The organism is Streptomyces sp. NPDC088197 (assembly GCF_044741185.1).
Taxonomy (GTDB): domain Bacteria; phylum Actinomycetota; class Actinomycetes; order Streptomycetales; family Streptomycetaceae; genus Actinacidiphila.
In genome coordinates this window covers 56,131-112,483 of sequence record NZ_JBIUSD010000019.1, presented here as the reverse complement: position 1 = coordinate 112,483, position 56,353 = coordinate 56,131, and the positions used below count along the sequence as shown (strand labels likewise).

Here is a 56,353-nt window from a genome sequence, read left to right as displayed (position 1 = left end):
GGACTTCATCCACGCGGGAGTACTGCCCAGCTTGATTGCCATCTCTGCTCCGGTCTGTGCTGATGGCGGCGGCGAGGTACGCCATTGCCTGACTACGCGCTCGACGCTACTAGCCAACATCACGGACCGGTGAGCCACTTCACCCAAGTGGATGGCATATTCCCAGTAACTCTTCCAATGGGAGTGAGCGGGGGTGTACCGTATCGCCCGCACTTCAGCGGGTGTATCGTTCCGCCGCTTCGGTGATGAACTGCCGGGTCTGTTCGGCGCTGAGCGCCTGGGCCCGCAGATGCTCGTACATCACGCTGTACGCCTGCACATCGGTGTCCTTCTCCAAGTACAGGTCGCTGTTGACGCCTTCGAGATAGACCACCGTGGCATCGGTCGCGTCGGTGAACTCCAGTACCGCGAACTGCCCGCTCAGACCGGGGTGCGCGCCCGCCTCGAACGGCAGCACCTGCACGGTCACATGCGGCAGATGGCTCAATTCCACCAAATGCAGAAGCTGGTCACGCATCACGTGCTCGTCGCCGACCTTGCGGCACAGCGCCGCCTCGTCCACCACGGCCCACATCCGCAGCGGCCCGTCCCGGTCGGTGATCCGCTCCTGCCGGCGCATTCTCACGCTGACGCGCTTGTCGACCTGTTCGGGAGTGGCCTCCGGCAGATTGCCCGCGATCATCGCGGCGGCGTACTCCGGCGTCTGCAACAGGCCAGGCACCACCTGGGGTTCGAAGACCCGCAGACTGGCCGCCTCGGTCTCCAGGCCGATGTACACGCTGTACGGGATGTCGCCGAAGGCATGCCACCAGCCCTGCTGGCGCGACTCCTTGGCCATCTGCATCAGCGAGTCGACGATCCGCACGTCCTCGACGCCGTACACACCGCACAGGTCGCGCACATCGCGCTGGCTGATGCTCCGGCGCCCGTTCTCCAACCGGCTGATCTTCGACTGCGACACCAGGAGCCGGGCGGCGACCTCCTCGGCCGTCATGCCCTTCTGCTCCCGCAACTTGCGCAGTTCCGAACCCAGCCGGCGGCGCCTGACGGTGGGATTGACGTTGGCGACCACTGGAAGTGCACCTCCACGCTGAACCTACTGATGGTCAGCAGCCTGCCACTTGCGGTCATCGGCGCGCTGGCGAATGAGGGTAACCCGGCAGGGGCGTGTACGCGGTGGTACACGGGGGTGTATACGGCGACGCGCGGTGCGACGAATCCCGGAACGTGTTCCGAGTCCCGCCGCCCCGCGCGTCACAGCGGCTCCCGGAACGGGTCGCTGAGGACGGCGCGATGGTCGCGGATTGCGGTGCCCCGTCCCTGCCGACGGGCGCCGCAGCCGTCCCTGATGAGGGGGTTGCCGAGCGCTACGTGCTCACCTGCGCACGCGCTCTCACGTGCTGAACGTGCTGAACGTACTGAGCGTGCCGAACGTACTGACCGTGCTGCCTGTGCTGCCTGTGTCCACTCGCTGTCGCACGCCGACTCAACGGGCGCCGGCGCGGGCCATGGTGCTGTGCCCCGCCGCTCGCGGTGCCGGAGCGGCTGGCCGCTTCGGCTGCGCCGCCACGCCGTTCTGCACATCCATCACGGCATGCGCGACGAGGCCGCCCATCGGGTCGTACCTGATCAGGTCACGCAGGCGCGATCGCGACGACCGGCCCTCGTTGCCCGGGTAGAGGTGCTTGCCGAGTCCCACGGCGTGGGCGAGCGCGGCGAGCGCGGCGGTCCGCGGGTCCGGCGGCACGCCGGTACGGATCGCACTGTCCAGCCGGGTACGGATCTCCCGGCTGACCGCGCTGTCGGACGCCTGGTACCGCGTCGTCGGCAGCACCCCGCACATCTGGCCGGGCACGGCGTGCACCATGCCGCACCGCTCCAGGTGCGCGAGATACGTCTGGCGGAGCCCGAGGCGGGGTCCGCCGATCCAGTGGACGGCCCGCACCGGACTGCCGCGTCGCCGCAGCAGTTCGAGAGCGGAGTCCAGGGTCGGATCTCCAGTCGGCCGTGGGTGCACCACGGCTATACGATCCCCGTCAGGGGCTATCCGTCCGGCCAGGGCCAGCTCGACGAGCTGCGCCCCGGCGAGGCCGAGGTCGAGCGATTGAGGCTGCGCCGTGGTCCCGGTCGTCGGGTCCAGTGCGAGCAGCAACAGCTCTTCCGGAATTGTTCTGCGGCTCTTGCCCATCCATGCCTCCCCGCGTGGATGAATGACAGGGTGACGCCTCTCACACCGGCCTGTCGAGAGCGCCTTTGCCTTATCGACGGGAACCGGGTGGTATGTCGTTCTCGTCTACGGGGTGGGCGGTGGTGTCGCGGACGGGTCGCGGGCCTGTCGGCGGGACACTGCCAGTGTGAGCTTTGAAGGGGTATGGGTGCCATTCGGCATCCGCCCCCGCACGATGTGTGCGGCCATTTCGTGATGTGTGGAGGAGGTCTGCGTGGCGGGCGAGTCCCCCGGCAGGGAACAGCGGCAGAGCACGTCGGGGGAGGCGGTCGAGCGGTCGACCGCTGATCCGAGGCTGGTGGTGTTCCGGACGCCCACCGAGGGGCACGGGACACGCGTGGCGGAGGGCGTACGGGAGGAGCACGCGGGCGCCGCGGTCGGAGCCGTCCCCTCCGCGCCCCCCGAATCGGCGGACTCCGCGGGCTCCGGCGCACGCCCCCACCCGGCCGCCGCCTCCTCCGCCGCCTCCACGGCGAATACGCCGGACGGCGTAGCGGCCGTAGACGAATCCTCCGACGCGGCTACGTCCACGGCGCCGCCCGCGCCCCGCACCCCGGAGGTCCTGCCTCCGGAAGCGGAACCGAATCGTGACCTCCAGGACCCGGATTCCGCCGCCGGGGAAGCCCCCGAGGACGGGCCGGACCCCGAAACGGGTCCGGAAGCGGAAGACTCCGCGCCGGCCGGGCCGCCCGCGGCGGAGCGCGACGAGCACACCGCCGTGCTGCGCGTCGGGGGGCGCGGGGGCCTGCTGGGCGCCGGCGCCACCGCCGGCGGCTCTGCGGCCGGTGACGGTACGGCTGAGGGCGCCGACGGGGACGGCGTGGACGACGCCGAGGGCGTGACCGAGGCCGACGCCGACGACGTACCGGGCGACGTATCGGACGCGGCCCCGGCCTCCGGTGACGGCCAGGAATCCGAGGACGCGGACCCCGCAGACCCCGAGGACGCCGCCCCGGCGACCTCGACCGACGCCGACGACGACGTGGCGGACGCCGCGCCCTCTGCCGGTGACGCGGGGGACGCCGGTGACGCCGAGGACGCCGCTCCGGAGGGCTCCGACAGCTCCGCGCCCGAGGACGGCGACAGCTCCGCGTCCAGGAACACCTCCGAGAACACCTCCAAGGACGCCCCCGAAAGCGCCCCCGAAAGCGCCCCCGAGGACGACGCCCCCAAGGGCCCCGGCGCCCGGAGCGCCTCCGTCCTGCGCCCGCTTGTGTCCGATCTCCCCGCCGAGCGCCCGGCGGCGCAGGGCGCGGAAGGCGCCTCAGGAGCCCGTAGCGCGCCCTCTGGCGCCTCCGCGCCCTATGAGGCGCCCCAGCCGCCCCCGGCGTCCGCCAAGCCGCGTACGGGCCCCGTGAAGCCCTCGGAGAGTCCGGCCGCGGGCCCGATCGGGCAGCCGTCCGCCCCGCCGAAGCCCGCCGGGGGCGCGCCGCTGCCCCCGTACGCCGGGAGCCCGTCCGCGATCGGCACCCCCACGGCGGCCTCGCCGGACGGCGCGGCGGCCGGGCCCGACGGGACGCGGTCGATGCCCGTGCCGCCGGAGCCCGAGGCGCCGCTGAAGCTGCTCGCGGAGCTGACGAACACCCCGCCGCCGCGCCAGACGGTGCTGCGGACGGTCGCGCGCCGGTTCAAGATCTGGACCCCGCTGGTGGTGCTGCTGGCGATCGTGTTCGTCGTGGTGCAGGCGCTGCGCCCGCTGCCGGCGCCGTCGATGGCGCTGACCGCGGCCTCGTCGTACACCTTCGACGGCACGCCGCTGCCGCAGTCCATGCCGTGGCCGTCGCAGGGCCAGTCGGTGGCCGAGGTCGAGGGCCTGGGCTCGCTCGGCGTGCACGGCGCGCAGACCCCGGTGCCGATCGCGAGCGTCACCAAGGTGATGACCGCGTATCTGATCCTGCGCGACCACCCGCTGACGGGTAAGCAGACCGGTCCGACGATCCCCGTGGACGCGCAGGCGGCCGACGAGGCGAGTTCGAGCGACGAGTCGACCGCGCAGGTCAAGAAGGGCCAGCAGTTCACCGAGCGGCAGATGCTGCAACTGCTGCTGATCCCCTCGGGCAACAACATCGCCCGCCTGCTGGCGCGTTGGGACTCCGGCACCCAGGAGGCGTTCGTCACGAAGATGACGAAGGCCGCCGCCGACCTCGGCATGACCAACACCACGTACACCGGCGCGAGCGGCTTCGAGGAGACCACGCGGAGCACCGCCGTCGACCAGTTGAAGCTGGCCCGCGAGGTCATGAAGAACGACGTGTTCCGGTCGGTCGTCGCGCAGCCGAACATCGACATCCCCGGCGTCGGCACGATCTACAACAACAACAACGACCTGGTCAACGTGGGTGTGATCGGCATCAAGACCGGTTCGAGCACCCCCGCGGGGGGCGCCCTGATGTGGGCGGCGAACAAGAAGGTCGACGGCAAGGACCAGTTGATCCTCGGCGTCGTCCTCCAGCAGCGCGGCGGCACGACCGTCTACGACAGCCTCCAGGCGGCGCTGGTCAACTCGCAGAAGCTGATCAACTCCGTGCAGGGCGGCCTGACGTCGTCGACGATAGTGAAGAAGGGCGAGGTCGTCGGCTATGTGGACGACGGGCTCGGCGGTCACACGCCGGTCGTGGCGAGCAAGGACCTGAAGGCCGTCGGCTGGCCGGGCCTGAGGACGACGCTGTCGCTGACCCCCCTCAAGGACGGGCTGCCGCACACCGCGACGTCCGGCGCCGAGGTGGGCACGATCGGCTTCGGCACCGGCTCGGCCCGCACCACGGTGCCGGTCGTCCTCCAGTCCGACCTGAGCGAGCCGTCGTTCGGCACCAAGCTCACCCGGGTCGGCTGACCCCGAGCCGCCCGCGGGCGGCACCGCGCAGGCTCCGGTACGCGGCGGCCGGGTCGATCCGACCCGGCCGTCCGCGTGTCAGCGGGTAGCAGGCCAGGCCGAGCAGCACCGACGTGAAGTGCCCGACGTCGGTGAAGGTGCGGCCCTCGCCCAGCGCGAGCCCGTAGAAGAGCAGCACGCAGGCGCCGTACAGGTACCGCCAGGGCATCGTGACCGCCCAGGTCAGCACCGCCTCGACCGCCGCGAGCCCGTAACTGACGCCCACGTCGAGGGTCTCGGCGGCCGACTGCGGCGCGTGCCCGTGCCGGATCGCCCACAGCAGCACGCCCTCACTGATGTACGTCGCCGCGACGTGCCCGATCAGCACGACCGCGAGCCACCGCCAGGTGCCCAGCCAGCGCTCGGCGGTGGCGTGGAAGACCGTGTAGAGCAGCACGTACGGCAGCCATCCGCCGCCGTCGGTCCACAGCGCGCTGCGCACCAGGGCGCGGACCGGCTGGCTCGACAGATTGCGGATGTTCGTCGACCGCAGCCGCAGGAAGTCGTCCACCGTGGCGGGCGCCATCCGGTGGATCGCGACCGTGGTGAAGAACAGGATCGCCAGCCAGATGTACGTGCCGGGGGCGCTGCGGATGTACGCCCACACGGCGCGGGCCACGGCGCGGGTGATACGCGCGGGGCGTGAGGGGAGATGCACGCTCCGGATTCTGTCCGGAAAGCGAGGTTTATACGGCCGCGCCGCGCGTAAGCGCGGCCTACCGAGTCCAGCGGGTGCGCGGGTCCGGCCGGGTGCGCGGGTCCCGGCCGGGTCAGGCGGACAGTTCGCGCTCCAAAGGGGTGCGGAATCGCGGTGTGACCGTCACACCGCCGCCCGCGAGAAAAGCGGTGAGGCGCTCCGCCGCCGCCTCGACCGCGTCCGCCGCCCGCGCGCCCCGGTCGGCCAGCAGCCGCCAGGCGACAGTGCCGTCCGCGCGGTGCGCCCAGCCTCCGATCACCTCGCCGCCCCACCACACGGTGGGCCCGACGTTGCCCGAGCGGTCGAAGAGGGACGCGCGGTGCTCGCGCGGCAGGAACCAGTCGCGCTCCTGCCACCCCATGGGCGTCGGGTCCAGCGCGGGCAGCAGCGTCGCGGCGGGCGGCGGCGCGTCCGCCGACGGCCCGGCGTCACCGGGCAGTACGTGGCCGACGGCGTCCCCGTCCAGCAGCACTTCCTCGGCGCCGGCCGCCGCGAGCGCCTTGCGCACCTCCGTCAGCGACCAGCCCGTCCACCACTTCAGATCGGCCGCCGTCCCCGGCCCGTACGCCCCCAGCCACGCCTTCACCACCCCGGCGCGCGCCTCGGCCACCGGCACGTCGGGCAGCGGCTCGGCGTTCGCCCACCGGAACTGGCTGCTCGTCCACGACCCGGCCGGCCTGCGCCGCTCGATCCGGCCCTCGGCGGCCATCGTCCTGATGATCCGGCTCGCCACGTTCTGCCGCGCCTCGTACGGCTTGCCCGCCGCCACCAGCACCTGCTCGCGCAGCTCGGGCACCAGCTTCGACAGCCCCGCGCCGCTGGTCTCGCCGTGCGCGTCGAGCGCCGCGCGCACCCGTGCCTCGACGTCTTCCAGCCACGCCTCGTCCCAGCCGCCGCCCTCCGCCAGGAACGCCAGCAGCCCCTTGCGCTCCTTCGCCGCGATCTGCCGCCCGGCCGCCGCGTACACCCCCGGCGCCGCCGCCCGGCCCACGACGAACATCGTGCGCCGCATCGCCAGCATCCGCACCAGCGACCCGGTCTCCCCGTACAGCGCCTCCTCCAGCGCCCCGACGCCGTCGCCCGGCTCGCGCAGCCGCGCCGCCACCGTCAGGAACACCGTCGCCGGATCGGTCGCGTGCAGCGCCACGAGCGCGTCGGCGACCTCCTCGCAGGTGCCCACGGCCCGGAGCTGCCGCCGCACCAGCCGCCCCCGCCGCTCCTCGTTCCCGACCTGCCGCCGCCGCGTTCCGCTCATGCCCTCATGCTCACACGCCCCGCCGTCACTACCGGCTCAGCGGCCGGAAGCCGCGCAGGCGCAGGCTGTTGGCCACGACGAAGACGGAGGAGAAGGCCATGGCCGCGCCCGCGATCATCGGGTTGAGCAGCCCCGCCGCCGCCAGCGGCAGAGCGGCGACGTTGTAGCCGAAGGCCCAGAAGAGATTGGACTTGATGGTGCCGAGCGTGCGCCGCGCGAGGCGGATGGCGTCGGCGGCCACGCGCAGGTCACCGCGGACCAGGGTGAGGTCCCCGGCCTCGATGGCGGCGTCGGTGCCGGTGCCCATGGCGAGCCCGAGGTCGGCCTGGGCGAGCGCGGCGGCGTCGTTCACACCGTCGCCGACCATGGCGACGCTGCGCCCCTCGGCCTGGAGGCGCCGGACGACGGCGACCTTGTCCTCGGGGAGGACATCCGCGAAGACGTCGGCCGCGTCGATGCCGACCTCGGCGGCGACGGCCGCCGCGACGGCCGCGTTGTCCCCGGTGAGCAGCATCGGCCGCAGGCCGAGCGCCCGCAGCCGCCGTACGGCCTCCGCGCTCGTCGGCTTGACGGCGTCGGCGACGACGAGCACGGCCCGCGCCCGCCCGTCCCAGCCCACGACGACCGCCGTGCCGCCGTGCGCCTCGGCCGCCGCCTTGGCCTCGGCGAGGTCGGCGGGCAGGACGAGCCCGCGCCCGCTCAGCAGCCGCTCGCGGCCGACCAGCACCTCGTGGCCCTCGACGACACCGCGCACACCGAGGCCGGGGACGTTCTCGAAGTCCGTGACCGGCGGCAGTTCACCGGCCGCCTCGCGCGCCCCGGCGGCGACGGCCCGCGCGATCGGGTGCTCGGAGGCGTCCTCCAGCGCGCCCGCCAGCCGCAGGACGTCGGCCTCCTCGGCTCCCGACACACGCACCCCGGTCAGCGTCATCGACCCGGTCGTGACCGTCCCGGTCTTGTCCAGCACGACCGTGTCGACGGCCCGCGTCGACTCCAGCACCTCGGGCCCCTTGATGAGGATGCCGAGTTGCGCGCCGCGCCCGGTGCCCACCATGAGCGCGGTCGGCGTGGCGAGCCCGAGCGCGCACGGGCAGGCGATGATGAGGACGGAGACGGCCGCGGTGAAGGCGGCGGTCGCGCCCTCTCCGGTCAGCAGCCAGAAGGCGAGCGTGCCGAGCGCCAGCACGATCACCACGGGCACGAAGACGGCCGAGATCCGGTCGGCGAGCCGCTGCGCGGCGGCCTTGCCGTTCTGCGCGTCCTCCACCAGCCGTGCCATACGGGCGAGTTGGGTGTCGGCGCCGATCCGCTCGGCCTCGACGACGATGCGCCCGCCCGCGTTGACGGTGGCGCCGGTGACCCGCGAGCCGGGTCCGACCTCGACCGGTACGGACTCCCCGGTGAGCATCGACGCGTCGACGGCGGAGCCCCCGTCGCGGACGACGCCGTCGGTGGCGATCTTCTCGCCGGGGCGTACGACGAAGCGGTCGCCGACCGCCAACTCGCCGACCGGGATACGCACTTCCCGCCCGTCGCGGAGCACCGCGACGTCCCTGGCGCCCAGTTCGAGCAGCGCGCGCAGCGCCGCCCCCGCCTTCCGCTTGGCGCGGGCCTCGAAGTACCGCCCGGCCAGGATGAACGCGGTGACCCCGGCCGCCGCCTCCAGATAGATGTGGCCGCTGCCGCCGCCGCGCGAGACGGTGAGGTCGAAGGAGTCCTTCATGCCGGACATGCCCGCGTCGCCGAAGAACAGCGCCCACAGGGACCAGCCGTACGCGGCGAGGGTGCCGACCGACACCAGGGTGTCCATGGTGGCGGCGCCGTGCCGCAGATTCGTCCAGGCGGCGCGGTGGAAGGGCCAGCCCGCGTAGATCACGACCGGCGAGGCGAGCGTCAGCGCCAGCCACTGCCAGTTGTCGAACTGGAGCGCCGGGACCATCGACAGCGCGACGACCGGCACGGCGAGGACGACGGCGGTGATCAACCGCTCCCGCAGGGAGGCCGATTCGGGGTCGCGCGCCGGGCCGGCGGCGGTCCCGTCGGCGTCGGCCGGGGGCGCGAGCGGGGGCGGGGGGAGCGCGGCGGTGTACCCGGTGGCCTCGACGGTCGCGATGAGATCGCCGACCGCGACTCCCTCGGCGTACGCCACCTTGGCCTTCTCGGTCGCGTAGTTGACGGTGGCGCTGACGCCGTCCATCCGGTTGAGCTTCTTCTCGATCCGCGCGGCGCAGGACGCGCACGTCATGCCGCCGATCTCCAGCTCGACCGCCTGCTCGGCCGCCGCCGTCCCGCCGTCCTTCGCCGCCGTGGTCATGGCCACTCCCGCTCCCCTCGTGTCCCCGTCGTACCTTTCCTGCCGCCCGGCCCCTGCCCCCGGCCCCCGCCGTGGAGGCCGCGAAGCGCCGGTCAGGCGCGGCCGACCAGTTCGTAACCCGCCTCGTCCACGGCGGCGCGCACCGACTCGTCGTCCACCGGCTGCTCGGACGCGACGGTCAGCAGACCGGTCGAGGCGACCGCCTTGACGGAGGTGACACCGGGAATCGCGGTGACCTCCTTGGTGATCGCGGACTCGCAGTGACCGCAGCTCATCCCGGACACGGAGTAGACGGCCTCGCTCATGGTGTTCTCCTCGATACGTGCGTGCGTGCCTGCTTGTGCGGACGTGCTTCTCCGTCCGCCGGGAACAACCATATACCCCCTAGGGGTATTCCACGAAGCTGAGATCTTCGGCACTCCGGGCGCCCCGCCGGTCCCGGCACGCCGGGCGCTCGCCTAGGCTGGACACGTCGGCGCGTACCCGTGGCAGGGACGCGACCAGCTCTTTCACCAGGAGGCGGCAGCGTGCTGCGCACCATGTTCAAGTCGAAGATCCACCGGGCCACCGTGACCCAGGCGGATCTGCACTATGTGGGCTCCGTGACCGTCGACGCCGATCTGATGGACGCCGCGGACCTGCTGCCCGGCGAACTCGTCCACATCGTCGACATCACCAACGGCGCCCGGCTGGAGACCTATGTCATCGAGGGTGAGCGCGGCTCCGGCGTCATCGGCATCAACGGCGCCGCCGCCCACCTCGTGCACCCCGGAGACCTGGTCATCCTGATCAGCTACGCGCAGGTCGAGGACGCCGAGGCCAGGGCGCTGCGCCCGGCCGTCGTCCATGTGGACGCCGACAACCGGATCATCACGGTCGGCGGCGACCCGTCGGAGCCCACCCCCGGCGCGGACACGCTCCGCCCCCCGCACGCCGTGGCGCGGGCCTGACGGCCGAAGCCGGATCACTGATGTGCCGGGGCCCGCTCGCTGATCGCGGGGTGTTCGCGGAATGTTCGCGGACCGCTCGTGACGCGTCGCGCCCCGTGTGTCCGACGGTGAGCGTTACGCGGCGGTGACGACCGCCGCGCCGCTCACCGGGCCGACGGCCGGGCCCTGGACCGGGCGTATCGGCATCTGGGTACCCCGCGCGGCGGCGGTCCACTCGGCGCGCAGCCGCGCCAGCTCCGTGAGCTCTTCGGCCGTCCAAGGCCGGTCGCCGTGCTCCTGCACATAAGCGCGCAGGGCCGCGTTCGCTTGATCGAGACTTCCCCCGTACATGTGAACCACAGTAGACGGCGGCACTGACAATCCCGAATCCGTTAAACACCGCGCGTGACCGTGTCGATGCGGCACGGCGCCTTCCGTTTCACCCGCCAAGGCGGTGACCTGCGCACGAACGGCGATTGTCGGGACCGGCTGCCATGCTGGGTGTGAGAGAGGACACTGCGTCCCAATCGGACAAAAAGCCCGGCACCCACCCGATCCGCCCGGCACCCACCCGATCCGCCCCGCGCCTGCGATCCGCCCGGCACCCCTGACCCGCCCGACGCCTCCGATCCGCCCGGACGGCTCCGATCCGCCCGGTCACCGCACGACAGCTCCAGGAGGAAGGCACCCATGCTCACCAACGACTACGTGCCCGGCGCGCCCGACTGGATCGACCTGGGCAGCCGCGACACCACGGCCGCCGCCGCGTACTACGGCTCGCTCTTCGGCTGGGAATTCGAACCGGGCGGCCCCGCGTCCGGCGGGTACGGCACCTTCGTGCGGGACGGCGCGACGGTCGCCGCGCTGGGCCCGCTCCAGGACACCGGCGCCCACCCGGCCTGGACGGTCTACTTCGAGACCGCCGACGCCGACGCCACCACGGCGGCCGTCGAGGAGAACGGCGGCACCGTACGGGTGCCGCCGATGGACGTCTTCGACCAGGGCCGCCTCGCCTCCTACACCGACCCGACCGGCGGCGAATTCGGCGTCTGGCAGCCCGGCACCAACAAGGGCCTGGACCACGTCGGCCCCTGGGGCCTGTGCTGGACCGAGCTGTACACACCGCGGGCCCAGCGCGCCAAGGACTTCTACGCCGCGGTCCTGGCCTGGGACTACGAGGACATGCCGCTGCCAGGCGACGCGTCCGCCGACGTCTACACCGTGGTGTCCCGCTCCGGCGGCGGCCAGGACGGCTCGCACGGCGGCATCCTCCAGCTCGGCCCCGACTTGCTCCCCGCCGGTACGGCCTACTGGCAGCCCTACTTCGGCGTCGACGACTGCGACGCCGTCGTCGCCAGGGCCACCGAGGGCGGCGGCACGGCCCTCCTGCCCCCCACCGGCATGGCGGGCGTCGGCCGCCTCGCCCTGCTGACCGACCCCGAGGGCGCGTTCTTCGCCGTGCTCACCCCGGCGGCCTCGATGACGTCCTGAGCCCGTAAAGCCCGTAGAGCCCGCGAAGCCCTTACGGCCCCCGTAAAGCCGGCACAGCATGCCCGGCCCGCGGCCCCTCAGGCCCGCGCGGCTCTCAGGCCCGCGGGTCCTGGCCCGTGGAAGGGGCGGCCTGCTCGGCGGCGGACGGCTCCGCCGCACCGGCCCCGGTCGCGGGGAGCGCCGTCAGATGGGCGAGCGTGCCGGTGATCGTCAGCAGCCGCTCCAGCGCGGGGGACCGGTCGTCCAGGTGGAGCCGGACACCGGCCTCGTCGGTGCGGCGGCGGATCATCAGCAGCGCCGAGAGCCCGCTGGAGTCCGTGCTGCCGAGCCCGGCGCAGTGCAGGTGCAGGTCCGCCAGGTGCGGATTGTCGGCGATCTTGTCGCTGACGACGGCCAGCAGCCGGTCGGCGTTGTCGTAGTCGAGGTCGCCGTGCAGTTCGATCCGCACGGTCGTCTGGGTGTCGACGGCCGTCAGCCGCAGATGGCTCGGGGGAATCGTGGTCATGCGGTGGTCCTGGCGGTGGTGAGTGCGGACGAGGTCAGACAGTCGGTGCCGAGCCGGAGTATCCGGACCGCGCGCGGGAAGTCCTTCAGCTCGTCGGACAGGATCCGCAGCGCGGGCGGCAGGCTGTGCGCGGGAACGCCGCGGGCGGCGAGAATCCCCGCTGTCCAGGTGAGGAAGTCCGCGAAGAGGTCCTCGTCGCCCGTGTAGAGGGCGATGGTGAGGAAGTCCACGATGTGCGCGAGGTCTTGCGCGGTGTGCTCGCGCTGGAGTTCGCTGTACGCGCGCATCGCGGGGAAGGCGGCCTCCAGCCCGCCGAAGACGGTCCGCACCAGGGCCGTACGGGCGCGCGCGACCATCGTGTACTCCTGGTCGGCCAGGTGCGGCAGATCGTCTATCGGCTGGTGCTCGGGCTGCGGGCGCGGCAGCGGGCCGCGCGCGAGGCGCTCCGCGGCCGTACGCGCGTCGGGGGCCCAGGCGTCGGCACCCAGCAGCCGCGCGTGCCGGCCGTCCGGGCCGAAGGCGGCGCCGCCGACGAGGACCGGCACCCCGACGGCCTGGCACGCGGTGATCGCCGCGTGCGCGGTCGGCAGCCGGGTGGCCAGCGAACTGGAGAGCGCCACCGCGTCGCACGCGGTGCGGTGCAGGTGGGTGATGAGGTGCGGGGTGGGCACCTGGGCGCCGAGGAAGTCGACGCGCCAGCCGCGCAGCTTCAGCACCTCGGCCAGGATCCGGGCGGGCAGCGCGTGCCACTCGCCCTCGACGCAGGCCACCGTGATCCTGCCCCGCCAGGGTTCGGTACGGGCGGCCGGGTGCAGGGACAGCGCCGCCACCGCCCGGTCGTTGATCGCGGTGGCGGCGTGCTCCTCGGCGACGCTCAGCCGGTTGGCCGCCCACTCATCGCCCACCTTGCCCTGCACGGGCGCGATGAGGTCGAGCAGCACGCTCTCCGCGTCCACCCCCGTGTCCAGCGCGCCGAGCACCACACCGGCCGCCGCGTGCTCGTCGCCGTGCGCGACGGCCTCCCACAGCTCCGTCACGCGCCGCCCGAGCCCCTGATCAGGTCCGGAGCGGGCTCCGGACGGCGGGGCGGGCGGCGAGGACGCGGAGTGCGACGAGGGTGCGGTCGGCTCGGTGTCGGTGCTCACGCTGTGTACCTGCCCCGAGTACGGCCGTTCACCGCACTCAGGTGGTGCGTCCGGGGCGCGGAGATCACGACGACGGCCATGTCGTCGTGACGCCCCGTGCCGACCCATTCGGCGGCGAGCATCTGGACCCGCTCCACGATTCCTTCCGCGGGCATGCCCGCGCACTCCGACAGCACGCGCCGCAGCCGCTTCTCGCCGAACAGCGCACCGCCCAGGGGGCCGCCGCGCGCCTCGGTGATCCCGTCCGTGTACAGCACGCAGGTCTCGCCGGGCGCCAGGGACAGCGTGACGGTACGGGAGACGGCGTCGGGGATCGCGCCGACCAGGGTGCCCTTGGTGTCGGCCTGCTCCACCTCGCCGTCGGCCCGCACGATCAGCGGCGCGAGGTGCCCCGCGCTGGTCAGCCGCAGCCGCACCTGGTGCCCGTCGCGGAGCGCGGAGGCCAGGATCAGCGTCGCGAAGCGGGTGTGGTGGGAGTTCAGCAGCGCCGTGTTCAGCAGGCTGAGCATCCGCTGGTGGTCGTCGGCCATGGGCAGCAGCGCGTGCAGGGTGTTGCGGATCTTGCCGGTCAGCACGGCCGCCTCGAGGCCCTTGCCGCACACATCGCCCAGCACCGCCAGCGACGCCTCGCCCTCGGTCACCGACGGGTGCACGTCGTAGAAGTCCCCGCCGATCCGCTCGTGGTCCTGCGAGGGCCGGTAGCCGCCGGCGAAGTCCACCCCGCCGACCTGGTGCAGCGACGGCGGCAGCAGTTCCCGCATCAGGACGTCGGTGATCGCCGACTGCTCCGCGTACAGCCGGGCCGCCGACATGGCGGCGCCCGCGCGCGCGGCGAACAGCCGGGCGAAGACCTCTTCGCGTTCGGTGAAGGCGTCGGTCTCCGAGCGCCGCAGCAGGACGAGGGCGCCCGCCGACACCCCGTGCCCCGGCAGCGGGGTGATCACTATCGAACCGACCGGCCCGAAGCCCTCGGGCACCAGCCAGGAGGGGGCCGTCGCCGGGTCGAGCCAGCGCGAGGGCACCGGCGGGAAGCCGCGCAACGCCTCGCCGAGCCCCGGCACTTCGTCCGGATCGACGCCCAGGTGCGACTGCGAGGGGCTGCCGCCGCGCACACAGGAGACCACCGGCAGCCGGTTCGCCCGCGACGGGGCGATGACCATGGCGGCGTCGGCCAGGTGCTCGGCGGCCATCTGCGCGGTGACGTCCATGCACCGGTCCAGGTTGAGCGAGGAGAGCAGCAGGTTGGACGAACGGCTGAGGAATTCGGTGCGCTCGCGTTCCATGCGCAACGCCTCGCGCGCCAGCCGCCGGTCGGTGTCCTCGACCAGCCACCACACGGCGCTTCCGTCGGCCAGCACCGTCGGATGCGCCTCGAAGGTGCGCCCGCCGACCGCGCCCCAGGCCACGTCGACGTCAGCGGTCGCGGCAACGTCCACGTCAGCGGTCGCGGCCCCGTCCGGGCCCGGGGATTTTTCCGTCGGCGCGTGCAGCGTTTCGTGTGCCCGCGACAGCCACGGTGGCGCCACGTCCGCGAGCGCCACCCCTTTCCCGGCCCCCGGCAGCAGAACCCCCGCCGCCTCGTTCGCGAGTATCAGCCTGCCGTCGGCCTCGACCACGAGCACCGGGTAGGGCGCCAGCAGGGGGTACGGGGTGTCGCTCCTCGAAACGCTCACCGGTGCGTCCGCACCGGCTGCCGTCGTGACGGAACCAACCACACATTCAGGATCCGCTGAGCGAATCCCTCACCTCATCGACTAGGGGACAGTTGCGTACGGCGACCAGAAGACCGTTGCCGTCCAGCAACCATCCCGTACTTCCCCGCGGCCCCGCAACCAGCCCACCGGAGCGTGGCCGACCGGTCACAGGGCCTCGCGCCACGCCGCCAGCTCCCGCGCGCTGTCGAACCGCAGCGCCCGTCCGGTCACCGGATCGGTGAATTCCAGCGCCCGCGCGAGCAGTTGCAGCGGCCGGGTGAAGTCCTCCCGGCCGCCCTCCGATTCGGGCTCCGGCAGCACCCGCGGATACACCGGGTCGTACAGCAGCGGCAGGCCGAGCGCGCTCATGTGCAGCCGCAACTGGTGGGTACGGCCCGTCGCGGGCAGCAGCCGGTAGCGGCCCCGCGCACCGCGCCGCTCCAGCAGTTCGACCCGGCTCTCCGCGTTCGGCGGCCCCGGCTCCTCCCACGCCGCGATCCGCCCGCGCTCCTTCACGATCCGGCTCCGTACCGTCCTCGGCAGCTCCACCCGCGGGTCGTACGCGGCGACCGCCTCGTACTCCTTGCGCACCCGCCGGTCCCGGAAGAGCGTCTGGTACGCGCCCCGGTCCCCGGGGCGGACCACGAACAGCACCAGGCCCGCCGTCAGCCGGTCGAGCCGGTGCGCGGGCGACAGTTCGGGCAGCCCGCAGTCGCGCCGCAGCCGCGCCAGGGCGGTGTCCGTCACGTGCCGCCCGCGCGGGGTCGTCGCCAGGAAGTGCGGCTTGTCCGCCACCACGATCCGCTCGTCGCGGTACACCACCCTCACCTCGAACGGCACGGCCGTCTCCGGCGCCACATCGCGGTGGAACCATACGTACGCGCCCGCCTCGTACGCCGTCCCCGCCGTCACCGGACCGCCGTCCGCGGTCACGAAACGCCCCTCGGCCAGCATCGCCCCGACGCGCTCCGCGCCCACCGCCCCCGCGTACCGCTCCAGCAGATACGCCGCCACCGTCGGCGGCTCCCCGCCCCCGCCGGGCAGCCGCAGCCGCACCGGGTCCACGCCGTCCCGCTGCGCCAACGGCGACGGCGGCGCCTTGCGCCCGCCCCTGCGTGCCATGTCCCCGCCCCCCGTCAGCGCGCGACCGGGTAACCGATCCGCTCCAGCTCCCCCCGGCCGTCCCCCCGAACCTCCCCCGCCCCCGGATACCGCACGATCTCCAACGCGGCCGACGCCCGGCACACATCCCGCAGCCCCGCGATCGACGGCAGCCCTCGAGCGACGTCATGGATCGTCACACGCTCAGTCATGCCCCATCCCTATCAAGATCCCTATCAAGCCGCACTGACATTCCCCCGCACACCTCGCACACCCGCACCGTCCCTCGCGTGTCACAGGCGCCCGCGCTGTCCCGTCCCGTGAGGGAGAGCCCCGCGATGAGCCGGGGACGACCGGAACGCGAGGACGGTGGCGGTCATGCGGGTGTTCGTGGCGGGCGGGAGCGGGGTACTGGGGCGGCGGCTGGTGCCGCTGCTCGTGGACGGGGGCCACCAGGTGACGGCCACCACGACGAGCGCGGCCAAACTGGACTCGCTGAAGGCGCTGGGCGCCGACGGCGTCGTGATGGACGGCCTGGACGCGGCGTCGGTCGGCGAGGCGGTGGCCACGGCGCGGCCGGACGTCATCGTGCACCAGATGACGGCGATCGCCACCGCGCACGCGGGCAAGCCCGACCTCAAGCACATGGACCGCTGGTTCGCCCCCACCATCCGGCTCCGCACCGAAGGCACCGACCACCTGCTGGCGGCGGCCCAGGCGACCGGCGTGCGCCACGTCGTCGCCCAGGGCTACGCCTCCTGGAACGGCGTCCGCGAGGGCGGCTGGGTCAAGACGGAACAGGACCCGCTCGACCTGATGGAGGGGACGGCGGCGCAGGCGGGGATGCGGGCGATCCGGCACGTCGAGGACGTGGTGGCGGACTTCGGCGGCGCGGTCATGCGCTACGGCAGTTTCTACGGCCCCGGCGTCACCGACGACATGGTCGAACTCCTGCGCAAGCGGCAGCTCCCGCTCGTCGGCGCCGGCGCGGGCCACACCTCGTGGATCCACCTGGACGACGCGGCGAGCGCCACCGCCCTGGCCGTCGAGCGGCGCGCGACCGGCCTGTTCAACGTCGTCGACGACGAACCGGCGCCGGCCGCCGAGTGGCTGCCGTATCTGGCCCGGTGCGCGGGCGCGAAACGGCCGATGCGGGTGCCCGCGTGGCTGGCCCGTTTGCTGGCCGGGGAGGTGGCGGTGACGATGATGACCGAGGGCCGCGGCTTCTCCAATGCCAAGGCCCGGCGGGAACTGGGCTGGGAGCCGCGCTACTCGTCGTGGCGCGAGGGGTTCGAGAAGGGGCTGAAGTGACGCGGGCGGATGCGCGGCAGGGGCAGGGTTCGGCACGGTCTGACGGGGCACGGTCCGGTGCGGCGCGGGCGGGGGAGTTCGAGGACCTGCGGCCGCTGCTGTTCTCGATCGCGTACCGGATCCTGGGCAGCGTGAGCGAGGCGGAGGACGCGGTCCAGGACACCTGGCTGCGCTACGAGGCCGCCGGGACCTCGCCCGCCTCGCCCAAGGCGTACCTGTCGGCCGCCGTCACCCGCGTCTCCATCGACGTGCTGCGCTCCGCCCGCTTCCGGCGCGAGGAGTACGTGGGGGAGTGGCTGCCGGAGCCGCTGCTCGCCGACCCCTACGACGACCCGGCGCGCTCGGCGGAACTGGCCGACTCCGTCTCGACGGCCGCCCTGTTGCTGCTGGAGCGGCTCAGCCCGCTGGAGCGCGCCGTCTTCGTGCTGCGCGAGGTCTTCGGTTTCGGCTTCCCCGAGGTCGCCTCCGCCGTCGGCCGCTCCGAGGCCGCCTGCCGTCAGCTCGCGGTACGCGCCAGGCGGCACATGGACGAGGGCCGCCCGCGCTTCGAGGCCGACCGGCGGGAGCGGGAGAGGCTGGCGGGACGGTTCTTCGACGCGCTGCGCGAGGGCGACGTCGAGGCCCTGCGCGACGTGCTCGCCGCGGACGTCCAGGTCGTCGGCGACGGCGGCGGCAAGACCCCGCAGTTCGCCCGCGCCATCAGCGGCGTCGAGAACGTGACGCGCCTGCTCGCCACCACCTTCCCCTGGTTCTTCCGCATCGACGTGACCGTCGAGGCCCACGAGATCAACGGCCAGCCCGGCATGATCTTCCGCGACCGCGACCGCAAGGTGCTCAACGTGTGGACGCTGGACGTGCTCGACGGCCGGATCCAGATGATCAACTCCGTCAGCAACCCCGACAAGCTCGGACACCTGGGCCCGGTCGGGGACGCGTGGGCGGTCTACCGCGAGTGGAACGCGGCCCGCCGCCCGTAACGCCCCCCGCCCTTGCCGTCCCGCCCCCGTCGTCCCGTGTCCGTCGTCCCGTGTCCGCCGTCCCGCGCCGTCACTTGCGGTCCAGGTCGAGGTTCAGATCCAGGTTCAGGTTCAGGTCCAGGTCGAGACCGAGGTCGCGGCGCAGACGCGTCAGGGCGCTGCGGACACGGGACTTGGCCGTGCCCAGCGGGATGCCGAGCGTCTCCGCGACCTCCTGGTGGCTGCGCTCGGCGTAGAACGCCAGGTGGATCGCCTCCCGTTGCAGATCGGTCAGCACGCTCACCCCGCGCCGCACCGCCGCCTGCCTCATGCGCCGCTCGACGATGTCCAGGACGTTGTCGCCGGCCGGCAGCCGCGTCCTGCGGGCCGCCAGGTCCTCACTGCGCAGCAGTACGGCGTTGCGCCGGATCCAGTCGACGGCACGGCGGTGCGCGATGGTGACGACCCAGCCGCGTACGCTCCCCTGCTCCGGCCGGTACAGCGACGCCTTCGCCCACACCTCGGCCATGACGTCCTGGGCGATGTCCTCGGCTTCGGCGCGCAGCCGCACCCGCCGCTGGACCAGCGACTTGACCATGGGAAAGAGCAGCGTGTACAGCGCGGTGAACGCCTCCTGGTCGCCGCGTCCCGCCGCCAGCATGTGCTGTTCGAGGCCGTCGCTCTCCCAGCACTCCGCCTCCGGCGGCGACGGGAGACGCGTCGGACCTGCGTCCGGCATTCGGCTCACCTCCTCAGCGCCCGGTGCTGAACCGGGTGCCGTGCGGACCAAGGGGAGTTCGTGGCCCCGGTCCTCAGGTATGGCCGCTCCGCCCGATGGCCACCTGGAAAGGGGGTACGGACGTACGGATGTGCGGGCGCCCTGACGTGGCGCCCGTCGGCCGTCCGCCGGGGTCATGGGCGGAGTCGGGGGCCGGTGGCGCGCTCAGCGCCGGGTGAGGTCGCCGTAGAGGGTGTCCCAGGCGTCGTCCTGACGGCTGGCCGGTTTTCCGTCGCAATAGGGCAGCGCGTGCTGGGCCGTGTAGTAGCGGAGCATCGACAGTACGGCCATCGGGTCGCTGTTCTTGCCCGCCGTGTAGTCGCGGTCGGGCAGCGTCGCCTGGTGCACGCGGCAGGTCGGACGCGGGCTCGCGGGGCCGGTGACCAGCGCTCCCGTGTGCCGGTCGGCGGCGCAGGAGGTGAGCGCCAGCGCGAGGACGGCGGCGGTCAGGGCGGCGCCGAGGAGGGCGGCCGGGCGGGAGGCCGTACGCGGTGACGTGCGCGGTGTCATACGTGTGGCCGTACGTGTGGCCGTACGTGTGGCCGTACGCGTGGCCGTGCGGGTCGTGCCGGTCATATCAGTCGTGCGAGGCGTCGTACGCGAGGGTGTGCGCATGGTTCTGTCCTTGTGGCGTCCGTGGGACAACGGGTGCGGGTGTTGTCGATCCGTCAGAGGGGCATCGCACGCAGGGCGGTTCCCACGCCCACGGCGAGAATGAGCAGCGCGGTGCCCAGAGGGGTGAGGCGACCGCTCCACGCGCCGACGGCGTGCCATCTCCCGCCGCTCAGTGCGGGGAAGCGGTCCCTGAGTGTCAGGAGGAGCAGGCCCGCGGCGGCGAGGGTGGCGGCCATGCCGAGGCCGTAGCAGACGACGAGCAGCACGCCGAACGCCGTACGGCCGAGGGCGATCGAGCCCAGCAGGACGACCAGCGCCGAGGGGCTGGGGACCAGGCCGCCCGCGATGCCGATGCCGATGAGACCGCCGCGCTTGCGGGTGCCGCCCGCGGAGTGGGAGTGGTGATGGTGGCCGTGGCCGAAGAGGCCGTGGCGGTGCGGGTGTTCGTGGGCGGTGTGATCGTCGGTGTGGTGCGAGTGGTGACCGTCGTGGCCGTGGTCGTGCTCAAGGCCGTGCTCAAGGCCGTGCTCGTGGTCGTGTTCGTGTTCGGGGGCCTCCCGCTCGTCCAGGACCGCGACCCGCGTGGTGGCGACGGTCGTGCCCGCGCTCTGCTGGGTGATGCCCTCGGCGCCCTCGGGGACCTCGACGAGCGGGCCGGACGACGGGTGCGGGTGCTGGTGCTCAGCCCCGTGTCCGTGGCCGTGTCCGTGCCCGTGCCCGTGTCCGTGCCCGTGTCCCGGTCCGTGCTCGTGTCCGTGCTCGTGTCCGTGGCCGTGCGAACCGTGAGCCGCGCCCCCCGCGTGCCCGTGCTCCGCCTGCCGCGCCCGGAAGACCCGGACGGCCGACGGCAGCAGCCACAGACCGGCCGCGGTGATGACGATGCCGCTGACCGTACCGAGCCAGGCCAGGACGTCCTCGCCGACGAGCGCGGAGGACACGCTGAGCGCGATGCCGAGGACGAGGACGGAGGCGGTGTGGGTCAGCGTCACCGTGCCCGCGACCGTGACGGCGTCGCGCGGACGCCCCTGACGGCCCGCCAGATACGCGGCCATGATGGTCTTGCCGTGACCGGGCAGCGCCGCGTGCCCCGCGCCCAGCACCATGGCCATCAGCACGGCGAGCAGCCCGACGGGAAGGGTGAGCCGGTCGTGGTCGGTGAGCGCGCCCAGCCGCCGGTCCAGGGCGGCGTACCAGGAGGAGGGCCAGCCGGTGCCGGGCGCGACGGCCGCGACGGCCCCGGGACCCGAGCCCAGGACGAGCCGCGTACGGCGCTGGTCCAGCGGGTCGGCGAGCAGGTCCGCCGGATACGCGCGCAGCTCGCGCGAGACCGAGACGGCAGGGACGTCCGAGGAGCCGATGCGTACGCCGTCCCCGTGCGCGGTGATCTCGTGCCAGCCGATCCGGCTGCTGTCCACGCCCGTGGCCAGCGCGATCGTGTCGCCGCGGCCGGGAGAGGCGGGCGCGGACAGCCGGCACTCCAGCCGTCCGGTGTCGAGCCCGGCCTGCCCGGGCACCAGCCGGAAGGACGCGTCCGTCAGCCCGAACCGCAGGGCCGCGGCCGGCCGCGCGCCCCCGGCGCCGCCCGCGGTCCCCGAACCGCCGGCCGCGCCCGTGTCGCCGCCGAGCGTCGCGTCGATACCGCGCGCCAGGTCGGTGCAGGCGGTGTGCGCGTGGGCCGCGGCCTCCGCCGGGCTCAGGGCCCCGTCGTGGTCGGTGTCCATGGCGGCCTTGGCCTGGAGCGTGGGGATCTCGGCGGTGTCCACGACGGCGAGGTCGTCGATCCGGTCGGGGCGTACGGTCAGACCGTCGTACCGGTTGACGGTGAAGTTGCCCAGCGGGTGGGCGGAGACGGCCGGGGCGGCCAGCCACAGCAGCGAGGGCACCGCCACCAGCAGCAGGGCCGCGCCGCGCCGGGCACGGATCGGGGTCGTCATCGCTGTCCTCGCCGTCCTTGCGGTGGTTGTGCCGCCGGTTCCTTCTGATCCTTCTGAAGGGCGGTCAGCCGGGCGCGCGCGTCCGGCGCGTACAGCGGCGAGAAGGCCGGATTCGCGGCCAGGGCCCCGGCCAGGTCCGTACGCGCCGCCTCGTCGTCGCCGAGCGACTGCTCGATCACGCCCCGGTGGTAGCGCAGCAGCGCGTCGCGCCAGCCGAGCCGGTTCGCCTGCTCGGCCAGCGGCAGCGCGTCGCCGTCCCGGCCCGCCCGGTGCAGCGCCCAGCTCAGCGCGTCCGCGACCAGCACACTGTGCCGCCGGTCCCACTCGGCGCTCAGCAGCTTCACCGCGAGGTCCGCGTCGCCGTGATCGGCCTGATATTGGCCGAGGTTGAGGTCGTCCACCACGCCGTTGGCCGCGAACAGCCTCTGCTCCGCCTCCAGCACCCCGTACTGCGCCCTGGCTTCCGGCGCCCGGCCCAGCGACTCCAGCAATTCGCCGAATTCCAGCACATATTGCGGCTGCGGTACCCGGTCGATCGCCGTCCGGTAGTCCGCGACCGCCTGGTCCGTCCGCCCGAGCGCCGCCTCCGCCCTGGCCGCGCCCGCCAGCGACGCGGTGTACGTCGGATCCAGCGCGAGCGCCGTCCGGTACTCCCGCAGCGCCTCGCGCGTCTTGCCGGTGTTGAAGGCCAGCTCGCCCAAGTAGTGGTGGCAGAACGCCTGGTCGGCCGCCGTCGTCGCGTCCTGGAGCGCCCGCCGCAGCGCCTGCTCCGCGTCCGCGGTGCGCCCGTGCAGCTCGAAGGTGTACGACGCCCGGGTGAACGACGCCGTCGACGGGTGCAGATCGAGCATCCGCTGCACGGCGTCCTGCGCGGCGCTGTCCTCACCCAACTGGGTGAGCGCGTCGTTGAGCGCGCCGTACGGCGCCCAGGCGTACGGGTCGTCGCTGATCGCCTTGTCCGCCCACGTCCTGGCCTGCGCGAACTGGTGCCGCGCGTTGGCCAGTCCGGCCATTCCGGTGAGCGCGGCGGTGTTGTGCCGCGGCTGGAGCGCGAGCGACTTGCGCAGCGCCGCCTCCGACTTCGGGTACAGCGTCGGATCGACGTCGAGCCGGGCCTGTTCGACGTATTCGGAGCCGAGCTGGGCCCAGGAGGAGGCGTCGTTCGGCTGTGCGCGCAGCGTGCTCTGGAGCTTGGCGACGATGGCGTCCACGCTCAACGGCGCCGCCTGCGTGCCGGAGACCGGGCCGGAGTCCGGGCCGGGACCCGTACCGGAACCTGTACCGGAACCCGTATCGGAACTCTGGCCAGGGACCGCGTCGGACGGCGGCGGGGACGAGGCGCCGCCCGAGCGCTCCAGCGCTGCGAAGCCGGTCAGGCCCGCACAGAGCACGGCGGTGGTGGCGATCAGGGCGAGGCGGCGCATGGGGGTCTGTTTTCTCCGCTCGGGGCGAACAGGGGCTCCGGCCGGTCGGACGGGTGGGGCGGTCGGACCGGAGGAGAGGGACCCGGCGTGGGCCTGTCAGGTGCCCACGCCGGGTGGCTTGCTCAGCCGGCCTGGTTGACCGAGCCGGTGTAGGGCAGCGCGACGTACGGGAAGGTGCCGGCGAAGGGGACGCCGGGTCCGTTCACGCCGTCACCCGCGGCGAGCGCCTGGATCAGGTGGCCGGGGGTCGCGCCCTCCAGCGCCTGGATCGCGATGTCCACGACGTCGTCACCGAGGCGGCGGCCGTTGGGGTAGCCCTGGAAGTCGCCGTTCAGCACGCCGAGACGGTCCGGCTTCGCGGTGACGGGGGTGGACATGTTCAGCCGCAGCTCCTCGGCGGGGACGAACCGCTTCTTGTCGGCGTCCTGGTTCATGAGCTGCGAGTTGAGGTCCACGGCCAGCGGGCCGTTCGCCGCCTTCGCGATACCGGTCAGGAAGATCTCCTGAAGGTCCTTGCGCGGTGTCGCGGGCGCCGGGATCCCGTAGATCGACTGGATCAGCATCGGCAGCTCGGGGTTGAGCACCTTCGCCACGACCTTGGGCTGGTTGTGGTCCTGCGACGGCGGCAGCGCGTTGAACGCGTTCTTCAGACCCGCGGGCACCACCGCCTCGTTCACCAGCGGGTTGCCCAGCCGCGAGACCTGCACGTACGGGCCGCTGGCCGTCTGCTTGCCCGGGGAGAGGTTCATGGTGCGGCGCGAGGTGGTGCTCCACACGCCGATCACCGGGTTGCGCTTGGGGTTGCAGTTGAGCGCCAGCGCCGACTTCGGGACCTGGATCGCCAGGGTGTTGACGTTGTAGCCCTTGAGCGTGTTGTGCCCGGTCTCCGACAGATTCCCGCCGTACAGCAGGTCGAAGACGCGCAGGTCGAGGAAGAACGGGTCGGCGGCCTGCGAGGCCACCGTCTGACCGCCGCCGGGCAGCTTCCGCGTCGCCTGGCCGCGCAGCCGCCCGTAGTTCGGCATCGACGCCTTGCCGACGTTCGACGGCGTCGCGATGCCGTCCTTCACCAGCGTGACCGGGCGCTTGCCCGCGCGCAGTTCCTGGAGCGTGTAGTGCTGGCGGAACAGCAGCGTCTTGTCGTTGAGGTTGTTCACCACGCCGTTGTTGTACAGGAATGTCTTGTCTCCGCGCCGGTCCTCGTTGCGGAAGGTCCAGCGGTACGTGAGGTCCGCCTTGCCGGTGCCCTGGCTGTCGATATTGATGTCGTACTGGGCGTCGGTGGCGAACGGGTAGAAGTTCGGCCCCCCGTTGGGCTCCTGGAACGGGTACCAGTTCGCGACCAGCGTCACCGTGTCCGACTTGTCAGGACTGGAGAACGCGTAGAGGTCGGTGTTGTCGACCTGTGGGTCCGCCGCGATCAGCGGCGCCTCGCGGTGGCTGGACGCCTGGCCGACGCCCGTACCGGGACCGGCGAGCGCCGCTCCCGCGATCGCCGTGCCGAGCGTCAGCAGCAGCGCTGCCGACTTCCACCGGCCGACGATGCCCGGTGTTCTGCGTGAACTCATGGGTGGTCTTTCTGTGGGGGTGAAGAGTCCGGCCTCGGGACCGGTCCCTGCACCCCGTTCGTCTCCAGGGGAGGTGCCGGATTGCCCGAAAGAGGTTTTTGTCCCCGATCGGGCGAATATGCGGATACGGATGCCAGGGATGCGCCGTCCGGCTTGGCGGTGGTGCCGATGTTGACGGCGCGTCATGTCGTGCGCGGCGCAAGGCGCTCCGGCTCTCCCCGGGCATACGGACATACGTATGCGATATGTCCGTATGCCCGGACGCGGAGGTACCGCCGTAAAGAGGTCATGGGCACACCCGTACCAATCCGCGCCCCCCACCGCTCCGAATGCCAGTGCGGAGGCACCCGCCTCCGGTCGCGGAGCCGACGCCATGCCGACTCCGCGAATCCGCGAGTGAAGGGCAGCACCCCCATGCGATCCACCAGCGCACGTGTCGTGACCGCGATAGCAGTCGCCGCGGTCCCGTTGGCCTTCCCGGCAGCGGCGTGGGCGGCACCGACGGACACCGACGTCCCCTGGACCACGTACCAGGCGTCGCTGGACCCGATCACCGCCAACCACGTCACGGGCAGCGGTACGGCGATGATCCAGCTCTCCGGCAACACCGCGAAGATCACCGTCACCGCGTCGGGCCTGGTCGGCGGCGGCTCCCCGCACGCCATGCACATCCACGTCGACGGCGCCGGTGTGTGTCCCAAGCCGTCCGAGGCCAAGGACCACAACGGCCACAGCTCGATCAACGTCGCCGACGCCATGAAGGACTACGGCATGATCGGCACCTCGCTCACCACCAGCGGCGACAGCACCCCCAAGAGCGCCCTGGCCGTCGACCGCTTCCCGGCCGGTTCGAGCGTCAAGTACAGCCGCACCCTCGAAGTCACCGACAACGTCGCCGCGAACCTCAAGTCCGGCAAGGCCGTCCTGGTCGTGCACGGCATCGACTACAACGGCAACGGCAAGTACGACAACGTGCTCGGCGCGAGCGAACTCGACAAGACCCTGCCCGCCGAGGCCACCGACCCCGCCCTCTGCGGCGCCTTCAACGTCTCCCAGATGACCTCGATGCCCGGCGGCGGCGCGGACACCGGTGACGGCGCCACGCAGACCGGAAGCGGCATCCACACCGGCATGGTCGCGGGCGGCAGCGCCGCCGCCATGGTCGGCCTCGGCATCGGCGGATTCGCCCTGCGCCGCAGGGGCGTCACGACCCGATGAGTGACGACGCCGCCGCCGCGCACGAGGACGGCCCGGACGACGAGACCGGCCGTACGGACGAGACCGGCCGTACAGACGACACCGTACGTACGACCGGCGACGGCCGCACCGGCCGTACCCTCCGCGCCAGCCGCACTGCCCGCGTGGGCCGCACGCGACGTACGGCGGTCATGCTCGTCGTCCTCGCGGTGGCCTGCGTCGCCGCGGGGGTCACCGCCGTACTCGCCGGGACCACCGGGGGCGGCGGCAACCCGCCGCCGCAGCCGGGCCCGGCCGTCGCGGGAAGCACACCGCGCGACGACATGTCGGGTCACGAGATGTCCGGCCACGACATGGCCGCGATGCCCGCCCCGCCGAGCGGCGCCGCCTCGGCCGAAGCGGCCGGTCCGACGCCCACCCGGCCCGGCACCCTGCCCGCGTCCAAGCCGGTCGCCCTCGACATCCCGGCCATCGGCGTCCACTCCGACCTGCTGGACCTGGGCCTCAACAAGGACGGCAGCCTGGAGGTCCCCTCCAAGCCGCTGCGCGCCGGCTGGTACCGCAACTCGCCCGCCCCCGGCCAGACCGGACCCTCCGTCATCCTCGGCCACGTCGACTCCAAGGAGACCGGCCCCGCCGTCTTCTACCGGCTCGGCGCGATGAAGCCCGAGCAGCAGATCCGCGTCACCCGCGCCGACCACAAAGTCGCCGTCTTCACCGTCGACGCCGTCCGCTCCTACGAGAAGGCCCGGTTCCCGACCCTCGACGTCTACGGCAACACCGCGGACGCCGAACTCCGGCTCATCACCTGCTCCGACTGGAACGCGCGCACTCACTCCTACGAGGGAAACACCGTGGTCTTCGCCCACCTCGCGACCTGAGAACGGCTCACGGAGACCGGGGTGTCCCCAACTTCACCCGCACGACGCCGTATTGACTTCCTCTGATCATCTGACCGCAGAGCACAACCAACCCGACGGGTCGGCTGTCGGACGGGGTGGGACACCAAGGGCGGTGTCCCACCCCGTTACGCACAGGAGGAACGTTCCTTGGTCTCCCTGCTCTCCCTCCGCACCGGGCGCCGCCGTCTCGTCGCCGCGACCGCCACCGTCCTGGCCGTCACCCTGGGCGCGGTTTCGCTGACCACCACGGCCACCGCCACCACCTCCGCCTTCGCGGGTGCGACGCGGGCGTCCGCCGCGACGTCCGGGGTGAGCGGCCTGCTCCCGATGACGCCCGGCGCCACGCTGGCGTCCGCGGGCACCCAGGGCTTCTGGACGTACGTCCCGCACGACGGCGACGACGGCAAGCTCCGCTGGACCCCGTACGGGCCCGGCCCGGTCCGCGACCTGCGCTTCGACACCGCCAACGGGATCGCCGAGATCTCGGGGGACACCGTCACCACCACGAGCGACACGTCCGGGAGCCGCGTGCTGGACATGCCCACCGGCACCTCCTTCGCGCTGCGGACGGTCGACGACGGGCTGGACAGCCTCTACGGGGGCGTCGCGGGCCGGGCGCTGTTCGTCCGGGGCGCCACGAAGCTGTGGGTCGAGACCGCGGACGGGGCGAACCGCGCCGTACAGGGCCTGCCCGAGGGGACCGACTACGGGCGGGTGCGGCCGGGCGACGCGACCCACGGCCTGGTCCCCACCGGGACCGGGGAGAGCGACCGGCGCATCGGCCTCATCGACCTGACCACCGCCACCCTCACCTTCCCCTACCCGCGGCAGGCGCGGAATCCGGTGATCTCCGGCAACCGCCTCGCCTGGATCGAGGACGACACCGCCGCGAACACGCTCCGGGTGGTCGTCCGCAACCGGACCACCGGCGCGGACACCGCGGTGCCCGTGCCGGGCGTGAAAGCCGGTACGGACCTGACCATCGGCCTGCTCGGCGACTGGGTGACGTACGGGACGACGGCCCTGCGTGTCGGGACCGGCGAGAAGGTCACCTTCCTCGACCGCGCCGACGCCTCGTACGCCGTCCCCGACGGCACCGCGCGGATCGTCCAGGGCAGCGACTCCGCCCAGGGCGCGGGCGTCTTCCGCGTCGCCCTCGACCCGAACGGCCGGCCGTTCGCGCGGCTCCTCGCGCACGCGGGCACCCCGACCTCCGCCCTGCACGACTTCGACAACGACGGCCTGCCCGACCTGCTGGGCCGCGACGCCTCGGGCGGGTTGTGGCGGGACAGCGCCGCCGACGGGCGCCAGCGGGCGCGGATCGGCGGCGGCTGGCAGATCTACGACAAGCTCGAGACCGTCGGCGACATCGCGGGGACGAACAGCCCCGACTACCTTCCCGAACTCGTCGCCCGCGACAAGGACGGGGTCCTGTGGCTCTACTCGGGCCGCGAGGACGGCGGTCTCACCCCGCGCGTCCGCGTCGGCGGCGGCTGGCAGACGTACACCCATCTCACCGGCGGCAGCGACCTCACCGGTGACGGCCGCCCGGATCTCGTCGCGGTCGACGCGTCCGGTGCCCTCTGGCTCTACCGCAGCACCGGCAGCGCGGCCCGACCCTTCGAGCCCCGTGTGCGCGTCGGCACCGGCTGGACCGGCTACGACCAGCTCACCGCCGTCGGCGACCTCGCGGGCGGACCCGCGGGCGACCTCGTCGCCCGCGACAAGGACGGCGTGCTGTGGCTCTACCTCGGCAAGTCCGACGGCACCTTCGAGCGCCGCACCCGGATCGGCTCCGGCTGGCAGACGTACTCCCAGCTCACCAGCGCCGGCGACGTCGACCACGACGGCAAGGCCGACCTCTTCGCCTACCGGGCCGCCACCAAGACCGTCTACCTCTACTCCGGCACCGGCGACCCCGCCCGCCCCTTCGCCCCCCGCGCGATCTCCGACGCCCACACGGGCAACGCGTATAACAACATGAGCTGACCGGCCGGGTCTCCTCGGGGGCGTGCGGTCTCCGAGCGGCCCCCGTGCGGTCTCCGAGCGGCCCCCGTGCCGACTTCCACGGCCAAAGAGGCCCTCCCGTTCGACAACGGGAGGGCCTCTCATGGCTGTGACCTGCTACTTCCGGTGTGCCCCAGGCAGGATTCGAACCTGCGACACCAGCTTTAGGAGAGCTGTGCTCTATCCCCTGAGCTACTGGGGCGGGGACAGGCGCCAGTGTAGCGGGTCGGCGGTGGCCGGTCGGGGGCCCGGGGGCGGGGCGGAAGGCCGGTTCGTCAGCCGAGGGTCTTGAGGATCTCGGCGGCCAGGGGACCGGCGGAGGCCGGGTTCTGACCGGTGTGCAGATTGCGGTCGGTGACGGTGTGCGGCGCCCAGGGCGCGCCTTCCTGGAAGTCGGCGCCGAGCTGCACGAGCCGGTCCTGGAGGAGCCAGCGGGCCTTGTCGGCGAAGCCCGCCTGGGTCTCCTCGACGTTGGTGAAGCCGGTCAGCCGGTAACCGGCGAAGGGGGAGGCGCCGCCGGGTCCCGTGGCGGTGGCGAGCAGCGCGGCGGGCGCGTGGCACACGATGCCGAGCGGCTTGCCCGAGGCGAGGGCCGCGTTGAGCAGGGCGCCGGACACGGCGTCGGCCGACAGGTCCTCCATCGGGCCGTGGCCGCCGGGGTAGAAGACCGCGTCGTAGTCGTCGAGCGAGACGTCGGACAGCTTCACGGGGTGCTGGAAGGCGGCGATCCCGGCCAGCTCGGCCGCCATCGCCGCCGCGCCCTCCTCGCCGCCGTTGAACTCGGGCGCGAGGCTTCCCCGGTCCACCGTCGGTACGACCCCGCCCGGCGTCGCGGCGACGACCTCGTGGCCCGCCTCGGTGAAGACCCGGTACGGGACCACGGCCTCCTCGGCCCAGAAGCCGGTCGGGTGCGCGCTGCCGTCGGCGAGCGTCCAGTGGGTGGCTCCGGTCAGGACGAACAGGATCCTTGCCATGGAGGTGGCTCTCTCTTCCGTGTCGCTGGGGGCGGGTGGGGCGGGCGTTTCCAACGTACGCCGAGGCGGGGGCTCGCGCCGGGTGCGGCGGGGGGCCGGGTGAGGCGGGGGGCCGGGTGCGGCGGGGGCCGGGTGCGGCGGGGTCAGGGGAATAGGTAAGGTGGCCGGAATGTTCGGGATGTTGAATGCTCAACCAAACAGGGTGAGTGCGACAGGACGGTGGGTGTGATGCAGTTCGGGATCTTCACGGTCGGCGACGTCACGACGGACCCGACCAACGGACGGACGCCGAGCGAGCACGAGCGGATCAAGGCGATGGTCACCATCGCGCGGAAGGCCGAGGAAGTCGGCCTGGACGTCTTCGCGACCGGCGAGCACCACAATCCGCCCTTCGTGCCGTCCTCGCCCACCACCATGCTCGGCTACATCGCGGCCCGCACCGAGCGCATCGTGCTGTCCACCTCCACCACGCTGATCACCACGAACGACCCGGTGAAGATCGCCGAGGACTACGCGATGCTCCAGCACCTGGCGGACGGCCGCGTCGATCTGATGATGGGCCGCGGCAACACCGGGCCGGTCTACCCGTGGTTCGGCAAGGACATCCGGCAGGGCATCCCGCTCGCCGTCGAGAACTACGCGCTTCTGCACAAGCTGTGGCGCGAGGACGTCGTCGACTGGGCGGGCAAGTTCCGTACGCCGCTCCAGTCGTTCACCTCGACGCCCCGCCCGCTGGACGGCGTGCCCCCGTTCGTCTGGCACGGCTCCATCCGCAGCCCGGAGATCGCCGAGCAGGCCGCGTACTACGGTGACGGCTTCTTCCACAACAACATCTTCTGGCCCATGGAACACACCAAGAAGATGGTCGACCTCTACCGTCACCGCTTCGCGCACTACGGCCACGGCACCGAGCAGCAGGCCATCGTCGGCCTCGGCGGCCAGGTGTTCATGCGCCGCGACTCGCAGGCCGCGGTACGGGAATTCCGGCCGTACTTCGACAACGCCCCGGTCTACGGGCACGGGCCGTCGCTGGAGGACTTCGCCGAGCAGACGCCGCTGACCGTCGGCTCCCCGCAGCAGGTCATCGAACGCACCCTGACCTTCCGCGACGCCGTCGGCGACTACCAGCGCCAGCTCTTCCTCATGGACCACGCCGGTCTGCCCCTCAAGACCGTCCTCGAACAGCTCGACCTGCTCGGCGAGGAGGTCGTCCCCGTCCTGCGCGCCGAATTCGCCAAGGGCCGCCCGGCCGAGGTGCCCGACGCCCCCACCCACGCCTCGCTGCTCGCCCGCCGCGACGCCGACACCGCCGACGAAGTCCTGGAGGCCCGGGCATGACGCACCACCCGATCGAGCGACGCCGGCTCGCCGTCGTCACCGCCGGTCTCAGCCAGCCGTCGTCCACCCGGCTGCTGGCCGACCGGCTGACGGAGGCGGTACGCCGCCATGTCGACGGTGACGTGGACGTGGACGTACGGGTCATCGAGCTGCGGGGCCTGGCCAACGACATCGCGCACAACATGCTCACTGGCTTCCCGGCGCATCATCTGCGCGACGCAATCGATTCGGTGACCGGCGCCGACGGCCTGATCGCCGTGACCCCGGTGTTCACCGGCTCGTACAGCGGCCTGTTCAAGTCGTTCTTCGACATTGTCGACAAAGGCGCACTGGCGGGCACCCCGGTACTGGCCGCCGCCACCGGCGGCACCGCCCGCCACTCCCTGGTCCTCGAACACGCCATGCGCCCGCTGTTCGCCTACCTGCGCGCGATCGTCGTACCGACCGCCGTATACGCGGCCTCCGAGGACTGGGGCACGGCAGGCAGCGGCAGTGGCGACGGCAACGGCAACGGGAGCAGCGCTGTCGACGGCACCCTCGCCGCCCGCATCGACCGCGCGGGAGCCGAACTCGCCGCCCTGATGACCTCCCGACCGTCCCGCCCGGCGCCGGGCGGGGGCGCGACGACGGATGCCGGTATGGGCGCCGGTACCGACGACGAGGTCGTGCCGTTCGCCGAGCAGTTGGCGGCACTCGGCGAGCAAGGGTGACGGCGCCACAAGAGTGACCGTGCGACGGAGCCGGGGCGAGGGACACGACGACGGCGTCAACTACGACGTCAACGCCCCGGATCCGCGCTCACCCCCGCCGGTCGTATCAACGGCCGGACGCTCGTCCAGGAACTCGATGACCGCGAGCCCCGCCACCGTCACCAACGCGATCCAGAAGATCACCATGCCGGTCGGATACGGCCACAGCGCCAGGACCACCGACGCGACCGCGACGACGACCCACCGCAGCCAGACGCGGAAACGGTCCACCCACGGCCCCACCGGCCCGGTCGACCGCACCCCTGCCGCCTCCCGCACCGCCGCGATCCCCGACTCCCACATCGTCCGCACCCGTACCGCCCACTGCCCCGAACCGCTCAGCCACGCCCCCAGCGCCACCACGACCCCCAGGGTGATCACCATCCGAACGCTCGCCCGCAGAAACCGCACCACCTGGTCGTAGATCGCCGCGGCGGCCGCATGGTGCACATCGGGGGACAAGTGGTCGAGGTAGAAGGTGCGGAAGAGAGCGAGCGCGACGCCGAGTACGGCCACCCCCGCCGCGACACCCAGCGCGGCGGCGACCAGCGCGCGGCGACGCCGTACGGCCAGCAGCACCCCGGCGCCCGCGACGACGACGGTGACCACCGGCAGCCAGTCCCCGGCCAGTTGCAGCGCCCGGAAACCGGTCTTCACCCGCCCGATCTCGTCCGACTTCAGCAACGTGAAGTCGGTGTGCACGTCGGGTAGCCGCCCGGCGACCTTCAGCCCGCGGTCCACCAACTGCTGCTTCACCCCGGCCACCACGGGCGCGAGATCGAGCGTCACCGTGTTGTGCTCGACCTGCACCGCCGAATCGTTACTGCCGGTCAGCGCGTCGACGACCGTCGCGTGCGCCCTCCGGTTCAGCTCCTCCCAGATCGTCGAGAAGGCACTGCTCGATACGAACGTCGCCACCGTGCCGTGCACGAAATCCGTCACCCCCGACGTGATCGGGCCGCTGATCCCGCCCAGCGCCGCCTTCACCCCCGGCAGATCCGAGGGCGCCACGCTCGACAGCAGCGAGTCGAGGTCGATCCGGTCCATGACGGCCGACGTCACCTGATCGGTGACGGCCCTCCGCACCTGCGGGTTGTCGGCGAGCGGCGCCATCGTCGCCACATAGCGGTCGGTGTCGCCGACGATGTCGGCGGCCCACACCGCCACGGCGCCGAGCGGAGCCAACACCGCGGCCAGTGTGATGAGCAGCGCGGAGAAGAACGACCGCACACGGTGCCGCGACCGCGTCCCCGCCAACCGCGCCCGCAGCGCCGTCAACTCCGCGCGCTCGTCGTCACCCAACGGTCCCGACCCTGACGCGCCGTCCCCGGCGGCGGGTCCGTCGGCGGTCGCCGCCATCCACGTACCCCCTGCCTGTGCGAGTGCCGCCCGACCGGGCCCGTTCCTCTCAGGGAACGTGCTGCCGGGCGGGTGCGCGCGCGGAGTTGGTACGTCAGGGTTGTCGCTAAATCGCCTTTCGCGCGGTGTGTGACGGTGTGCGGCGCTACCTCAGCGCACGCGGTCGCGCTCATTGGGTCGCGCCATTCGGGTGACGACGCGTTAGTCCTATGGGATGGGCGGTTACTGATCGTTGTGTCGGTGCCGCAGACCCGGTGAAGCGCGGGTCGCGCGGCGGTCAGGTTCGTGAAGGGCGCACCGCGTGATCACCACCCGTCTGCTGCTGGACAGGACAGGCACGGCCACCGCCGTGCGGTTCCCGGCCGCGCGGACGACGCCCGCCCACGCCGCCACCGCGGACCGCGGAGCGGCCGACCACTCCGTGACCGTCATCGCCACCCGGGACGGTCGTCCGATGGCGGTCGCGGTGGACTCCAGGGCCTTGCGGGCGACCACCGCCGCGGACGCGACGACCGACACCGAAGACGGAGGAGCCGCCGCGGTTCCGGTACGGGGACCGGACCGCGGCGGCTCCTCGGCACTGTCCAGGGCCCTTGCGCCGTCCGGGCGACGGCTTCCCGCGTGGCGAGGCCGCTGAGCTGCGCCTAGCGTGGAATCCCCGGGGGGTGGTCGCGCCAAGGGAGAACTCCGTCATGGCCCGTAGCAGCCCGGACACCTCCGCTTCCGCCGCCGGCCTCGGCGGCGGCCCACAGCCCGACGGGAAGCCGGGCCGCAGCAGTGTCGTCGGCACCCCCTCCCACCGCTGGTGGGTACTCGGCGTGATCGGCCTGGCGCAGCTCATGGTGGTCCTCGACGCCACCATCGTGAACATCGCGCTGCCCTCCGCCCAGACGGCCCTCGGCTTCACCGACGGCAACCGTCAGTGGATCGTGACGGCGTACGCCCTCGCCTTCGGCTCGCTGCTGCTGCTCGGCGGCCGTCTCGCCGACCTGGTCGGCCGCAAGAGGGTCTTCCTGATCGGCCTGACCGGCTTCGCGCTCGCCTCCGCGATCGGCGGCGCCGCCCCCAACTTCGGCGTACTGGTCACCGCCCGCGCCCTCCAGGGCATGTTCGGCGCCCTGCTCGCCCCCGCCGCCCTCTCCTTGCTCACCACGACCTTCACCATCCCCAAGGAGCGCGCCAAGGCGTTCGGCATCTACGGCGCCATCGCGGGCGCGGGCGGCGCCGTCGGTCTGCTGCTCGGCGGTGTGCTGACCGAATACCTCGACTGGCGCTGGTGCCTGTACGTCAATCTGATCTTCGCCACGATCGCGTTCATCGGCGGCGTACGACTGCTGCAAGGCGGCACCCTGCCCGACCGTCCCAAGCTGGACATCCCCGGCACCGCCCTGGTGTCGGCCGGCCTGTTCTGCATCGTCTACGGCTTCTCCAACGCCGAGAAGCACCCTTGGAGCTCGCCGCAGACCTGGGGCTTCCTGGTGGCGAGCGTCGTCCTGCTGCTCGCCTTCGTCACCTGGCAGCGCCGCGCGGCGCACCCCTTGCTGCCGCTTCGGGTGGTGACCGACCGGGACCGGGGCGCGTCGTTCCTGGCGATGTTCATCTCCGGCGGCGGGATGTTCGGCGTCTTCCTGTTCCTGACGTACTACCTCCAGCAGAGCCTGCACTACTCGCCGGTCTCCACTGGACTCGCCTTTCTTCCGATGATCGCCGTGATGGTGGTGACGTCGGTGACCACCACCAATGTGCTGGTGCCGCGCTTCGGCGCCAAGCCGATCGTGCCGACCGGCATGGCCCTGGCCGGCGTCGCCATGGCGTGGCTGACCGCGCTCGACCTGCACAGCACCTATCCCGCGCACGTACTGCCGCCGCTGCTGATCCTCGGCCTCGGCCTCGGCTCGATCTTCGCCACGGCGATGAACCTCGCCACCGCGGGCGTACAAGCGCGGGACGCGGGTGTCGCGTCCGCCATGGTGAACACCTCGCAGCAGGTCGGCGGCTCCGTCGGCACCTCGCTGCTGAACACCCTCGCCACCAGCGCCGCCGCCAGCTACGTGGTCGGCAGGCAGAACACTCCCGCCGTCGCCGCGCAGGCCCAGTTGCACAGCTATTCGACCGCCTATTGGTGGGCGGCGGGCTTCTTCGCCGTCGGCACCGTGGTGACGGCCTTCCTCTACCGGCGCGGCAAGCCGCGTGCCCTGGCGCAGCCCAGCACGCTGCCCGACGATTCGCCCGCATCAGGTGACGCCGAACCCGACGCCCCGCCCGCCGCACATATGTGACGCCTCCCTCCCGCGCACGGCCGCTCACATCGTGGAATCCCGGGGCGTGAAGGTGGCGGATACAGCTACCGTGCCGTCATGACAGCCAACACCGTCGTGGCCGCTCTCGACGCCGTCAGCGTCCGCCGCTTCACCACCGGCCAGATCATCCTCGACGACGTCAACTGGACCGTACGGTCCGGCGAGCACTGGGCGCTGCTCGGCGCCAACGGCGCGGGCAAGACGACGATGCTGCGCCTCATCGGCGCCCTCATGCATCCCACCTCCGGCACGGTCGACGTGCTCGGCCACCGTCTCGGCCGTGTCGACATGCGCGAATTGCGCGCGCACATCGGCCTGGTGTCGTCCTCACAGAAGGTGCCGCTCGACGCCACCGCCCACACCGTCGTCCTGACCGGCCACACGGGCACGGTGCAGCCGCTGTGGCGCAAGTACGACGACGAGGTCCGCGAGCGCGCGCACGAGCTGCTGGCGGAGCTGGAGATCAAGGATCTGGCGGACCGGGCGTACGGGGTCTGCTCCGGCGGTCAGCGGGCCCGCGTTCTCGTGGCGCGGGCATTGATGGCCGACCCGGCACTGATGCTCCTCGACGAGCCCTTCAACGCGCTCGACCTGCCCTCCCGCGAGGACCTGATCGACGCCATGCACCGCCTCGCGCTCACCCGTACGGGTCTGGCGACCATCACCGTCACCCACCACCTGGAGGAGCTGTCGCCCGCGATCGGGCACGTACTGCTGCTCAAGGAGGGACGGGTGCTGACCTCGGGGACCGCGCGGCAGGTGCTCACGGCCGAGTCGATGACCCATTGCTTCGGGCGGCCGATCGAGGTCAGCAGGCACGAGGGACGGTGGCTCGCCCGCTCCGGGCGGCGCTGACCGTATGGGGTGACTTCACGGGCGCGAGGTTGACGCTCCCGCGGTCGGTGACCGACCGTTTCAGCGCAGCCAGGGCAGGTCCGCGCGGTCCGGCTGGTGCAGGCCCTCGGCGATGACGCGGGAGATCTCCCCGAGCTGCGCCGTCTGCTCGGGAGTGAGCCGGTCGAAGATCGCGGAGCGGACGGCGGCGACGTGACCGGGCGCCGTACGCACCACCTCGTCGTAACCGGCGTCGGTGAGGACCGCGATCTGCCCGCGCCGGTCGGAGGGGCAGTTCTCGCGGCGCAGCCAGCCGTTCCCCTCCAGGCGGGCGACGGCGTGCGACAGCCGGGAACGGGTGATCTTGGCGCGCTCGGCGAGCTCCGTCATGCGCATACTGCGGCCGGGCGTCTCGGAGAGCGTGCTGAGCAACGCGTAGTACATGTGCGGCATGCCCGCGTCGCGCTGGAGCTGACGGTCGAGGTGGTCTTCCAGCAACGTCGTGGCGTGCAGGAACGCCCGCCAGGTCGCCTGCTCGTCTTCGGTCAGCCATGTCATGGCGTTCATGGTACGTGCACTTCTTGAAGCTTCAATAAAATGGCGTGTCCCGCCGTCGGTCCGCGACCGGGCGCGTCCGGCCGTACGACCGGACGCCTCTTTGGTGAAGCCTCCCGCCAACCCCGCCAATCGCGTGACGCAGGTCACAAGCGTGACGGGAAATATCCGGGGACGCGGTCCCCGTTTAGACCAGGTGACCGCGAAACGGGGAGTGCCTGTCCGTTTCAACGGCGGGGCCCGTACCCCCGTGAACGACCGCTGGATCGATCGGAAGGAGCCGCCCGCCGTGAGCCTCGACACTGTTGGTACGACCAGCGCCACCGCAACCACCAGCAGCACCAGGCCGCGCGCCGTGCGGCTGCGCGCGGACGCCACACGCAACCGCGAGCGCATCGTCGCCGCCGCCCGCGAGGCCATCGTGGAGTTCGGCCCGGACGTGCCGCTCGACGACGTGGCGCGCCGCGCGGGAGTGGGCAACGCCACGCTCTACCGGCACTTCACCGACCGCGCCGAACTGATCCGCCAGGTCACGCTCACCGTCATGGCCACGACCGCCGAGCGGGCCGAAGACGCCCTCGCTCAGGAGCCCGACGCCTTCGCCGCGCTGCGCCGCTTCGTCTTCGAGGCGGCCGAAGAGCGGATCGGGGCGCTGTGCCCGATGCTGTCGGACGCCTTCGACCGCCAGGACCCCGCCGTCACCCAGCAGATGGAACGGCTGGAGCGGTCGGTCAACGCCATCATGGAACGCGCGCAGAGCGCGGGCCTGCTCCGTACCGACATCGCCGTCGGTGACCTGATGGTCGCCCTGACGCAGCTCACCCGGCCGCTGCCGGGCACCGGCTGCATGGGCTTCGACCGCTTCGTCCACCGCCACCTGCAGCTCTTCCTCGACGGGCTGCGCGCCCCCGCCGGATCCGTACTCGTCGGGACGGCGGCCACCCTGGAGGACCTCAAAGCCGGAAACAAATAGTTCGCAACGCCCATGAACCGGGCGATAACGTAGGGAAGTTCGCCGACTTACCGAAGCGCAGTTCTCGGCCGCTCGACCGATGAACACCGCGACCGGATCCCGGACCACGATCCGCATCGTCCGGCGCCAGCTCGATGACACACGTCCCCACGTCCTGTCACTCCGCATCCATTAGTGAGATCAGTTATGCCTGAAACACGCTTGCCCGATCCGAAGCGCTGGACAGCGCTGATATTCATCGCCATCGCTCAGCTCATGGTCGTGCTCGACGCGACCGTGGTGAACATCGCACTTCCCTCCGCCCAGGCCGACCTCGGCATCTCGGACGGCAACCGCCAGTGGGTCGTCACGGCCTACACCCTCGCCTTCGGTGGCCTGCTGCTCTTCGGCGGCCGGATCGCGGACCTGTGGGGACGCAGGAACACCTTCATCGTCGGTCTGCTCGGCTTCGCCGCGGCCTCCGCGCTCGGCGGCGCCGCCGTCAACACGGCGATGCTGCTCGGCGCCCGCGCCCTCCAGGGTGTCTTCGGCGCCCTGCTCGCGCCCGCCGCGCTGTCCCTGATCTCGGTGATGTTCACCGACGCCAAGGAGCGCGCCAAGGCGTTCGGCATCTACGGTGCCATCGCCGGCGCCGGCGCCGCGGTCGGCCTCATTCTCGGCGGTGTCCTCACCGAGTACCTGAACTGGCGCTGGGCGCTGTTCGTCAACATCTTCTTCGCCGTCGCCGCCGTCCTCGGCGCCATCGCCTTCATCCGCGAACCCGCCGAAGGCCGCAACCGCAACCGCCTGGACATCCCCGGCGTGGTCCTCGCCAGCACCGGTCTGGTCGCGCTCGTCTACGGCTTCAGCCGCGCCGAGTCCGACGGCTGGTCGTCCGGTGTGACCATCAGCCTGTTCGTCGCCTCCGTGGTGCTGCTCGCCTCGTTCGTGGCCGTGGAAGGCCGCGTCAAGGCCCCGCTGCTGCCGCTGCGCGTCATCACCGAGCGGAACCGGGGCGGCGTCTACCTGTCGCTGGGCCTCGCCATCATCGGCATGTTCGGCCTGTTCCTGTTCCTGACCTACTACCTCCAGCAGGTCATGGGCTACTCGGCGCTCAAGTCGGGCTTCGCGTTCCTGCCCATGGTCGGCGGTATGGTCATCGGCTCCACGCAGATCGGCACCCGGCTGATGCTGCGGGTCCGGCCACGCTTCCTGATGGCGCCCGGCTTCCTGGTCGCCGCCGTCGGCATGGGCATCCTCGCCCAGATCAAGGTCGACTCCAACTACGCCGAAATCCTGCTGCCCGGCCTGGTCCTGATGGGCCTCGGCATGGGTACGGCGTTCATGCCCGCCATGAGCCTGTCCGCGCACGGTGTGCGCCCCGAGGACGCGGGCGTCGCGTCCGCCATGGTCAACACCTCGCAGCAGGTCGGCGGCTCCATCGGCACCGCCCTGCTGAACACCCTCGCGGCCAGCGCCACCACCACGTGGATCGGCTCGCACGCCAAGAGCCCGGCCGACCTGAAGAACCAGTTGTTCGTCAACCAAGCCGCCGTCCACGGCTACTCGGTCGCCATCTACTGGGCCACCGCCATCCTGGTGCTCTCCGCCGTCCTGGCCTTCGTCCTGGTCGACGCGGGTGTCCAGAACACCGGAGAGAGGGTCGCCGAAGGCGACTTCGAGGACATCCCGATCCCCGTCATCGCACACTGACCCGGCACGGCACTCACCCGATGGGGTGAGCGCGTGAAAACGGCAGGGCCCCGCCTCGTGAAGCACGAGGCGGGGCCCTGCCGTTGGTCATTCGTCATTCCATACGCAGCCCCGCGCGGCGACCGTCAGAGCCCCTCGGGCCACTTGTACGAGCTGGGCACCGTCACCTTGTCCGAAGGCGCGCCGTACACGAGCGCGATCTCCTCGTGCGCGCCCAGCTTGATCGCCGCCGGGTCACCGGTCTGCTCCTTGCCGTTCACATACACGTGCAGCTCCTTGCCGCCGCCGGTCTTGAGCGAACCGAGCGTGTCCTTCGTGAGCGGCACGTTCCACTCGGTCATGAACTCGCCGAGCGTGAAGTCGGCCTGCACCGGCGACTCGATGTGCACGACGCCACTGGTGTCGTGCGTGTGCAGCGGGCTGATCGACTGCTTGGCCTCGTCGATGCCGATCAGGGCGGGCACGACGACGGCCTTGCCGTCCACGAACACATCCAGGTGACTGTGGATGTGCAGCACCTGCCCCTCCTGCCCGAGCATCGGCAGTCCCGCCGCCTTGACCTGCGCGGAGGCGTCGGCGGGCGCGGGCCACGAGACGGAACTGGCCGCGGGCTTGCTGTCACCGCCGCCCGCGGTAGTCGTCGCCGTGTCGCTTGCTCCCTTGCCGCTGGCGGAGCTGGAGCCGGAGCCGCAGGCGGCCAGCGTCACCGCGCTGACCACTACGGCCACGCCGATCCCGATGCGTCGTTTCTGCATGAGCGTGGGGTCTCCCTGTTCAGCCGAACTGGACGGAACGCTTGGCGAGCCCCATCCAGAAACCGTCGATGATGCTGCGCTGGCTGCCGAGCTCGGACTCGGCGGCGCCGAGCGTAACGAACAGCGGGGCGAAGTGCTCGGTCCGCGGGTGCGCCAACCGCCCGGCGGGCGAGGTGTGTTCAAAGTCCAGCAGCGCGTCCACGTCCTGGGCGTCCAACGCCCGGTGACCCCAGTCGTCGAACTCCGCCGACCAGCTCGGCGGCCGCGGACCCGCGTTGCGCAGCGCCGCCAGATTGTGCGTGAAGAATCCGCTGCCCACGATCAGCACGCCCTCGTCGCGCAACGGTGCCAACTTGCGGCCGATGTCCAGCAGCTTCTCCGGGTCGAGCGTCGGCATCGACACCTGGAGCACCGGAATGTCGGCGGCGGGGAACATCTCCACCAGCGGTACGTACGCGCCGTGGTCGAGACCGCGGTCGGGCACGTCCTGTACGGGATTACCTGCGCCGCGCAGCAGTTTCCGTACGGAGTCGGCGAGCGCGGGCGCGCCGGGCGCCGTGTACCGCACCTGGTAGTAGTGCTCGGGGAAGCCCCAGAAGTCGTACACCAGGGGGACGGTGGTGGTCGCGCCGATCGCCAGCGGGGCCTCCTCCCAGTGCGCCGAGACCATCAGGATCGCCTTGGGGCGCGGCAGGTCGGCCGACCAGGCCGCCAGTTCGCCGGGCCACACCGGGTCGTCGGCGAGCGGCGGGGCGCCGTGCGAGAGGTAGAGCGCGGGCATGCGCTCCGGGGTTGCCGTGGTCATCGCGCACCCTCCTTGAAGTTTCAAGCGTACGGGAGCACTACCGTAACCCCATATGCTTGAACCTTCAAATAAGCCGCACGTGTCCGCACGTGTCGCGCTGTCCGCGCTGTCCGCGCTGTCCGCGCGTATCAGCGTGCGAGAACGGCGTCAGCCCAGGCGCTTCTCGAACCACGCCACATCGTGGTACTCGCCGAATTTGTGGCCGACCTCCTCGTACACCCCGACCGGCCGGAAGCCGAAACGCTCATGCAGCCGCAGCGACGCCGCGTTCGGCAGCGTGACGCCCGCGTACGCGCGATGCAGGTTCTCCTCCGCCAGGGCCTCGAAGAGCGCCGTGTAGAGCAGCGTGCCGATGCCGCGCCCGCCCGCGTCGTGCGCGAGATAGATCGTCGTCTCCACCGACGTCGCGTACGCGGCCTTCGGCCGGAAGGGGCTGCTGGTCGCATAACCCAGGATTCGTCCCGACGGGCCGGGAAAGTGAGCAACCAAGAGTCGGTGCGGGCCGTCTTTCGGGTGGGAGAGCAACCACGGACGACGTTGTTCGACGGTGAAGGGAACTACGTCGAACGTGATCGACGTTTCACGGATGTAGTGGTTGTAGATGTCGGTAAGAGCGGCCAGATCGCCCTCGCTACCTGGTCTGACCTCGACTTCTGGACGTTCCGGCACCCTTTGGCCTCCCTGTGTGGCGAGACAGGGTACTGCATGATCACAAAATTCAGGTCACGAGATGGGAATTGTGTCCGGATTCCAATCGTTATCCCGATCAGGACGGGGCAACCGCAAGGCAAGAGCCGCACCTGACGGAACCATCCGGCAAGCGGCCCGACCGCCCGGTCCGACCGAGACCCGACCGCACCTTCGTAAGGGAGCACGCATGGCAACCCGTGCCGTCGCCCGTCGTCACGCTGGCGGGACCAGTAGCGTTCGCGCCGCAGGCGGGGAAGTCGCCGACCGCGACCTCGTCGGCATGTACCTGGACGAGATCGCGCGCACCCCGCTGCTCGACGCCGCCAGGGAAGTGGAACTGTCCCGCGACATCGAAGCGGGCGTCTACGCAGAACGCATACTCGCAGCCGATCCCGGACTGCCCGCAAAGGCCGGCGGTGACGCCCGCCGCGAGGAGCTCGAGGCCATCGTCGCCGCGGGCGAGCAGGCCAAGGACGTCTTCATCCGTTCCAACCTCCGGCTCGTCGTGGCCGTGGCCCGCCGCTACCCGCGCAGCGGACTGCCGCTCCTCGACCTGATCCAGGAGGGGAACGCCGGCCTGGTACGCGCCGTCGAGAAGTTCGACTACGCCAAGGGCTTCAAGTTCTCCACCTACGCGACCTGGTGGATCCGCCAGGCCATCACCCGCTCCATCGCCGACCAGTCCCGCACGATCCGGCTGCCCGTCCACCTCGTCGAGGAACTGGGCCGCATCCGCCGCGTGCAGCGCGAGTTCAACCGCGAGCACGGCCGCGACGCGGAGCCCGCCGAGATCGCCACCGAACTGGCCTCGACCCCCGAGCGCGTCACCGACGTCCTCGACTGGGCCCGCGACCCGGTGTCGCTCAACATGTCCGTCGACGCCGAGGGCGAGACCGAATTCGGTGACCTGGTGGAAGACGGCGCCGCGCCGTCACCCGAGGACTCCGTGCTCGTGATGCTCCGCCGCGAGGAACTGGACGGGCTGATCGACCGCCTCGACGACCGCACCGCCTCCATCATCCGCGCCCGCTACGGCATCGTCGACGGCCGCGAGCGCACCCTCACCGAGGTCGGCAAGCAGCACGGACTGACGCGCGAGCGCATCCGGCAGATCGAGAAGCACGCACTGGCCGACCTCAAGCGGATGGCCCGCGCGACCGGCCTCGACCAATACGAAGCCGCCTGACCGGCGCGCTTCCCCACAGACCCGAACCCCGGTGCATTCCCCCCCGCACCGGGGTTCGGCCTGTCCGCGACACCCACAACCACCTGATCGGGCACGACCGCCGCAGGTGAGACGCTTCCGCCTATGGACGACCAGACCGACGCCCAAGCCGGGCCCCACAAGAACGAGCCCCACCACGACGGACTCGGCACCCGGCTCAACTGGCTGCGCGCCGCCGTACTCGGCGCCAACGACGGCATCGTGTCCACCGCGGGCCTGGTCGTCGGCGTCGCGGGAGCCACCGACTCCCGCTCCACACTCCTGACCGCGGGCATGGCCGGACTCCTCGCGGGCTCCCTGTCGATGGCGGCGGGCGAATACGTCTCCGTCAGCACACAACGCGACTCCGAACAGGCCGCCCTCGCCCTGGAACGCGAAGAACTCGCCACCACCCCCCAAGCCGAACTCGACGAACTCACCGGCCTCCTCGAAGACCGCGGCATCAGCCAGGAACTCGCCCGCGAAGTCGCCGAGCAACTCACCGAACGCGACGCCCTCGGCGCCCACGCCCGCGTCGAACTCGGCATCAACCCCGACGAACTCGCCAACCCCTGGCACGCGGCCGGCGCCAGCTTCGTCTCCTTCACCATCGGCGCCCTGCTCCCGCTCCTGGCCATCGTCCTGCCGCCCACCTCATGGCGCCTGGCCGTCACCGTCGTCTCCGTCCTGCTGGCCCTCGTCGGCTGCGGCTGGGCGAGCGCCCGCCTCGGCAGCGCACCGACCGGCCCCGCCATCCTCCGCAACGCCGCGGGCGGCGCCATCGCGATGGCCATCACCTACGCCGTCGGCGAGCTCCTCGGCGCGACCGGCGCCGTCTGACCACCACCCCGCGCCTGCAACGTCACCCCCACCCCCACCGCGACCGCACACACCAACCCGGCCCACAACACGGCATGCGAACCCGTGAAGGTGCACGCCAACACCACCACCCCCGAGACCGGCAGCGTGAGCTGCTGCGCGAGACCCCGCTTGTAGTGCCGTGAGTGCAACAGCCAGACAGTGATGAGAAACACCGCGGCGGGAACCGTGACCCAGGCCGCCGCCACCCGCGTCGAGATCTCCGCCTTCCCGGCCGCCTGCTCGACTGCGATCTCCATCCCCGCCCCGATCGCCGCCGCCGAACCGAACACCGCGAAGTGGCCGTAACCCCAAAGGAACGCCTGCCTGTTCGACACCAGGTGGTCATGGATCGGCACCGCGAAGTAGATCCACCACGCGGCGAAGACAATCAGCAACCCGCCGATGGCGATCGGCAACAACTCACCGAGCGCGTCGTGCTCGTCGGCCGCCGACTGTACGGCGATGGTCGCCGAGGACACCGACTCCCCGAGCACGATGATCGTGAACAACCCGTACCGCTCCGCGATGTGACGCGGATGCCACGTCGTCGGTGCCGCCCGCTCCGCCAGCACAGGCACCGACATCTCCGCCACCGCCAACAACACGAACGCCCACACCGGCGGCGCACCGTGCGGCAACAGCAACGCCATCCAGCCCACTTGGCACAACGTCACCCCGAACGCGTACCGCAGAGCCGTCCCCCGAGCCGCGCCCGTCTCCGCCCCGGCCGCCCGCAGCCACTGCGTCACCAACGCCAGCCGCATCACCGCGTATCCGCACACCGCCAACCGGAAGTCGCCGCTGTCGAAGGCGCGCGGCACACCCGCCGCCAGCATCAGCACACCGACGATCTGCACCAGCGTGGTGATCCGGTACGGCACATCATCCGTGTCGTATGCGGAGGCGAACCATGAAAAGTTGACCCACGCCCACCAGATGGCGAAGAAGACCAACAGGTAACCGGTCACGCCGTGTCCCGGATGCCCCTCCACGGCGGCATGCACCAGCCGGACGCCCGCCTGCGCGACCGCGACCACGAAACACAGGTCGAAGAACAGCTCAAGTGGCGTGGACGCGCGGTCTTTCTCGTCGCGGCTGCGTGCCGTCATCCGGCGCAACGCGCCGCTGGTCCTGGCCACCGGACCTGCCGGAGTCGTCGGTTCAGTCATGGAGGACACCATGGAGTACGACAGGCACTACGCGCAGCGCGCCGCGCGGAATTCCAGGCCGCTCAGCCCCGACTCGTCTGCCCGCTCGGCGAATCCGCCCGCGCCAGCTCCCCCGTGGTCAGGAAGCGTTCGACGCGCTCCACGTAAGGGCCGATCCGGATGCCCTGCTCGGCCAGCCAGCCGTCCGAGTAGTACTTCTCCAGATACCGCTCACCCGGATCACACAACAAACCCACCACGCTGCCCTGTTCACCGCGTTCGCGCATCTCGGAGATGATCCGGAAGGCGGCCCACAGCCCGGTGCCGGTTGACGCGCCCGCCCGGCGGCCGAGCAGGCGCTCCAGGACGCGCACGCACGCGATGGAAGCGGCGTCCGGGACCCGCATCATGCGGTCGATCGCGCCGGGCACGAAACTCGGCTCCACCCGCTGGCGGCCGATCCCCTCGATACGGGACCCCGCTCCGGTCGTCACCGCCGGATCGTGATCCCGCCAGCCCGGAAAGAACGCCGAATTCTCCGGATCCGCGACGCAGATCCCCGTCGTCGCCTGGGCGTACCGCACGTACCTGGCCAGCGTCGCCGACGTCCCCCCGGTACCGGCCGTCGCCACGATCCACGTCGGGACCGGGAACCGCTCGACCGCCATCTGCCGGAAGATCGACTCGGCGATGTTGTTGTTGCCCCGCCAGTCCGTCGCCCGCTCCGCGTACGTGAACTGATCCATGTAGTGGCCGCCGGTCTCCCGCGCCAGCCGTGCCGCCGTCCCGTACACCTCGCACGGGTCGTCGACCAGATGACATCGGCCCCCGTGGAACTCGATCAGCTCGATCTTGGACCGCACCGTCCCACGTGCCATCACGGCCACAAAGGGGACACCGATCAGCCGGGCGAAGTATGCCTCCGAGACCGCCGTCGACCCGCTGGACGCCTCGATCACCGGCCGCCCCGGCCGGATCCAGCCGTTGCACAGGGCGTACAGGAACAGCGAGCGCGCCAGGCGGTGCTTCAGCGAGCCCGTGGGATGCGTGGACTCGTCCTTCAGATAGAGGTCGACGCCCCAGTCCGCCGGGAGCGGAACTGACAGCAAATGGGTATCGGCGGACCGGTTGGCGTCGGCATGGACCTTCCCCACAGCCTCGCTCAACCAGCGACGGTACGCGAGGTCGCTTCGGTCGAGATCCTGTTCCCGCGCCTGCGCCTCTACGTGCTCCCGCTCCGGTACGTGTGCCTGTGCGCGTCGCTGTTCCACGCTCTCCGGGTCCGGGCGTACGGCTGCCGGTGCGGGCGAGGGCGTCGGGTCCGGTGTCTGCATGTGGCCAGGTATATCCGGCCGACTGCCTCAAACGGACACTTGGGGTATCTCCCTCCGGCCGCTTGAGCAGGGACGACAGCCCGGCCACCGACGCCCCGCCGTACCCTGGAGGCATGAGCAGCGCCCCCGATCGCACCCCGGCCGAGAACCCCGGCGACGAGCCCGCCCCGGCGGTCGTACCCCCGGTGGGCCCCTCGGGCCTCGTCTTCGACGATCCGCTCGACCGCCCCTCGGCCGACGACACCGACCGGGGCTGGGGCGACCGGCCCTCCGGCTCGGCGGCCGATGACGACGACTTCACGCGCTTCCTCAACGAGAAGCCGCCGCACCACCTCTGAGCCGAGCGGACGATCAGTTCCCGCCTCCGCTGCGCGGCGAGACCAGCGCGTCGCGGATGTCGCGCAGCAGTGTGATCTCCTCGACCTCGGCCGCCTTCTCCACCACCTCGTCGTGCTTGCGCTTGCTCGCCTGCCGCGCCAGGTAGCGGGACATCGGTACGACCATCAGGAAGTACACGACCGCCGCGGTGATCAGGAACGTCAGGACGGCGCTCAGCACCGAGCCCCACAGGATGTGGATCCCGCTGATCGTCTCGCCCTTGTCGTTGACGACGCACGGGCCTTTCAGACAGGACGAGTACCCAACGAGATCCTTCGTACCGAAGGCACCGACCAGGGGATTGATCACGCCGTTCACCACGGAGTTCACGATGTTGGTGAACGCGGCACCGATGACGACCGCGACCGCGAGGTCGATCACGTTCCCGCGCGTGATGAATTCCTTGAAGCCTGCCAGCACGCCCGGCTTGTTCTTGTCGGTCACCGCTATGCCTCTTCCGTGACGCCGATGTGGCGGAATGATGGGTTCCGCCATAGAAGGCAATGCGGGTTCGGCGTGTCCAATCGCCGTCCACGAACGGGTGATTCAGCACAATGTCACCGCCAGCGGTGACGAGACGGCCGCTCCGGAGAGCGCCGCCGCCGTACGGCGTGGCACGGCCACCACGACCAGTGCCCCGCCGCCTCCACCGCCACTGACATCGGGTGGGGCGGACTCTCCTGCGGGCTTCGAGCCGTCCGCGCGGCCCGGCACGGCCACAACGGTCGCGTTCGACGCCACCACCCGCGAACTGGCCAGCACATCGATCCGGTCACCAGGGCGCAGCAGCGCGACGGCCGCAGCGTCGGCGATCCGCACCGGCGCCCTGACCAGCACCTCGGCCACGTCATGGGGCGCCCGTACGGTCGCTGCGTGGGTGGTGTCGCTGGCCGGTGCGGGTCCGCGTGGGGCCGCCGCGTCATGACGCGGGCCGGTCCCGTGCGCCGCGGCCGCCGCCAGCGCGGCCGCCGTCAGCGCCAGACCGAAGGCCAATGAGCGCCGTCGGCGCCCCGGCGACCGCCGCAGGAGCTGCCGTCGGCCGCCCGCTCGGATCGGCGGGAAGTCCGGCACCGCGCAACGCGGCGGCGTGTACGGCTCGGGGCACGCCGGAGCCGAATAGGGAGTGGGGGAGCAGGACATGACGGAACACCGCCTGACGTGAGGTGCTCGATACCGGTATGTCCGGTCGATGCATCCACCATCGCGCACGGCGCCGACAACGCTCCGATCCCTGTGGACAACTCCCGACTTGTGGATAACTCGGCCACCCGGAGGCGTGAATTACCGCTTCGCGGAAGGCAGGAGCTAAGGGATACGGGATTCCGCGTGCTAGGGGAAAATGATCCCCGGGTCCTGGCCCCCCAGCGAGTCCACGCACAGGCAGTCCCGCGCGTCGTTGTCCGGCAGCTCGCCGATCAGGTCGAAGAGCACGTCCCGCATCCGGCCGACATTGGCCGCGAAGACCTCCAGCACCTCCTCGTGGGAGACGCCCTCTCCGGTGTCGGCGCCCGCGTCCAGATCGGTGACCAGCGTCAACGACGTGTAGCAAAGCCCCAGTTCGCGGGCGAGCACGGCCTCGGGGTGGCCGGTCATCCCGACCACGGACCAGCCCTGCGCCGCGTGCCAGAGCGATTCCGCGCGCGTCGAGAAGCGGGGACCCTCGACCACCACCAGCGTCCCGCCGTCGACCGCCTCCCAGCCACCCGACCGTGCCGTGCCGACGGCGGCCTTCCGGCCCACCGGGCAGTACGGGTCGGCAAAGGTCACATGGACCACGTTCGGCGCCTGACCGTCGGCTCGCGTCTCGCCGTCGAAGTACGACTGGGTGCGCGACTTCGTACGGTCCACGAGTTGGTCGGGCACCAGCAGCGTTCCGGGGCCGAACTCGGTGCGCAGACCGCCCACCGCGCACGGACCGAGCACCTGGCGCGCGCCGACGGACCGCAACGCCCACAGATTGGCGCGGTAATTGATCTTGTGCGGTGGCAGATGGTGCTTGCGACCGTGCCGGGGCAGGAACGCCACCCGGCGCCCCGCTACCTCGCCGACGAACAGCGAGTCGCTCGGCGGGCCGTAGGGAGTCTCGACCGTGATTTCGCTCACATCGTCGAGGAAGGAGTAGAAACCGGATCCTCCGATGACGCCGATCTCGGCCTGCGCGTCCGTCGCACTGCTGCTCTGCACCATGTCGATCACCCTATTGCGACGCCGGGCACACGACGAAACCCCCACCGTGAAAACGGCGGGGGTTCGTAAGGTCCGCGAAAGCCTCGGAAGGGCTCAGGCCGCCGACGTGCTGTTCGAGGACGAGGAGCCCGTGCCGGAACCCGAAGAGGAGCCGGACGATGAACCCGACGACGAGCCGGAGGACGGCTTGCTGTCGGACTTGCTGTCCGAGTTGCTGCTCTTGGCGGCAGGCGCGCTGCTCGTGGACGAGCCGCGGCTGTCGGTCCGGTAGAAACCGGAGCCCTTGAAGACCACGCCCACGGCGGAGAAGACCTTGCGCAGGCGTCCGCCGCAGTTGGGGCACTCGGTCAGCGCGTCATCGCTGAACTTCTGCACCGCCTCGAGGCCCTCGCCGCACTCGGTGCACTGGTACTGGTACGTCGGCACTTGCTCCTCCTGGCACTCTCACTCATTGAGTGCTAACGACGCTCCATAGTGCAGTATTTCCCGGCGTCAGTCCACCGGGACCGCCGCACGGTGACCGATCACACCCGACGCGACCACTCCTCGCGATTGTGGCACCAACCTCTCGCGCAGCCCCACCAGCACCGTGAGCGCCAGCGCCGTACCGGCCAACGGCACCGTGAAACCGGCGTGCGAGCCGGCGTGGTCGGCCAGCAGCCCGGCTGTCGTCACGGCGGCCGCCTGCCCGAGCGCGACCGCCCCTGTCAGCCACGTGAACGCCTCGGTCCGGGACTCGCCCAGTACCAGGGCGTCCACCATCGTGTAGCCCGTGATGAGGGTGGGCGCGATGCACAGGCCCACCAGCAGTCCGAGCGGTGCCAGTACCGGCACGGCGTGCACGGCCCACAGCGGGGCGCAGGCGAGTGTCAGGGCCGCGTACGCCGCGAGCAGCCTGGCGCGGGGGCTGCGGCGCCAGGCGACCGCGCCGTAGACGACGCCCGCCAGCATGTTTCCGGCGGCGAAGGTCCCGTACAACAGGCCGCTGATGCCGGGCCGGCCGATTTCCTGGGTGAAGGCGGTCAGCGACACCTGCATGCCGCCGAAGACGGCGCCGATGCCGAGGAAGGCGACGGCGAGCGCGCGCACTCCGGGTACGGACAAGGCTGAGGCGGGTTTTCCGCTGACGCCCCCCATGGTGGGGTGCGGAACGGGTGCGGTACTTCTCTGCGCGGCGAAGAGGATTCCTCCCGCAAGGGTCAGCGCCGCCTCGGTGATCAGCCCGGCCGCCGGGTGCACCGCGGTGCACAGCGCGGTGGCGAGCACAGGGCCGATGACGAAGGTGAACTCGTCGGTCACTGACTCGAAGGCCGCGGCCGTTGTCATCAAGGGGGAGGCGGCGCTGGACGGGGCGGTTGCCGAGCCGTTCAACGCCACCGCCCAGCGCGCGCGCACCATGGGCCCGATCTGCGGCACGGTGGCACCAGCGGGCACGGCCGCCGCGAACAGCGTCCAGGTAGGCGCATGGGTCAGCGCGAGCGTCACCAGTCCGATGACGGAGACGGTGTGCAGGGCGACGCCTGGTACCAGGACGGCACGTTGCCCGAAGCGGTCGGCCAGTCGGCCGCTCCTCGGGGCGCACAGGGCCATCGAGACCCCAGTGACGGCCGCGGCGGCTCCCGCGGTGCCGTAGGAGCCGGTGGTGTGCTCGACGAGCAGCACCATGCCGATGGTGAGCATCGCGAACGGCTGCCGGGCGGCGAAACCGGGGAGCAGGAAGGCCCAGGCGCCGGGGGTGCTCAGCAGTTGCCGGTAGCCGGTCTTTGCATCGACGCCGACGGGCGTGGGCGTTGTTTCGGGTGGGGACGTGGACGGGGAGGTGGGCACCTTGGATGCCACAGCCTGGTCTTTCTGCCGCCTGGTAGCGCGTGCGCGGATCCAGGTCCGCGAATGACCGCGCCGAGAGCCGTCCGCTCAGCGCGGGAATCCGCGCCGGCTCTGCGTCAGACAGAGGTTGAACTCGACAAATACCTCACCATGATACGCGGAGACCGGAGCCGTTTTCGCGCACCCGGTGCGGTCCGGACGTTGATCGGATTATCGGTCGCCTGGTCGGCCGCGTTGCCGACCAGGCGGCTTCTCTCCGAGCCACCCGGCGAGCTTGCCGCCGCGCCCGACGGCCCGCAGCCGGTCCTCGGCCGCGTCCCGTACCGGATCGGTGGTCACCACGAGCAGTTCGTCGCCGCGCCGCAGCACGGTCGACGGCAGCGGTACGAAACTGGCGCCCTCGCGTACCACCAGGGTGACGGCGGCGCCGGTGGGCAGCCGCAGCTCGTCCACCTCGACGCCGTGCATGCGCGAGCCGTTGGGGATGGCGACGGACAGCAGGTGGCCCTGGAGCCGTTCCAGTGGGGCGGATTCGATGCCGAGGTCGGCGGCGTCGCCGTTGCTGTCGCCGGACAGCCGCAGTCGGCGGGCGACCCATGGCAGGGTCGGGCCCTGCACCACGGTGTAGACGATCACCAGGACGAAGACGATGTTGAAGATCCGCTTGCTGTCGGTGATTCCCGCCACCATGGGGATGGTGGCGAGCACGATCGGCACCGCGCCGCGTAGCCCCGCCCAGGACATCAGCGCCTGTTCGCGCCAGGGGATGCGGAAGGGGAGCAGGCTCGCGATCACGGAGGCGGGCCGGGCGACCGCGGTCAGGAACAGTCCGATGATCAGCGCGGGGACGACATCGTCACCCAGTTCATGCGGTGTGATGAGCAGACCAAGTAGGACGAACAGGCCGATCTGAGCGATCCAGCCGAGCCCTTCGGCGAAACCGCGAGTCGCGGGGCGGTGTGGAAGTTTGGCGTTGCCGAGGATGAGCGAGGCGATGTAGACGGCGAGGAAGCCGGAACCGTGCGCCATGGCACCTGCCGCGTAAGCGGTGACGGCGATCGCCATGACGGCAATCGGGTAGAGGCCGGAGGCGGGCAGGGCGACGTGTCTGAGGCCGTAGGCGCCGCACCAGCCGACCGCGAGTCCGATCGCGGCACCGATGACCAACTCCAGCGCGATCTCGCCCACCAGGTGGTACCAGTGGTCGACGGGACCCGCCGCCGAGAAGGCGACCACCAGGATCACGACAGGGGCGTCGTTGAAGCCGGACTCGGCCTCCAGGACGCCGGTCACGCGCTTGGGAAGCGCCACATTGCGCAGCACGGAGAAGACGGCGGCCGCGTCCGTCGACGACACCACCGCGCCGATGATCAGCGCCTGCCGCCAGTCGAGGCCCACCAGATAGTGCGCGGCGCCGGCCGTGACGAAGACGCTCAGCATCAAGCCGAATGTCGACAACACCGCAGCGGCGGGCAGTACCGGTTTGATTTCCTGCCATTTCGTACCAAGTCCGCCTTCGGCGAGGATCACCACCAGTGCGGCATAACCCAGGACTTGGGTGAGCTGGACGTCGTTGAAGGTGAAGCCGAAGACGCCGTCCTGGCCCATGATGACGCCAATGCCCAGGTAGATGAGCAGGGTGGGAAGGCCACTGCGTGAGGCGAGGCGCACGGCCACGACCGCGACCAGCAGTACTGAGGCGCCGACCAGCAGGATCTCGTTGAGATGGTGGACAGTCAGGGTGCCGGTCCTTTCAACTTCGTTGCCTTACCTAACATTTTACGCTCTCTTGACATTCCACGGCCCACCGGCCGCCGACCGCTGGGCTGCCCCTATGGTTGCCCTTGCACAACGAGCACCTTGATCACCGGTCCGCCCTGCCCCTCGAAGGACAGCGATGCCCGCACGGAAGAAATCCCGCCGCGTACGCTTCATCGTGATCGCGTTCGTGCTGCTGCTCGTAGCGGGCATCGGATTCGGGTCCTACTGGAGCGTGAGCACCGTCCGCGCCTCCTTCCCGCAGACATCGGGCTCGCTGAAGCTCAAGGGCCTGTCAGGGCCCGTCGACGTCATGCGCGACGCGAACGGGATCCCCCAGGTCTACGCCGACAGCCCCGAGGACCTTTTCCGCGCCCAGGGCTTCGTCCAGGCGCAGGATCGGTTCTACGAGATGGACGTACGCCGCCATCTCACCTCGGGACGGCTGTCCGAGATGTTCGGCAAGGGCCAGGTCGAGACCGACGCCTTCCTGCGCACCCTGAACTGGCGCGGCGTCGCGCAGAAGGAATACGACACCAAGCTCGACGCCACCACCAAGAAGTACCTCCAGGCGTACTCCGACGGTGTCAACGCCTACCTCAAGGACCACAGCGGCGCCGGACTGTCGGTCGAGTACGCGGCGCTGTCGTTCAGCAACGACTACAAACCCGCACCCTGGACGCCGGTCGACTCCGTCGCCTGGCTCAAAGCGATGGCTTGGGACCTGCGCGGCAACATGCAGGACGAGATCGACCGCGCCCTGATGACCAGCCGCCTCAGCCAGGCGCAGATCAAGCAGCTCTACCCGGCGTATCCGTACGACCGCAACCGGCCGATCGTGGACGGCGGTTCCGTCAACAAGATCACCGGCGCGTACGAGCCCGCGTCGTCCGGCGGCCCGCAGGGACTCAGCAGCTCGGTCAACACACAGCTTTCGGGTATCTCGCAGATCATCGACCAGATGCCCGCGCTGCTCGGTCCGTCGGGTGACGGCATCGGCTCCAACTCATGGGTGGTGTCCGGCACCTACACCACCACCGGCAAGCCGCTGCTGGCCAATGACCCTCACCTGGCGCCGCAGCTTCCCTCCCTCTGGTACCAGATGGGCCTGCACTGCCGGGTGGTGAATGCCGCCTGCCCGTACGACGTCGCCGGTTACACCTTCTCAGGAATGCCAGGGGTCGTCATCGGCCACAACCAGAGCATCGCCTGGGGAATGACCAACCTGGGGGCGGACGTCACTGACCTCTACCTGGAGAAGGTCACGGCGGGCACCTACCTTTACGACGGCAAGCAACTGCCCTTCAAGACGCGCCAGGAGACTATCAAGGTCGCGGGTGGTAAAAGCCGCACTATTACGGTGCGCGAAACCAACAACGGCCCCGTGATCTCCGACCGCAGCGACGAGATCCGCACCGTCGGACAGACCGCACCCGTCACCGATCCACCGGGCGGCGTCAACAGTGGTTATGCCGTCGCTCTGCGATGGACGGCGCTCGAGCCCTCGAAGACCATGGACGCCGTCTTCGAACTCGACAAGGCGACGGACTTCGACCAGTTCCGGGCCGCCGCCGCCGACTTCGCGGTCCCGTCGCAGAATCTGATCTACGCCGACACCAAAGGCAATATCGGCTACCAGGCGCCGGGCCAGGTGCCGACGCGCGCCGACGGTGTGGACGGTACGTACCCGGTGCCCGGCTGGGACTCGCACTACGACTGGACGGGCACGATCCCGTTCAAGTCGATGCCGTACGAGTACAACCCCTCCCGCGGATACATCGTGACCGCCAACCAGGCTGTCATCGATCAGAGCAAGTACCCGTACCTGCTGACCGAGGACTGGGGATACGGCACCAGGAGCCAGCGCATCAACGACCTCATCGCGTCCAAGATCAAGGACGGCGGCAAGGTCTCCATGGACGACATGCAGTCGATGCAGGGCGACAGCAGCAGCGAGATCGCCAAGCTTCTCGTTCCGTATCTTTTGAAGATCAACATCACGAACGACAAGGGCGACTACGTACGCAAGGCGCAGCAACTGCTGGAGGGCTGGGACTTCAACCAGGACGCCGATTCCGCCGCCGCCGCGTACTTCAACGCGGTGTGGCGCAATGTCCTGAAGCTGGCCTTCGGCAACAAGCTGCCCAAGGAATTGCGTCCCGAGGGGCAGTGCCTGCGCGTGCCCCCGGCCGGGCAGACCGGGCCGGTCGACAATCTCGACGGCAGCAGCGGCACGGTCCATGAGTGCGGCGAGCGGGATGCCGACGAGGCGCAGCCGGACGGCGGCGACCGGTGGTTCGAGGTCGTTCGCAAGATGCTGCCGCAGCAGAACAGCCCCTGGTGGACGATGTCGACAACGGCGTTCTTCAGCGGAGACCCCGACAAGAAGCACCACAGTGACCGTGACCAGCTCCTTGGGCAGGCCATGAAGGACGCACGCTACGAACTGACCGCCAAGCTCGGCAAGGACATCGACACCTGGAGCTGGGGCCGCCTCCACAAGCTGGAGCTGAAGAACCAGACGCTGGGAACCGAAGGCCCCGCCGTGCTCAAGTGGCTGCTCAACCGCGGCCCCTGGCAGCTCGGCGGCGGTGAGGCGGCCGTGAACGCGACCGGCTGGAACGCGGCGGGCGGTTACGACGTCGTCTGGGTCCCGTCCATGCGGATGATCGTCAATCTCCAGGACCTCGACAAGTCCCGGTGGATCAATCTGACGGGTGCGTCAGGTCACGTCTACAACGCGCATTACACCGACCAGACCAATATGTGGGCGAACGGCGAACTTCTCCCCTGGGTGTTCTCCGCCGAGCAGGTGGACAAGGCCACCAAGGCGAAGATGGCACTCACTCCGTAAATCACATCGGTTATCGCGCACCTGGCGACGGAAAACGTCACGCGCGAATGACGTCACCTGGTGAAGCGGTGCACTCCTCCCGGCGTCACCGCCAGGTCTACGAGGTGGTCGTGCGGTTCCTGCGGGACCCGGTCGACCACCTCGTGCGCGTAGAGCAGCACCATGAGAAGCGGATCGACCGCGGCCTCCCTCAGCCGGCCGAGGACCCGGTCGTACGAGCCGCCGCCGCGGCCAAGACGTACACCGCGCGCGTCCACGGCGAGGCCAGGCAGCAGAACGGCCCGCGCCGTGGTGACGGCTTGGGGGCCGAGGTGTTCGCCGGTCGGCTCGAACAGGCCGCGTCCGGTGCGGTGCAGGGCGTCGGGGCCGTCGTATGCGGCCCAGTCCAAGTCGTTGTCGGGGAGCAGGACGGGCAGTAGGACGCGCGTACCGGCGTTCCGCAGGGTGTCGATCAACTCCCGGGTGCCGGGCTCCGCGCCGATCGACACATAGGCGGCCACCGGTCCGGGGGCGGCCAGTTCGGGCAGGCCGCGTACGGTCTGCGAGAGCGCTGTCGCTGCGGCGGCGCGGTCGGCGGCGGTAAGGTCGCGTCGGGTGCGCAGGAGCCGGGTCCGCAGTGCTGCTTTTCGCTCGCGGGCGTCGCTCATACCACACACATCCGTCACCAATCCGTCACAACCAGTCGTACCTTCGTCTTCGGGCAAATACTTGCCCGCTATGGTGCACGGCATGACGCAATCACATCCTCGTACCCGGATCAGCAAGGCTGTGATCCCTGCCGCCGGTCTTGGTACCCGCTTCCTGCCGGCGACCAAGGCGACGCCCAAGGAAATGCTTCCCGTGGTCGACAAGCCGG

53 protein-coding genes and 1 tRNA gene (2 of these 54 running past the window's edge) are annotated in these 56,353 nt (G+C 71.2%); 20 read left to right on the top strand and 34 right to left on the bottom strand.

Annotated features, from left to right (window positions below; genetic code table 11):
- The 3 genes from ACIOC1_RS31705 to ACIOC1_RS31695 form a co-directional block, all read right to left on the bottom strand.
- Positions 1–42, bottom strand: partial view of a DUF397 domain-containing protein gene (locus ACIOC1_RS31705; RefSeq protein WP_355337727.1) — the start only. 168 nt of this gene lie to the left of the window's left edge; the window shows 42 of its 210 coding nt (coding positions 1–42); it begins with the start codon at positions 40–42; its stop codon lies off the left edge, out of view.
- Positions 43–214: 172 nt separating this feature from the next.
- Positions 215–1,072, bottom strand: a complete 858-nt coding sequence (locus ACIOC1_RS31700; protein WP_355337730.1) for a helix-turn-helix transcriptional regulator — start codon at positions 1,070–1,072, stop codon at positions 215–217.
- A gap of 414 nt (positions 1,073–1,486) precedes the next feature.
- Entirely contained in the window at positions 1,487–2,188 is a 702-nt protein-coding gene (locus tag ACIOC1_RS31695; protein WP_355337733.1) for a GPP34 family phosphoprotein, read from the bottom strand.
- Positions 2,189–2,441: 253 nt separating this feature from the next.
- Here ACIOC1_RS31695 and ACIOC1_RS31690 point away from each other — a divergent pair, with 253 nt between their 5' ends.
- A complete protein-coding gene (locus tag ACIOC1_RS31690; RefSeq protein WP_401857480.1) occupies positions 2,442–5,060 on the top strand; it encodes a D-alanyl-D-alanine carboxypeptidase in 2,619 nt (872 codons plus the stop codon).
- Here the strand turns inward: ACIOC1_RS31690 and ACIOC1_RS31685 are convergent.
- From ACIOC1_RS31685 to ACIOC1_RS31670, 4 genes are all read right to left on the bottom strand, one after another.
- Complete coding sequence (locus tag ACIOC1_RS31685; protein WP_401857478.1) at positions 5,044–5,757, bottom strand: rhomboid-like protein; 714 nt, start codon at positions 5,755–5,757, stop codon at positions 5,044–5,046. The two genes, ACIOC1_RS31690 and ACIOC1_RS31685, sit on opposite strands and share 17 nt — an antisense overlap.
- Before the next feature lie 112 nt (positions 5,758–5,869).
- Positions 5,870–7,051 carry a winged helix DNA-binding domain-containing protein gene (locus tag ACIOC1_RS31680; protein ID WP_401857475.1) on the bottom strand — a complete coding sequence of 394 codons (1,182 nt, stop codon included), beginning with the start codon at positions 7,049–7,051 and terminating at the stop codon, positions 5,870–5,872.
- A 28-nt stretch (positions 7,052–7,079) separates the two neighbouring features.
- Positions 7,080–9,365 carry a heavy metal translocating P-type ATPase gene (locus tag ACIOC1_RS31675; RefSeq protein WP_401857472.1) on the bottom strand — a complete coding sequence of 762 codons (2,286 nt, stop codon included), beginning with the start codon at positions 9,363–9,365 and terminating at the stop codon, positions 7,080–7,082.
- 92 nt (positions 9,366–9,457) lie between these two features.
- Complete coding sequence (locus tag ACIOC1_RS31670) at positions 9,458–9,670, bottom strand: heavy-metal-associated domain-containing protein (RefSeq protein ID WP_188279701.1); 213 nt, start codon at positions 9,668–9,670, stop codon at positions 9,458–9,460.
- Positions 9,671–9,892: 222 nt separating this feature from the next.
- Here ACIOC1_RS31670 and panD point away from each other — a divergent pair, with 222 nt between their 5' ends.
- Positions 9,893–10,315 (top strand): aspartate 1-decarboxylase, encoded by a 423-nt coding sequence (gene panD, locus ACIOC1_RS31665; protein ID WP_401857469.1) that lies wholly within the window; start codon positions 9,893–9,895, stop codon positions 10,313–10,315.
- Positions 10,316–10,429: 114 nt separating this feature from the next.
- Here panD and ACIOC1_RS31660 read toward each other — a convergent pair whose 3' ends face one another.
- Complete coding sequence (locus ACIOC1_RS31660) at positions 10,430–10,645, bottom strand: hypothetical protein (protein WP_188279703.1); 216 nt, start codon at positions 10,643–10,645, stop codon at positions 10,430–10,432.
- Between the two features lie 339 nt (positions 10,646–10,984).
- Here ACIOC1_RS31660 and ACIOC1_RS31655 point away from each other — a divergent pair, with 339 nt between their 5' ends.
- On the top strand, positions 10,985–11,785 hold the full coding sequence (locus ACIOC1_RS31655; protein ID WP_401857466.1) for a VOC family protein: 801 nt from the start codon (positions 10,985–10,987) through the stop codon (positions 11,783–11,785).
- Between the two features lie 94 nt (positions 11,786–11,879).
- On the opposite strand, the gene ACIOC1_RS31650 is transcribed toward ACIOC1_RS31655, so the two are convergent.
- From ACIOC1_RS31650 to ACIOC1_RS31630, 5 genes are all read right to left on the bottom strand, one after another.
- Positions 11,880–12,290, bottom strand: coding sequence for an STAS domain-containing protein (locus tag ACIOC1_RS31650; protein WP_401310530.1), 411 nt, complete (start codon positions 12,288–12,290; stop codon positions 11,880–11,882).
- Positions 12,287–13,435: a B12-binding domain-containing protein gene (locus tag ACIOC1_RS31645; RefSeq protein ID WP_401857463.1), complete on the bottom strand. Its 1,149-nt coding sequence runs from the start codon at positions 13,433–13,435 to the stop codon at positions 12,287–12,289. Before ACIOC1_RS31645 ends, ACIOC1_RS31650 begins: the two co-directional genes overlap by 4 nt.
- A complete protein-coding gene (locus ACIOC1_RS31640) occupies positions 13,432–15,108 on the bottom strand; it encodes a PP2C family protein-serine/threonine phosphatase (RefSeq protein WP_401857460.1) in 1,677 nt (558 codons plus the stop codon). Before ACIOC1_RS31640 ends, ACIOC1_RS31645 begins: the two co-directional genes overlap by 4 nt.
- 186 nt (positions 15,109–15,294) lie before the next feature.
- Positions 15,295–16,251 carry a pseudouridine synthase gene (locus tag ACIOC1_RS31635; RefSeq protein ID WP_391162397.1) on the bottom strand — a complete coding sequence of 319 codons (957 nt, stop codon included), beginning with the start codon at positions 16,249–16,251 and terminating at the stop codon, positions 15,295–15,297.
- A gap of 14 nt (positions 16,252–16,265) precedes the next feature.
- Positions 16,266–16,442, bottom strand: a complete 177-nt coding sequence (locus tag ACIOC1_RS31630) for a hypothetical protein (protein WP_391043293.1) — start codon at positions 16,440–16,442, stop codon at positions 16,266–16,268.
- 166 nt (positions 16,443–16,608) lie between these two features.
- Between ACIOC1_RS31630 and ACIOC1_RS31625 the strand changes: the two genes are divergently transcribed.
- Together ACIOC1_RS31625 and ACIOC1_RS31620 are read left to right on the top strand one after the other, a co-directional pair.
- Positions 16,609–17,541, top strand: coding sequence for an NAD(P)-dependent oxidoreductase (locus ACIOC1_RS31625; RefSeq protein ID WP_355337763.1), 933 nt, complete (start codon positions 16,609–16,611; stop codon positions 17,539–17,541).
- Positions 17,538–18,518, top strand: a complete 981-nt coding sequence (locus ACIOC1_RS31620) for an RNA polymerase sigma-70 factor (protein ID WP_401857455.1) — start codon at positions 17,538–17,540, stop codon at positions 18,516–18,518. The genes ACIOC1_RS31625 and ACIOC1_RS31620 overlap by 4 nt, the downstream gene beginning before the upstream one ends.
- 70 nt (positions 18,519–18,588) lie before the next feature.
- Here ACIOC1_RS31620 and ACIOC1_RS31615 read toward each other — a convergent pair whose 3' ends face one another.
- From ACIOC1_RS31615 to ACIOC1_RS31595, 5 genes are all read right to left on the bottom strand, one after another.
- On the bottom strand, positions 18,589–19,236 hold the full coding sequence (locus ACIOC1_RS31615) for a sigma-70 family RNA polymerase sigma factor (RefSeq protein ID WP_401857452.1): 648 nt from the start codon (positions 19,234–19,236) through the stop codon (positions 18,589–18,591).
- A 204-nt stretch (positions 19,237–19,440) separates the two neighbouring features.
- Positions 19,441–19,785: a hypothetical protein gene (locus tag ACIOC1_RS31610; protein WP_366823709.1), complete on the bottom strand. Its 345-nt coding sequence runs from the start codon at positions 19,783–19,785 to the stop codon at positions 19,441–19,443.
- 158 nt (positions 19,786–19,943) lie between these two features.
- A complete protein-coding gene (locus ACIOC1_RS31605) occupies positions 19,944–21,824 on the bottom strand; it encodes a hypothetical protein (protein WP_401857449.1) in 1,881 nt (626 codons plus the stop codon).
- Entirely contained in the window at positions 21,821–23,248 is a 1,428-nt protein-coding gene (locus ACIOC1_RS31600) for a tetratricopeptide repeat protein (protein ID WP_355337778.1), read from the bottom strand. Before ACIOC1_RS31600 ends, ACIOC1_RS31605 begins: the two co-directional genes overlap by 4 nt.
- Before the next feature lie 122 nt (positions 23,249–23,370).
- A complete protein-coding gene (locus tag ACIOC1_RS31595; protein ID WP_355337781.1) occupies positions 23,371–24,816 on the bottom strand; it encodes a DUF4331 domain-containing protein in 1,446 nt (481 codons plus the stop codon).
- Between the two features lie 438 nt (positions 24,817–25,254).
- Here ACIOC1_RS31595 and ACIOC1_RS31590 point away from each other — a divergent pair, with 438 nt between their 5' ends.
- The 3 genes from ACIOC1_RS31590 (at position 25,255) to ACIOC1_RS31580 (ending at position 28,904) form a co-directional block, all read left to right on the top strand.
- Complete coding sequence (locus ACIOC1_RS31590; RefSeq protein ID WP_401857445.1) at positions 25,255–26,034, top strand: hypothetical protein; 780 nt, start codon at positions 25,255–25,257, stop codon at positions 26,032–26,034.
- Complete coding sequence (locus tag ACIOC1_RS31585; protein ID WP_355337787.1) at positions 26,031–26,894, top strand: class F sortase; 864 nt, start codon at positions 26,031–26,033, stop codon at positions 26,892–26,894. The genes ACIOC1_RS31590 and ACIOC1_RS31585 overlap by 4 nt, the downstream gene beginning before the upstream one ends.
- A 168-nt stretch (positions 26,895–27,062) precedes the next feature.
- Entirely contained in the window at positions 27,063–28,904 is a 1,842-nt protein-coding gene (locus ACIOC1_RS31580) for an FG-GAP repeat domain-containing protein (RefSeq protein WP_401857442.1), read from the top strand.
- Positions 28,905–29,051: 147 nt separating this feature from the next.
- Here ACIOC1_RS31580 and ACIOC1_RS31575 read toward each other — a convergent pair.
- Together ACIOC1_RS31575 and ACIOC1_RS31570 are read right to left on the bottom strand one after the other, a co-directional pair.
- Positions 29,052–29,124, bottom strand: a tRNA-Arg gene (locus ACIOC1_RS31575).
- Between the two features lie 73 nt (positions 29,125–29,197).
- The gene (locus tag ACIOC1_RS31570) at positions 29,198–29,896 is read right to left on the bottom strand and encodes a type 1 glutamine amidotransferase domain-containing protein (protein WP_355337793.1); all 699 of its coding nucleotides are present in this window, start codon (positions 29,894–29,896) and stop codon (positions 29,198–29,200) included.
- A 228-nt stretch (positions 29,897–30,124) separates the two neighbouring features.
- Between ACIOC1_RS31570 and ACIOC1_RS31565 the strand changes: the two genes are divergently transcribed.
- Complete coding sequence (locus ACIOC1_RS31565) at positions 30,125–31,234, top strand: LLM class flavin-dependent oxidoreductase (RefSeq protein WP_401857439.1); 1,110 nt, start codon at positions 30,125–30,127, stop codon at positions 31,232–31,234.
- Positions 31,231–31,944, top strand: coding sequence for an FMN reductase (locus tag ACIOC1_RS31560; RefSeq protein ID WP_401857436.1), 714 nt, complete (start codon positions 31,231–31,233; stop codon positions 31,942–31,944). Before ACIOC1_RS31565 ends, ACIOC1_RS31560 begins: the two co-directional genes overlap by 4 nt.
- Before the next feature lie 60 nt (positions 31,945–32,004).
- On the opposite strand, the gene ACIOC1_RS31555 is transcribed toward ACIOC1_RS31560, so the two are convergent.
- Positions 32,005–33,342 (bottom strand): hypothetical protein, encoded by a 1,338-nt coding sequence (locus ACIOC1_RS31555; protein ID WP_401857433.1) that lies wholly within the window; start codon positions 33,340–33,342, stop codon positions 32,005–32,007.
- Between the two features lie 301 nt (positions 33,343–33,643).
- Here ACIOC1_RS31555 and ACIOC1_RS31550 point away from each other — a divergent pair, with 301 nt between their 5' ends.
- From ACIOC1_RS31550 to ACIOC1_RS31540, 3 genes are all read left to right on the top strand, one after another.
- On the top strand, positions 33,644–33,979 hold the full coding sequence (locus ACIOC1_RS31550; protein ID WP_355337805.1) for a hypothetical protein: 336 nt from the start codon (positions 33,644–33,646) through the stop codon (positions 33,977–33,979).
- 55 nt (positions 33,980–34,034) lie between these two features.
- The gene (locus ACIOC1_RS31545; RefSeq protein ID WP_401857430.1) at positions 34,035–35,621 is read left to right on the top strand and encodes a DHA2 family efflux MFS transporter permease subunit; all 1,587 of its coding nucleotides are present in this window, start codon (positions 34,035–34,037) and stop codon (positions 35,619–35,621) included.
- Between the two features lie 78 nt (positions 35,622–35,699).
- Entirely contained in the window at positions 35,700–36,497 is a 798-nt protein-coding gene (locus tag ACIOC1_RS31540) for an ABC transporter ATP-binding protein (protein ID WP_401857427.1), read from the top strand.
- Positions 36,498–36,557: 60 nt separating this feature from the next.
- On the opposite strand, the gene ACIOC1_RS31535 is transcribed toward ACIOC1_RS31540, so the two are convergent.
- Positions 36,558–37,043: a MarR family transcriptional regulator gene (locus ACIOC1_RS31535; RefSeq protein WP_391043331.1), complete on the bottom strand. Its 486-nt coding sequence runs from the start codon at positions 37,041–37,043 to the stop codon at positions 36,558–36,560.
- A gap of 277 nt (positions 37,044–37,320) precedes the next feature.
- On the opposite strand from ACIOC1_RS31535, the gene ACIOC1_RS31530 reads away from it, so the two are divergent.
- The gene (locus tag ACIOC1_RS31530; protein WP_391043333.1) at positions 37,321–38,004 is read left to right on the top strand and encodes a TetR family transcriptional regulator; all 684 of its coding nucleotides are present in this window, start codon (positions 37,321–37,323) and stop codon (positions 38,002–38,004) included.
- A 186-nt stretch (positions 38,005–38,190) separates the two neighbouring features.
- Positions 38,191–39,696 (top strand): DHA2 family efflux MFS transporter permease subunit, encoded by a 1,506-nt coding sequence (locus ACIOC1_RS31525; protein WP_391162381.1) that lies wholly within the window; start codon positions 38,191–38,193, stop codon positions 39,694–39,696.
- Between the two features lie 125 nt (positions 39,697–39,821).
- Here the strand turns inward: ACIOC1_RS31525 and ACIOC1_RS31520 are convergent, their stop codons facing one another.
- The 3 genes from ACIOC1_RS31520 to ACIOC1_RS31510 all read right to left on the bottom strand — a co-directional run bounded on the left by ACIOC1_RS31520 (position 39,822) and on the right by ACIOC1_RS31510 (position 41,925).
- Positions 39,822–40,451 (bottom strand): hypothetical protein, encoded by a 630-nt coding sequence (locus ACIOC1_RS31520; RefSeq protein ID WP_355337816.1) that lies wholly within the window; start codon positions 40,449–40,451, stop codon positions 39,822–39,824.
- A gap of 19 nt (positions 40,452–40,470) precedes the next feature.
- Positions 40,471–41,256, bottom strand: coding sequence for a dioxygenase (locus ACIOC1_RS31515; protein ID WP_401857422.1), 786 nt, complete (start codon positions 41,254–41,256; stop codon positions 40,471–40,473).
- 147 nt (positions 41,257–41,403) lie between these two features.
- On the bottom strand, positions 41,404–41,925 hold the full coding sequence (locus ACIOC1_RS31510; RefSeq protein WP_401857419.1) for a GNAT family N-acetyltransferase: 522 nt from the start codon (positions 41,923–41,925) through the stop codon (positions 41,404–41,406).
- A gap of 208 nt (positions 41,926–42,133) precedes the next feature.
- Between ACIOC1_RS31510 and ACIOC1_RS31505 the strand changes: the two genes are divergently transcribed.
- Both ACIOC1_RS31505 and ACIOC1_RS31500 read left to right on the top strand, forming a co-directional pair.
- Entirely contained in the window at positions 42,134–43,132 is a 999-nt protein-coding gene (locus tag ACIOC1_RS31505; RefSeq protein WP_355337827.1) for a sigma-70 family RNA polymerase sigma factor, read from the top strand.
- Between the two features lie 123 nt (positions 43,133–43,255).
- Complete coding sequence (locus tag ACIOC1_RS31500; protein WP_355337831.1) at positions 43,256–43,990, top strand: VIT family protein; 735 nt, start codon at positions 43,256–43,258, stop codon at positions 43,988–43,990.
- Here ACIOC1_RS31500 and ACIOC1_RS31495 read toward each other — a convergent pair.
- Complete coding sequence (locus ACIOC1_RS31495; protein ID WP_401857416.1) at positions 43,948–45,180, bottom strand: low temperature requirement protein A; 1,233 nt, start codon at positions 45,178–45,180, stop codon at positions 43,948–43,950. The genes ACIOC1_RS31500 and ACIOC1_RS31495 overlap by 43 nt on opposite strands.
- Before the next feature lie 62 nt (positions 45,181–45,242).
- Positions 45,243–46,325, bottom strand: coding sequence for a PLP-dependent cysteine synthase family protein (locus tag ACIOC1_RS31490; RefSeq protein WP_401857413.1), 1,083 nt, complete (start codon positions 46,323–46,325; stop codon positions 45,243–45,245).
- 281 nt (positions 46,326–46,606) lie between these two features.
- On the opposite strand from ACIOC1_RS31490, the gene ACIOC1_RS31485 reads away from it, so the two are divergent.
- A complete protein-coding gene (locus ACIOC1_RS31485) occupies positions 46,607–46,831 on the top strand; it encodes a hypothetical protein (RefSeq protein ID WP_355337840.1) in 225 nt (74 codons plus the stop codon).
- A 13-nt stretch (positions 46,832–46,844) separates the two neighbouring features.
- On the opposite strand, the gene mscL is transcribed toward ACIOC1_RS31485, so the two are convergent.
- From mscL to ACIOC1_RS31455, 6 genes are all read right to left on the bottom strand, one after another.
- Complete coding sequence (mscL, locus tag ACIOC1_RS31480) at positions 46,845–47,315, bottom strand: large conductance mechanosensitive channel protein MscL (RefSeq protein WP_317452500.1); 471 nt, start codon at positions 47,313–47,315, stop codon at positions 46,845–46,847.
- 102 nt (positions 47,316–47,417) lie between these two features.
- Positions 47,418–47,864, bottom strand: a complete 447-nt coding sequence (locus ACIOC1_RS31475; protein ID WP_355337846.1) for a hypothetical protein — start codon at positions 47,862–47,864, stop codon at positions 47,418–47,420.
- 336 nt (positions 47,865–48,200) lie between these two features.
- Positions 48,201–49,058: an S-methyl-5'-thioadenosine phosphorylase gene (locus ACIOC1_RS31470; protein ID WP_401857409.1), complete on the bottom strand. Its 858-nt coding sequence runs from the start codon at positions 49,056–49,058 to the stop codon at positions 48,201–48,203.
- Positions 49,059–49,151: 93 nt separating this feature from the next.
- A complete protein-coding gene (locus ACIOC1_RS31465) occupies positions 49,152–49,484 on the bottom strand; it encodes an FmdB family zinc ribbon protein (protein WP_391043359.1) in 333 nt (110 codons plus the stop codon).
- A gap of 66 nt (positions 49,485–49,550) precedes the next feature.
- Positions 49,551–50,897: an MFS transporter gene (locus ACIOC1_RS31460; RefSeq protein ID WP_401857406.1), complete on the bottom strand. Its 1,347-nt coding sequence runs from the start codon at positions 50,895–50,897 to the stop codon at positions 49,551–49,553.
- A gap of 198 nt (positions 50,898–51,095) precedes the next feature.
- Positions 51,096–52,625 carry a potassium/proton antiporter gene (locus tag ACIOC1_RS31455; RefSeq protein WP_401857515.1) on the bottom strand — a complete coding sequence of 510 codons (1,530 nt, stop codon included), beginning with the start codon at positions 52,623–52,625 and terminating at the stop codon, positions 51,096–51,098.
- Positions 52,626–52,782: 157 nt separating this feature from the next.
- On the opposite strand from ACIOC1_RS31455, the gene ACIOC1_RS31450 reads away from it, so the two are divergent.
- Positions 52,783–55,497 carry a penicillin acylase family protein gene (locus tag ACIOC1_RS31450; protein WP_401857403.1) on the top strand — a complete coding sequence of 905 codons (2,715 nt, stop codon included), beginning with the start codon at positions 52,783–52,785 and terminating at the stop codon, positions 55,495–55,497.
- A 53-nt stretch (positions 55,498–55,550) separates the two neighbouring features.
- Here ACIOC1_RS31450 and ACIOC1_RS31445 read toward each other — a convergent pair whose 3' ends face one another.
- Positions 55,551–56,144, bottom strand: coding sequence for a 5-formyltetrahydrofolate cyclo-ligase (locus ACIOC1_RS31445; RefSeq protein ID WP_401857400.1), 594 nt, complete (start codon positions 56,142–56,144; stop codon positions 55,551–55,553).
- Between the two features lie 82 nt (positions 56,145–56,226).
- Here ACIOC1_RS31445 and galU point away from each other — a divergent pair, with 82 nt between their 5' ends.
- Positions 56,227–56,353 carry the 5' end (the start) of a UTP--glucose-1-phosphate uridylyltransferase GalU gene (gene galU, locus ACIOC1_RS31440; protein ID WP_401310442.1) on the top strand. Its footprint extends 788 nt past the window's final position, so the window shows 127 of its 915 coding nt (coding positions 1–127); it begins with the start codon at positions 56,227–56,229; its stop codon lies beyond the right edge, outside the window.

Coding starts and splice junctions, on each gene's coding strand:
- ACIOC1_RS31695 (WP_355337733.1), bottom strand. CDS start 2,188: ATGGGCAAGAGCCGCAGAACAATTCCGGAAGAGCTGTTGCTGCTCGCA.
- ACIOC1_RS31680 (WP_401857475.1), bottom strand. CDS start 7,051: ATGAGCGGAACGCGGCGGCGGCAGGTCGGGAACGAGGAGCGGCGGGGG.
- ACIOC1_RS31675 (WP_401857472.1), bottom strand. CDS start 9,365: ATGACCACGGCGGCGAAGGACGGCGGGACGGCGGCGGCCGAGCAGGCG.
- ACIOC1_RS31670 (WP_188279701.1), bottom strand. CDS start 9,670: ATGAGCGAGGCCGTCTACTCCGTGTCCGGGATGAGCTGCGGTCACTGC.
- ACIOC1_RS31660 (WP_188279703.1), bottom strand. CDS start 10,645: ATGTACGGGGGAAGTCTCGATCAAGCGAACGCGGCCCTGCGCGCTTAT.
- ACIOC1_RS31655 (WP_401857466.1), top strand. CDS start 10,985: ATGCTCACCAACGACTACGTGCCCGGCGCGCCCGACTGGATCGACCTG.
- ACIOC1_RS31650 (WP_401310530.1), bottom strand. CDS start 12,290: ATGACCACGATTCCCCCGAGCCATCTGCGGCTGACGGCCGTCGACACC.
- ACIOC1_RS31635 (WP_391162397.1), bottom strand. CDS start 16,251: ATGGCACGCAGGGGCGGGCGCAAGGCGCCGCCGTCGCCGTTGGCGCAG.
- ACIOC1_RS31630 (WP_391043293.1), bottom strand. CDS start 16,442: ATGACTGAGCGTGTGACGATCCATGACGTCGCTCGAGGGCTGCCGTCG.
- ACIOC1_RS31625 (WP_355337763.1), top strand. CDS start 16,609: ATGCGGGTGTTCGTGGCGGGCGGGAGCGGGGTACTGGGGCGGCGGCTG.
- ACIOC1_RS31615 (WP_401857452.1), bottom strand. CDS start 19,236: ATGCCGGACGCAGGTCCGACGCGTCTCCCGTCGCCGCCGGAGGCGGAG.
- ACIOC1_RS31610 (WP_366823709.1), bottom strand. CDS start 19,785: ATGACACCGCGCACGTCACCGCGTACGGCCTCCCGCCCGGCCGCCCTC.
- ACIOC1_RS31605 (WP_401857449.1), bottom strand. CDS start 21,824: ATGACGACCCCGATCCGTGCCCGGCGCGGCGCGGCCCTGCTGCTGGTG.
- ACIOC1_RS31600 (WP_355337778.1), bottom strand. CDS start 23,248: ATGCGCCGCCTCGCCCTGATCGCCACCACCGCCGTGCTCTGTGCGGGC.
- ACIOC1_RS31595 (WP_355337781.1), bottom strand. CDS start 24,816: ATGAGTTCACGCAGAACACCGGGCATCGTCGGCCGGTGGAAGTCGGCA.
- ACIOC1_RS31585 (WP_355337787.1), top strand. CDS start 26,031: ATGAGTGACGACGCCGCCGCCGCGCACGAGGACGGCCCGGACGACGAG.
- ACIOC1_RS31570 (WP_355337793.1), bottom strand. CDS start 29,896: ATGGCAAGGATCCTGTTCGTCCTGACCGGAGCCACCCACTGGACGCTC.
- ACIOC1_RS31565 (WP_401857439.1), top strand. CDS start 30,125: ATGCAGTTCGGGATCTTCACGGTCGGCGACGTCACGACGGACCCGACC.
- ACIOC1_RS31560 (WP_401857436.1), top strand. CDS start 31,231: ATGACGCACCACCCGATCGAGCGACGCCGGCTCGCCGTCGTCACCGCC.
- ACIOC1_RS31555 (WP_401857433.1), bottom strand. CDS start 33,342: ATGGCGGCGACCGCCGACGGACCCGCCGCCGGGGACGGCGCGTCAGGG.
- ACIOC1_RS31545 (WP_401857430.1), top strand. CDS start 34,035: ATGGCCCGTAGCAGCCCGGACACCTCCGCTTCCGCCGCCGGCCTCGGC.
- ACIOC1_RS31540 (WP_401857427.1), top strand. CDS start 35,700: ATGACAGCCAACACCGTCGTGGCCGCTCTCGACGCCGTCAGCGTCCGC.
- ACIOC1_RS31535 (WP_391043331.1), bottom strand. CDS start 37,043: ATGAACGCCATGACATGGCTGACCGAAGACGAGCAGGCGACCTGGCGG.
- ACIOC1_RS31525 (WP_391162381.1), top strand. CDS start 38,191: ATGCCTGAAACACGCTTGCCCGATCCGAAGCGCTGGACAGCGCTGATA.
- ACIOC1_RS31520 (WP_355337816.1), bottom strand. CDS start 40,451: ATGCAGAAACGACGCATCGGGATCGGCGTGGCCGTAGTGGTCAGCGCG.
- ACIOC1_RS31515 (WP_401857422.1), bottom strand. CDS start 41,256: ATGACCACGGCAACCCCGGAGCGCATGCCCGCGCTCTACCTCTCGCAC.
- ACIOC1_RS31505 (WP_355337827.1), top strand. CDS start 42,134: ATGGCAACCCGTGCCGTCGCCCGTCGTCACGCTGGCGGGACCAGTAGC.
- ACIOC1_RS31500 (WP_355337831.1), top strand. CDS start 43,256: ATGGACGACCAGACCGACGCCCAAGCCGGGCCCCACAAGAACGAGCCC.
- ACIOC1_RS31495 (WP_401857416.1), bottom strand. CDS start 45,180: ATGACTGAACCGACGACTCCGGCAGGTCCGGTGGCCAGGACCAGCGGC.
- ACIOC1_RS31485 (WP_355337840.1), top strand. CDS start 46,607: ATGAGCAGCGCCCCCGATCGCACCCCGGCCGAGAACCCCGGCGACGAG.
- ACIOC1_RS31470 (WP_401857409.1), bottom strand. CDS start 49,058: ATGGTGCAGAGCAGCAGTGCGACGGACGCGCAGGCCGAGATCGGCGTC.
- ACIOC1_RS31450 (WP_401857403.1), top strand. CDS start 52,783: ATGCCCGCACGGAAGAAATCCCGCCGCGTACGCTTCATCGTGATCGCG.
- ACIOC1_RS31445 (WP_401857400.1), bottom strand. CDS start 56,144: ATGAGCGACGCCCGCGAGCGAAAAGCAGCACTGCGGACCCGGCTCCTG.